The 57671-nt window shown below is 59.3% G+C and carries 51 protein-coding genes (2 of these 51 only partly in view); 32 read left to right on the forward strand and 19 right to left on the reverse strand.

The annotated features are described in order from the left end of the window. Window positions 1–124 carry the beginning of an NUDIX hydrolase gene (locus JFT81_RS08900; protein ID WP_201227123.1) on the reverse strand. Its footprint begins 323 nt before the window's first position, so the window shows 124 of its 447 coding nt (coding positions 1–124); the start codon lies at window positions 122–124; the stop codon falls past the left edge of the window. Between the two features lie 518 nt (window positions 125–642). Between JFT81_RS08900 and JFT81_RS08905 the strand changes: the two genes are divergently transcribed. Next, window positions 643–1071: a nuclear transport factor 2 family protein gene (locus JFT81_RS08905; protein ID WP_201226997.1), complete on the forward strand. Its 429-nt coding sequence runs from the start codon at window positions 643–645 to the stop codon at window positions 1069–1071. A gap of 163 nt (window positions 1072–1234) precedes the next feature. Here the strand turns inward: JFT81_RS08905 and mqo are convergent, their stop codons facing one another. Beyond that, complete coding sequence (gene mqo / locus JFT81_RS08910; RefSeq protein WP_201226998.1) at window positions 1235–2881, reverse strand: malate dehydrogenase (quinone); 1647 nt, start codon at window positions 2879–2881, stop codon at window positions 1235–1237. Between the two features lie 537 nt (window positions 2882–3418). On the opposite strand from mqo, the gene JFT81_RS08915 reads away from it, so the two are divergent. The 3 genes from JFT81_RS08915 (at window position 3419) to JFT81_RS08925 (ending at window position 5446) form a co-directional block, all read left to right on the forward strand. Continuing rightward, window positions 3419–3850 carry a nuclear transport factor 2 family protein gene (locus JFT81_RS08915; RefSeq protein WP_201226999.1) on the forward strand — a complete coding sequence of 144 codons (432 nt, stop codon included), beginning with the start codon at window positions 3419–3421 and terminating at the stop codon, window positions 3848–3850. A gap of 799 nt (window positions 3851–4649) precedes the next feature. Continuing rightward, entirely contained in the window at window positions 4650–4964 is a 315-nt protein-coding gene (locus JFT81_RS08920; protein WP_201202544.1) for a DUF2388 domain-containing protein, read from the forward strand. A gap of 80 nt (window positions 4965–5044) precedes the next feature. Then, complete coding sequence (locus JFT81_RS08925; RefSeq protein WP_201202542.1) at window positions 5045–5446, forward strand: hypothetical protein; 402 nt, start codon at window positions 5045–5047, stop codon at window positions 5444–5446. On the opposite strand, the gene ligD is transcribed toward JFT81_RS08925, so the two are convergent. From ligD to JFT81_RS08945, 4 genes are all read right to left on the reverse strand, one after another. Further along, window positions 5447–8050: a DNA ligase D gene (gene ligD, locus JFT81_RS08930; protein WP_201227000.1), complete on the reverse strand. Its 2604-nt coding sequence runs from the start codon at window positions 8048–8050 to the stop codon at window positions 5447–5449. Between the two features lie 18 nt (window positions 8051–8068). After that, entirely contained in the window at window positions 8069–9022 is a 954-nt protein-coding gene (locus JFT81_RS08935; RefSeq protein WP_201202540.1) for a class I SAM-dependent methyltransferase, read from the reverse strand. 9 nt (window positions 9023–9031) lie between these two features. Then, the gene (locus tag JFT81_RS08940) at window positions 9032–10408 is read right to left on the reverse strand and encodes an iron-containing redox enzyme family protein (RefSeq protein ID WP_201227001.1); all 1377 of its coding nucleotides are present in this window, start codon (window positions 10406–10408) and stop codon (window positions 9032–9034) included. Between the two features lie 161 nt (window positions 10409–10569). Beyond that, complete coding sequence (locus JFT81_RS08945; RefSeq protein ID WP_201227002.1) at window positions 10570–11337, reverse strand: tellurite resistance TerB family protein; 768 nt, start codon at window positions 11335–11337, stop codon at window positions 10570–10572. A gap of 258 nt (window positions 11338–11595) precedes the next feature. On the opposite strand from JFT81_RS08945, the gene pcsA reads away from it, so the two are divergent. Beyond that, complete coding sequence (pcsA, locus tag JFT81_RS08950) at window positions 11596–12318, forward strand: phosphatidylcholine synthase (RefSeq protein WP_201227124.1); 723 nt, start codon at window positions 11596–11598, stop codon at window positions 12316–12318. A gap of 127 nt (window positions 12319–12445) precedes the next feature. On the opposite strand, the gene JFT81_RS08955 is transcribed toward pcsA, so the two are convergent. Next, window positions 12446–13258 (reverse strand): class I SAM-dependent methyltransferase, encoded by an 813-nt coding sequence (locus tag JFT81_RS08955; RefSeq protein ID WP_201227003.1) that lies wholly within the window; start codon window positions 13256–13258, stop codon window positions 12446–12448. Between the two features lie 226 nt (window positions 13259–13484). On the opposite strand from JFT81_RS08955, the gene JFT81_RS08960 reads away from it, so the two are divergent. The 3 genes from JFT81_RS08960 (at window position 13485) to JFT81_RS08970 (ending at window position 16325) form a co-directional block, all read left to right on the forward strand. Next, the gene (locus tag JFT81_RS08960; RefSeq protein ID WP_201227004.1) at window positions 13485–13946 is read left to right on the forward strand and encodes a GNAT family N-acetyltransferase; all 462 of its coding nucleotides are present in this window, start codon (window positions 13485–13487) and stop codon (window positions 13944–13946) included. Window positions 13947–14246: 300 nt separating this feature from the next. Further along, window positions 14247–15293: a class I SAM-dependent methyltransferase gene (locus tag JFT81_RS08965; protein ID WP_201227005.1), complete on the forward strand. Its 1047-nt coding sequence runs from the start codon at window positions 14247–14249 to the stop codon at window positions 15291–15293. 189 nt (window positions 15294–15482) lie between these two features. Next, window positions 15483–16325 carry an NAD-dependent protein deacetylase gene (locus JFT81_RS08970; protein ID WP_201227006.1) on the forward strand — a complete coding sequence of 281 codons (843 nt, stop codon included), beginning with the start codon at window positions 15483–15485 and terminating at the stop codon, window positions 16323–16325. A gap of 50 nt (window positions 16326–16375) precedes the next feature. Here JFT81_RS08970 and JFT81_RS08975 read toward each other — a convergent pair whose 3' ends face one another. Next, a complete protein-coding gene (locus tag JFT81_RS08975; RefSeq protein ID WP_201227007.1) occupies window positions 16376–17251 on the reverse strand; it encodes a LysR family transcriptional regulator in 876 nt (291 codons plus the stop codon). A 245-nt stretch (window positions 17252–17496) separates the two neighbouring features. On the opposite strand from JFT81_RS08975, the gene JFT81_RS08980 reads away from it, so the two are divergent. The 3 genes from JFT81_RS08980 to JFT81_RS08990 are packed head-to-tail and all read left to right on the forward strand — an operon-like array spanning window position 17497 to window position 20078. Next, window positions 17497–18195, forward strand: a complete 699-nt coding sequence (locus tag JFT81_RS08980) for a CoA transferase subunit A (protein WP_103306907.1) — start codon at window positions 17497–17499, stop codon at window positions 18193–18195. Window positions 18196–18219: 24 nt separating this feature from the next. Further along, window positions 18220–18885: a CoA transferase subunit B gene (locus tag JFT81_RS08985; RefSeq protein ID WP_201227008.1), complete on the forward strand. Its 666-nt coding sequence runs from the start codon at window positions 18220–18222 to the stop codon at window positions 18883–18885. A gap of 11 nt (window positions 18886–18896) precedes the next feature. After that, complete coding sequence (locus tag JFT81_RS08990) at window positions 18897–20078, forward strand: acetyl-CoA C-acetyltransferase (protein WP_201227009.1); 1182 nt, start codon at window positions 18897–18899, stop codon at window positions 20076–20078. A 192-nt stretch (window positions 20079–20270) separates the two neighbouring features. Here the strand turns inward: JFT81_RS08990 and JFT81_RS08995 are convergent, their stop codons facing one another. After that, the gene (locus tag JFT81_RS08995; RefSeq protein ID WP_201227010.1) at window positions 20271–21590 is read right to left on the reverse strand and encodes an Nramp family divalent metal transporter; all 1320 of its coding nucleotides are present in this window, start codon (window positions 21588–21590) and stop codon (window positions 20271–20273) included. Between the two features lie 81 nt (window positions 21591–21671). After that, window positions 21672–22208 carry a chalcone isomerase family protein gene (locus JFT81_RS09000; protein WP_201227011.1) on the reverse strand — a complete coding sequence of 179 codons (537 nt, stop codon included), beginning with the start codon at window positions 22206–22208 and terminating at the stop codon, window positions 21672–21674. A 147-nt stretch (window positions 22209–22355) separates the two neighbouring features. On the opposite strand from JFT81_RS09000, the gene JFT81_RS09005 reads away from it, so the two are divergent. Both JFT81_RS09005 and JFT81_RS09010 read left to right on the forward strand, forming a co-directional pair. After that, window positions 22356–23138 carry a hypothetical protein gene (locus tag JFT81_RS09005; RefSeq protein WP_201227012.1) on the forward strand — a complete coding sequence of 261 codons (783 nt, stop codon included), beginning with the start codon at window positions 22356–22358 and terminating at the stop codon, window positions 23136–23138. 449 nt (window positions 23139–23587) lie between these two features. Continuing rightward, the gene (locus tag JFT81_RS09010; protein ID WP_201227013.1) at window positions 23588–24151 is read left to right on the forward strand and encodes a hypothetical protein; all 564 of its coding nucleotides are present in this window, start codon (window positions 23588–23590) and stop codon (window positions 24149–24151) included. Here JFT81_RS09010 and JFT81_RS09015 read toward each other — a convergent pair. The 4 genes from JFT81_RS09015 to JFT81_RS09030 form a co-directional block, all read right to left on the reverse strand. Continuing rightward, the gene (locus JFT81_RS09015) at window positions 24141–24857 is read right to left on the reverse strand and encodes a prolyl oligopeptidase family serine peptidase (RefSeq protein WP_201227014.1); all 717 of its coding nucleotides are present in this window, start codon (window positions 24855–24857) and stop codon (window positions 24141–24143) included. The genes JFT81_RS09010 and JFT81_RS09015 overlap by 11 nt on opposite strands. A gap of 168 nt (window positions 24858–25025) precedes the next feature. Further along, complete coding sequence (locus tag JFT81_RS09020) at window positions 25026–26138, reverse strand: succinylglutamate desuccinylase/aspartoacylase family protein (RefSeq protein WP_201227015.1); 1113 nt, start codon at window positions 26136–26138, stop codon at window positions 25026–25028. A gap of 199 nt (window positions 26139–26337) precedes the next feature. Continuing rightward, window positions 26338–27117, reverse strand: coding sequence for an ABC transporter substrate-binding protein (locus JFT81_RS09025; protein ID WP_201227016.1), 780 nt, complete (start codon window positions 27115–27117; stop codon window positions 26338–26340). A gap of 324 nt (window positions 27118–27441) precedes the next feature. Then, window positions 27442–27870, reverse strand: a complete 429-nt coding sequence (locus JFT81_RS09030; RefSeq protein WP_201227017.1) for a rhodanese-like domain-containing protein — start codon at window positions 27868–27870, stop codon at window positions 27442–27444. Window positions 27871–27970: 100 nt separating this feature from the next. Here JFT81_RS09030 and ftrA point away from each other — a divergent pair, with 100 nt between their 5' ends. Beyond that, window positions 27971–28945, forward strand: a complete 975-nt coding sequence (ftrA, locus tag JFT81_RS09035) for a transcriptional regulator FtrA (protein WP_201227018.1) — start codon at window positions 27971–27973, stop codon at window positions 28943–28945. Window positions 28946–28969: 24 nt separating this feature from the next. On the opposite strand, the gene cobF is transcribed toward ftrA, so the two are convergent. Beyond that, window positions 28970–29725 carry a precorrin-6A synthase (deacetylating) gene (gene cobF, locus JFT81_RS09040; protein ID WP_201227019.1) on the reverse strand — a complete coding sequence of 252 codons (756 nt, stop codon included), beginning with the start codon at window positions 29723–29725 and terminating at the stop codon, window positions 28970–28972. Continuing rightward, complete coding sequence (locus tag JFT81_RS09045) at window positions 29725–30294, reverse strand: phosphoglycerate mutase family protein (protein ID WP_201227020.1); 570 nt, start codon at window positions 30292–30294, stop codon at window positions 29725–29727. Before JFT81_RS09045 ends, cobF begins: the two co-directional genes overlap by 1 nt. Window positions 30295–30627: 333 nt before the next feature. Here JFT81_RS09045 and JFT81_RS09050 point away from each other — a divergent pair, with 333 nt between their 5' ends. The 8 genes from JFT81_RS09050 (at window position 30628) to JFT81_RS09085 (ending at window position 39127) form a co-directional block, all read left to right on the forward strand. Continuing rightward, a complete protein-coding gene (locus JFT81_RS09050) occupies window positions 30628–31482 on the forward strand; it encodes a MurR/RpiR family transcriptional regulator (RefSeq protein ID WP_201227021.1) in 855 nt (284 codons plus the stop codon). 2 nt (window positions 31483–31484) lie between these two features. Beyond that, window positions 31485–32129, forward strand: a complete 645-nt coding sequence (locus JFT81_RS09055; RefSeq protein ID WP_201227022.1) for an isochorismatase family cysteine hydrolase — start codon at window positions 31485–31487, stop codon at window positions 32127–32129. Beyond that, window positions 32126–33457, forward strand: a complete 1332-nt coding sequence (locus JFT81_RS09060; protein WP_201227023.1) for a glutamine synthetase — start codon at window positions 32126–32128, stop codon at window positions 33455–33457. The genes JFT81_RS09055 and JFT81_RS09060 overlap by 4 nt, the downstream gene beginning before the upstream one ends. Beyond that, window positions 33441–34193, forward strand: a complete 753-nt coding sequence (locus tag JFT81_RS09065; protein WP_201227024.1) for an N-formylglutamate amidohydrolase — start codon at window positions 33441–33443, stop codon at window positions 34191–34193. The genes JFT81_RS09060 and JFT81_RS09065 overlap by 17 nt, the downstream gene beginning before the upstream one ends. A gap of 104 nt (window positions 34194–34297) precedes the next feature. Further along, window positions 34298–35647 (forward strand): APC family permease, encoded by a 1350-nt coding sequence (locus JFT81_RS09070; RefSeq protein WP_201227025.1) that lies wholly within the window; start codon window positions 34298–34300, stop codon window positions 35645–35647. 118 nt (window positions 35648–35765) lie between these two features. Beyond that, complete coding sequence (locus JFT81_RS09075) at window positions 35766–36782, forward strand: arginine N-succinyltransferase (protein ID WP_201227026.1); 1017 nt, start codon at window positions 35766–35768, stop codon at window positions 36780–36782. 61 nt (window positions 36783–36843) lie between these two features. Next, window positions 36844–37878, forward strand: coding sequence for an arginine N-succinyltransferase (gene astA, locus JFT81_RS09080; RefSeq protein WP_201227027.1), 1035 nt, complete (start codon window positions 36844–36846; stop codon window positions 37876–37878). Between the two features lie 379 nt (window positions 37879–38257). After that, a complete protein-coding gene (locus tag JFT81_RS09085; RefSeq protein WP_007919546.1) occupies window positions 38258–39127 on the forward strand; it encodes an oxaloacetate decarboxylase in 870 nt (289 codons plus the stop codon). Between the two features lie 55 nt (window positions 39128–39182). Here the strand turns inward: JFT81_RS09085 and JFT81_RS09090 are convergent, their stop codons facing one another. After that, window positions 39183–40421 (reverse strand): M20/M25/M40 family metallo-hydrolase, encoded by a 1239-nt coding sequence (locus tag JFT81_RS09090; protein ID WP_201227028.1) that lies wholly within the window; start codon window positions 40419–40421, stop codon window positions 39183–39185. 115 nt (window positions 40422–40536) lie between these two features. Further along, the gene (locus JFT81_RS09095) at window positions 40537–41610 is read right to left on the reverse strand and encodes a diguanylate cyclase (protein WP_201227029.1); all 1074 of its coding nucleotides are present in this window, start codon (window positions 41608–41610) and stop codon (window positions 40537–40539) included. A 273-nt stretch (window positions 41611–41883) separates the two neighbouring features. On the opposite strand from JFT81_RS09095, the gene JFT81_RS09100 reads away from it, so the two are divergent. From JFT81_RS09100 to JFT81_RS09125, 6 genes are all read left to right on the forward strand, one after another. Then, window positions 41884–43338: an NAD(P)/FAD-dependent oxidoreductase gene (locus JFT81_RS09100; protein WP_201227030.1), complete on the forward strand. Its 1455-nt coding sequence runs from the start codon at window positions 41884–41886 to the stop codon at window positions 43336–43338. Between the two features lie 21 nt (window positions 43339–43359). Continuing rightward, a complete protein-coding gene (locus JFT81_RS09105) occupies window positions 43360–44286 on the forward strand; it encodes an alpha/beta fold hydrolase (protein WP_201227031.1) in 927 nt (308 codons plus the stop codon). 127 nt (window positions 44287–44413) lie between these two features. After that, window positions 44414–45913, forward strand: coding sequence for a glycolate oxidase subunit GlcD (glcD, locus tag JFT81_RS09110; RefSeq protein WP_201227032.1), 1500 nt, complete (start codon window positions 44414–44416; stop codon window positions 45911–45913). Beyond that, window positions 45913–46962 carry a glycolate oxidase subunit GlcE gene (gene glcE / locus JFT81_RS09115; RefSeq protein WP_201227033.1) on the forward strand — a complete coding sequence of 350 codons (1050 nt, stop codon included), beginning with the start codon at window positions 45913–45915 and terminating at the stop codon, window positions 46960–46962. The genes glcD and glcE overlap by 1 nt, the downstream gene beginning before the upstream one ends. Before the next feature lie 2 nt (window positions 46963–46964). Beyond that, on the forward strand, window positions 46965–48185 hold the full coding sequence (gene glcF, locus JFT81_RS09120; RefSeq protein ID WP_201227034.1) for a glycolate oxidase subunit GlcF: 1221 nt from the start codon (window positions 46965–46967) through the stop codon (window positions 48183–48185). A gap of 88 nt (window positions 48186–48273) precedes the next feature. Beyond that, on the forward strand, window positions 48274–49668 hold the full coding sequence (locus JFT81_RS09125) for a VOC family protein (protein WP_201227035.1): 1395 nt from the start codon (window positions 48274–48276) through the stop codon (window positions 49666–49668). Between the two features lie 54 nt (window positions 49669–49722). Here the strand turns inward: JFT81_RS09125 and JFT81_RS09130 are convergent, their stop codons facing one another. Then, a complete protein-coding gene (locus JFT81_RS09130) occupies window positions 49723–50400 on the reverse strand; it encodes a type 1 glutamine amidotransferase domain-containing protein (RefSeq protein WP_201227036.1) in 678 nt (225 codons plus the stop codon). A 406-nt stretch (window positions 50401–50806) separates the two neighbouring features. On the opposite strand from JFT81_RS09130, the gene JFT81_RS09135 reads away from it, so the two are divergent. The 4 genes from JFT81_RS09135 to JFT81_RS09150 form a co-directional block, all read left to right on the forward strand. Continuing rightward, the gene (locus tag JFT81_RS09135) at window positions 50807–51322 is read left to right on the forward strand and encodes an Hcp family type VI secretion system effector (protein ID WP_201227037.1); all 516 of its coding nucleotides are present in this window, start codon (window positions 50807–50809) and stop codon (window positions 51320–51322) included. A 132-nt stretch (window positions 51323–51454) separates the two neighbouring features. After that, the gene (gene tssI / locus JFT81_RS09140; protein WP_201227038.1) at window positions 51455–53506 is read left to right on the forward strand and encodes a type VI secretion system tip protein TssI/VgrG; all 2052 of its coding nucleotides are present in this window, start codon (window positions 51455–51457) and stop codon (window positions 53504–53506) included. Next, window positions 53503–54381, forward strand: a complete 879-nt coding sequence (locus JFT81_RS09145) for a DUF4123 domain-containing protein (protein ID WP_201227039.1) — start codon at window positions 53503–53505, stop codon at window positions 54379–54381. The genes tssI and JFT81_RS09145 overlap by 4 nt, the downstream gene beginning before the upstream one ends. Further along, window positions 54381–57671, forward strand: partial view of a T6SS effector BTH_I2691 family protein gene (locus JFT81_RS09150; RefSeq protein ID WP_201227040.1) — the 5' portion only. 189 nt of this gene lie beyond the right edge of the window; 3291 of the gene's 3480 nt are visible here — the first part of the coding sequence; it begins with the start codon at window positions 54381–54383; its stop codon lies off the right edge, out of view. The genes JFT81_RS09145 and JFT81_RS09150 overlap by 1 nt, the downstream gene beginning before the upstream one ends.

Below are 57671 nucleotides of genomic sequence, written 5' to 3' on the forward strand. Positions count from 1 at the left end.
TGCCACCGCCAACAGGACGGTAGATGGTCTGCTGTGTGACGGGGTCGTGAAACTGATTGACGAGGATCCGGCCTTTGTTATGAAAGACACAGAGTGCGAGCGCACGGATACGCCGTTCGGCCATGAGAGTGAAGTCCATTTGCAGTTTTTTGGCGCGGAATTAAAACATGATTAATGCGCAAAACCTGTGGACTTCACACGTTCGGACGTCGTTGAGAGGTCAAATCGGAGAAATGGTCGCCAGCAAGCCGATCAGAATGGTCAATGTCAGAAATCCGCCGAGAAAAAAAGCCATCTTGTTCATGTTGCTCTCTCCAATGCTGAGCTTGCGGTGCACCGGACGCTTCGGGATGAAGAACTGTCGCGAGTGACCAGACTACGCAGCTATTCTGAGCCTGTGACTGAGCCGGTTACAGAGTCAGATTGAAACGAAAAAAGCGTATCAGATGAAATCTGATCCTGTCGCGGCTGCGATTTTTTGATCTTTTCTTCGAGATTGAAAGGCAAAGGATCGCAGCCTGCGGCAGCTCCAGGATGTGCATGGGGCGATATTCAGGGGACTGCTGCAAGGTTGCCCTGCTCGCGTGTTGATCTACAGTCATCGCCATCGTCTGAACAACAACAAAAATAACCGGAGTGCCCATGACTGAGTTGAAGCTGCAAGCCAACGTCGCCGATTCCCTGAACCGCTGGCACGAGATGATCCGCACCGGCAACTTGAGCGCCCTGCCCGAGTTACTTGATGCAAAAGCCGTATTTCGCTCACCGATGGCGCACACGCCTTACCCCGGCGCGCCGGTGGTGTCGATGATCCTCAATACGGTGTTCGGCGTGTTTGAGGATTTCCATTACCACCGTGAACTGGCGACAGCGGATGGCTTGAATGTGATTCTGGAATTCAGCGCCAAGGTGGGGGCGAAGGAGCTCAAAGGCATCGACATGATCCGCTTTGATGAGCGCGGCAAGATTGTCGAGTTTGAAGTGATGGTGCGACCGCTGAGTGGATTGCAGGCGCTTGGCGAAGAAATGGGCCGGCGACTCGGCGCCTATCTGGCCTCCGCCAAACCCTGACCACCAAAAATGTAGGAGCTGCCGAAGGCTGCGATCTTTTGATTCTGTTTATTAAAATCACAGTCACAAGATCGCAGCCTTCGGCAGCTCCTACAGGGGGATAGTGCATAAAAAACCCACTGACCGTCGCCGGTTCAGTGGGTTTTGTGTGTCAGGGTTCTAGTTACAGAGCCATGTCACGTGCAGCGTTTTCCTTCGGGGCTTCTGCTTTTTCAGCAGCAGGTGCAGCCGGAGCAGCTACCTGACCGATCACTGGAGGCGTCGGCAGTTCGAGGATTTTAGCCGTGTAGGCCCACTCTGCAGCCACTTTGGCGGGATCGCTGTTCAGCTGGGTGCCGTAGCTTGGAACGATCTGGTGCAGCTTGGTTTGCCATTCTGGCGATGCCACTTTGTCTTTGAAGACTTTCTGCAGCACGCTCAGCATGATCGGAGCAGCGGTCGACGCGCCTGGCGATGCGCCCAGCAGGCCGGCGATGGAGCCGTCCTGTGCAGCAACGATTTCGGTGCCCAGTTTCAGCACGCCGCCCGCAGCTTCATCACGCTTGATGATTTGCACGCGTTGGCCGGCTTGCCACAGACGCCAGTCTTCGGCTTTGGCGTGCGGGAAATATTCCTTCAGCGCGTTCATGCGGTCTTCATCCGACAGCATCAGTTGGCCAGCAAGGTACTCGACCAGCGGGTATTCCTTGATGCCGACCTTGGTCATAGGCCAGATGTTGTGGGTGGTGGTGCTGGTCAGCAGGTCCAGGTACGAGCCTTCCTTCAGGAACTTGGTGCTGAAGGTCGCGAATGGGCCAAACAGAATGACGCGCTTGCCGTCCAGAACACGGGTGTCCAGGTGCGGAACCGACATCGGCGGTGCGCCAACCGAAGCTTTACCGTAAGCCTTGGCCAGGTGTTGTTCAGCGATGGCCGGGTTATCGGTCACCAGGAACGAGCCGCCTACCGGGAAGCCAGCGTATTCCTTGGCTTCTGGAATGCCCGACTTCTGCAGCAGGTGCAGAGCGCCGCCGCCAGCGCCGATGAACACGAACTTGGCGTCGGTTTCGGTTTTGGTGCCGTCTTTCAGGTTTTTGTAGCTGACGCGCCAAGTGCCATCGGCGTTCTTGGTGATGTCTTCAACTTCGCTCGACAGTTTCAGGTCGAAGTTAGGCTTGGTTTGCAGATGGGCAGCGAACTGGCGGGTGATTTCGCCGAAGTTCATGTCGGTACCCAGCGGGCTCCAGGTGGCCGCGATTTTCTGGTTCGGGTCGCGCCCTTCCATCATCAGCGGAACCCACTTCTTGATCACAGCAGGGTCTTCGGAGTACTGCATGCCGGCGAACAGCGGGCTCGCTTGCAGGGCCTCGTAGCGCTTTTTCAGGAACTTGATGTTGTCATCGCCCCACACGAAGCTCATGTGCGGAGTGGTGTTGATGAACGAGCGAGGGTTCTTCAGAACGCCTTGCTGAACCTGCCAGGCCCAGAACTGACGGGAGACCTGGAACGCTTCGTTGATCTCGACGGCTTTCGGGATCGTGACGTTGCCTTTGTCGTCTTCCGGGGTGTAGTTCAGCTCAGCAAGCGCCGAGTGACCGGTACCGGCGTTGTTCCAGCCGTTGGAGCTTTCCAGGGCGACGCCATCAAGGCGCTCGACCATTTCCATCGACCAGCTTGGCTCCAGCTCATTGATCCACACACCCAGGGTGGTGCTCATGATGCCGCCGCCGATCAGCAGTACATCGACTTTCTTTGCTTCGTCAGCATTGGCGGATGTCATCCCCATCGCCAAAGCCAGACCCAGCAAGGCTGTGTTCACTTTCTTAAACATCTGTTGCACCTATGATAAAACGCCTTCCGCCCGCCGCTGTTATCTGTATGCGATCCGCTTTGATGACGCTCAGGCTAGCGTCGCAGATTCCGGCACACTTCAATTTTGACGGGTGGGCACACAAGGCCGACAGGTTGCATCGACCTCAGTTAATGTCCCTTCTGAACTGACTTCTTATCATTATTGGCTTCAGCTACTTGAGCGACAGGGATTCCGTCGGCCCGCCCGAAGGCAAGCAAACTGAATAAGGTCAAACCAAGTTGGCGCGAAGAATATCACGTCAGGGCAAACCCGCGCGTCTGTTCCCGACTTGAGAGTCTTTTTCCGCTCAGGGACTTATCGGCCGATGCCCGCCGAACATGACTCTCGGCAATGGCGTTGAATGAAGCCTTTCGACTGCCCCTGCAGTTGCGCGGGAGAACCAGACGCGGAGCCCTGCCGTATCGGCCAACAATCTGCTACGTTGTACGATGACTGATGAATTAACATTTTGAATTGATCAGTCATCAACTCTCATAACAACAAGGACACAACAACATGACTTATTCCCGTCTTTTGATCGGTTTGCTCTTTAGCTTCAGCGGATATGCCATGGCCGCCCCTGCCCCGGCGGAGCAAGACGTTGCCAAAGCGGTCGATCACCTGACCCAGGCAATGTTGCACAAGGACATTGCTGAACTGGATGCACTCACCGCGCCCAACCTGACGTATGGCCATTCCAGCGGCAAAATCCAGGACAAGAAAGAATTCATCGCCGACATTGAAACCGGCAGGAGCGCCTTCAAGACCCTTGAGATGCAAAAGCAGACCATCACCCTGTCCGGCGACACGGCACTGGTGCGTCACCACTTTTCAGCGCAGGCATTGAAGGGAACTGAAGTCATACCGACCGAGATCGAGAACTTTCAGATCTGGCAGAAGCAGGATGGCAAGTGGTTGCTGGTGGGGCGACAGGCGTTCAAATTCTGATTGAGGTGAACCCGGTCTGAATGGATATTGGCCGACCCGGCCTCTTCGCGAGCAAGCTCAGCTCCTACAAAGTTGTGGGATGTTCAGAGCATTGTGTTACCCGAGCCACTGTAGGAGCATAGCTTGCTCGCGAAGACGGCGGCACAGGCAGCATCTGAATCGTCTGAACCGACGCTTTCGCGAGCAAGCTCAGCACCTACAAAGTTGCGCGATGTTCAGAGCATCGCGTTACCCCGAGCCACTGTAGGAGCAAAGCTTGCTCGCGAAGACGGCGGCACAGGCAGCATCTGCATCGTCTGAACCGACGCTTTCGCTAGCAAGCTCAGCTCCTACAAAGTTGCGGGATGTTCAGAGCATCGCGTTACCCCGAGCCACTGTAGGAGCAAAGCTTGCTCGCGAAGACGGCGGCACAGGCAGCATCTGCATCGTCTGAACCGACGCTTTCGCTAGCAAGCTCAGCTCCTACAAAGTTGCGGGATGTTCAGAGCATCGCGGTTACCCCTAGCCACTGTAGGAGCAAAGCTTGCTCGCGAAGACGTCGGCACAGGCAGCATCTGCATCGTCTGAACCGACGCTTTCGCGAGCAAGCTCAGCTTCTACAAAGTTGCGGGATGTTCAGAGCATCGCGTTACCCCGAGCCACTGTAGGAGCAAAGCTTGCTCGCGAAGACGGCTTCAAAAACCAATCCAATCCCCCCGCCGTACTCAGTTCTCAACCGCACGGAACTCCCGCTCACCGCGCCCCTCTCACATTATGCAGTCCTTCCTTTTTTGCTTCGCGCTTGTGGAGGAACACCGTCATGCGCAAGTTAGTGCTCATTTCTTCTTTACTCTTATGCCTGCCGGTCGGCTCGGCGCTGGCCCGCGTCGATGCGGGTGATGTCGCCACCTCGGCGGGTGTCTCCGCGTCGCTGTACTCGACCTTCAAGGATCACAAAATGGTGATTCCGGCTCGTGACGACTTGTCTGCATTTGTCGCCAGTGGCGGGGCCATTCGTGGGGTTTATCTTGAGTCGGTGCTGCAACAGGTTCGTCAGGAAAATCCTGGATTGAACGCCAGCGATGAAGACCTCGCGAACGCGATTCTGGTGCATTACGAAGGCCTGAATCAGTAGCCGCCACGGATGCAGCGGCCGATGGACGGCCGCTGATGGCGCATAGGCAAAACCGTCCGCCGCCCTCTATGATGGAGGCCATGACGACGATTGCGCGCTTGCGCTCACCCTGCCCGCCCGGCGCCTGCGATTGCGGGCGCGATCCGTTGCTGGAAAATCCCGGCGCGGATGTGCGCATCCTGCGTCTAACCCGCGAGGAGGAAAAAGTCCTTCTCGCGCGCCTGGAAAAAATCAAAGACCTCGACGATCTCAGGCATCTGCAAAAACGTATGTTCGAGCAGTTGGGGATTCGTGTAGAGGTCTCGCCGGGCTTTCATGAAGTACGTACGATGCTCGGGATCGAAATCGAAATCGCCGAGCTTCCAGGGCTGTGCCGCAAGACGCGCAAATCGATTCCGACCGCGATTCGCCGAGGACTGAACAACAGCCCGGAAATCGCTTTCGAACTGCTTAACGCCCACGACTTGCTGCGCGACGCCTGATCACTTTTTCATGCCGACCCGCTTGCGCATCTCTGCGGTGATGCTCTGGCGGGTTTTCTTCATATCAGCCCACGGCTCGTCGCCAACCTCGGCCAATCGTTCGTGGACGTTGTGCACGTTCCACTGATTGCCGCCCTTGATATCGGCAACTTCCTCGCGAAACAGCGGCACGGAAACCGGCAAACCTTCGCGTGTGCGCGCTGAATAGGCACAAATGGTGGTGGCACCCAGACCGTTGCGCAGGTAATCGATGAAGATCCGCCCGACGCGGTTTTTCGGCCCGGACACTGCAGAAAAACGATCCGGCAACAGCTTGGCCATATGGCTGACGATCGCGTGGCTGAAGTCTTTGACCTCATCCCAGCCAAGTTTGCGGGTCAACGGCACCACCAGGTGAATGCCCTTGCCGCCGCTGGTTTTCAGAAACGCCTTGAGCCCTAGCTCATCGAGCACGGTCAATGTCAGCGCGGTGGCCTCGACCATGCTTTTCCACGGCAGCGCCGGGTCTGGGTCGAGGTCGAGGACGAAGCGGTCGGGTTTGTCGAGATCCGTGGTGGTGGCGTTCCACGTGTGCAGTTCGACCGTGCTCATCTGCACCGCGCCGATCAACGCTTCGGCGTTGTTGATGAGCATGACCGGTTGACCGGTGAGGTCCTTATCCAGCGTGGTGATGCCGGGGATTGCCAGACGCTCAGCGTTCTTCTGGAAGAACAACTCACCGGCAATGCCATCCGGCGCGCGCACCAGCGCAACAGGACGATCTTTGAGCTGCGGCATTATCCATTCGGCGACGCTGGCGTAATACTCAGCCAGTTGCATTTTGGTAGTACCGCTGACGGCGTCGATCACCCGATCCGGGTGAGTGATGCGGACCTTGCCGCTGGCGAGACCCAGTTGTGACGGCGCGGTTTCAGCCGTACTCGCCGAGGCTTTCTTCGCCAGTGTCTTCGCTGGCTTCTTTGCCGCTGTTTTGGTTTCGGGAGTCTTCACAGGCTTTGCTCGCTCCTCGGTGATGTCCTTGGCCGGTTTATCGTCGCGCAATCCATGGAATACGGCATGACGCACTGACCCGTCCTTGGTCATTTCGGCAAAGGCGACTTCTGCCAGCAGTTTCGGCTTGAGCCAGTGCACGCCTTTGGCCTCAAATCCTGAGGGCGGATTGACGACCGCCGCTTTCTTCGTCTGCAACGGTTTCAATTGCGCGAGGATGCTTTTCAATGTCGTTTCGTTGAACCCGGTGCCGACCTTGCCGGCGTAGCGCAACTCGCCACTGTCACGGTCATGCAGGCCCAACAGCAAGGCGCCGAAGGCACTGCGCGAGCCTTTTGGGTCGGTGTAGCCGACGACCACGAATTCCTGCCGGTGTTTGCACTTGAGCTTGATCCAGTCGCCGCTGCGCCGGGACACATAAGGTGAGCCGAGGCGTTTGCCGATCAGGCCTTCCATTTGCATCTGGCAAGCGCTGTTGAGCAGTGCATCAGGGGTTTCGTCGAAGGCTTCGGAGAACCGCAACAACGGGTTCTTTTGCGTCCCCAGAACCGTCGACAGCGCTGCGCGCCGCTCCTCGACCGGCACTTCGCGCAGGTCGACGCCGTTGAGATACGGCAAATCAAACAGGTAATAGAGGATATTGCCGCTGCGTCCGGCTTCGAAAGCGTTTTGCAGCGCCTGAAAGTCCGGCACGCCATGCTCGTTGGCGACCACCATTTCACCGTCCAGCCAGGCTGATTCGAGGCCCAATGCGGCCAGTGCTTCGGCCTGTTGCGGCAGTTTGTGCGTCCAGTCATGGCCGTTGCGGGTGAACAGTTGCACCTGCTCATGATCGATGCGCGCCATGATCCGGTAGCCGTCAAACTTGATTTCGTAACTCCATTGCCCTTCGGGCGCACTGTCGACCAACGTCGCCAGTTCTGGCTTGAGCTGCGTCGGCAGCTTGGCCTTGTGCGCGCCGGTGAGTTTGCCGGCCGCTTGCTTGCGCGGTTTGGTTGCGGTTTTTTTGGCCGGCTTGCTTTGCTCAGCGGCCAGTTTCGGCGTGCCGACAATCGTGCGTTCGCTCAACACACTGTCGGGTTCGGCCACCAGCACGTCATAGTCATCCTGCGGCCGCGCCGCGTTGTCCTGATGTTTGATCAGAAACCAGTTTTCCTTCTTTCCTGGCATGTGCGTGCGCACCAGATTCCAGATTCCGCCGAGTTTTTCGCCTTGCAGTTCGAATTTGAGCTTGCCCTTGGCGTAGGCCTTTTGCGGATCTTCGAGCGGAATCCACACGCCGCGATCCCAGACAATCACATCGCCGGCACCGTAATGCCCCTCGGGAATACTGCCCTCGAACGTCGCGTAATCCAGCGGATGGTCTTCGACATGCACAGCCAGACGTTTGACCTTGGGGTCGAGCGACGGCCCTTTCGGCACCGCCCAGCTCTTCAGTGCGCCATCGAGTTCCAGGCGAAAGTCGTAATGCAGGTGCGAAGCGTCGTGCTTCTGGATGCAGAACTGCAGAGCATGATCAGGCGCCTTTTTACTGCCGGCACGCTTGACCGCCGCCGGTTCAGATGTCGCCGAAAAGTCGCGCATGCTGTTGTAGTCGTCGAGGTTCCTGGTCATGGGCACACCTGCCTTTTTTCAGCCTATTCGCGTCACGGTCAGCGCCACCACGGCGATCCGGTCGACGCGTTGATAACCGGGGTTGAGCAGTTCTTCGCCGAAAACATCGGGGTCAAGTTCGCGATAAGTCCAGCCGAAGCGCTGTTGATCGAGTCGCGGCAAAACCGTATCGAGAAACGGATCACGGCCATCGACCATGGCCACGCCGGTGTAAAGCAACAGTGAGCCACCGGGCGCCAGCCGATTGAGTGCCTGTTCGACGATACGCAGCGACAGCCCCGCTCCCAGCGTGCCGCCGCCATGTCGATAAGCGCGCGCCGCCGGATCCGCCATATAAGGCGGGTTGGCGACGATCAGATCGAACTCGCCGTCAACGCCCTGAAGCACATCACTGTGCCGCGTTTCGACGTTGGCGACCTCCGCCAGCGCCGCATTGATCGCGGTCAGACGCAGCGCGGCAGGATTGATGTCCAGCGCCAACACTTGGGCTTCGCGGCGAGCGCGGCCGATGACAATCGCGCCGACGCCAGCACCGCAGCCGATATCGACTGCGCGCTTGATCGGCGCGAAATTCTGCTGCAAATGCGCGTGAATCAGTTGCGCGAAACGGTAGGTGTCCGGGCCGAAAAACACCGCATCGGCAGCGTCGGTGGGGAACGCTGAATGCACGAACAGCAAATCGTCGAGGCTCGACCAACGCACGCGACTTTTAAAACGACCGTCGTACGCATCAATGATCTGCGCCTCCTGCAATTGCCGTTGCTCATCGGCAGACAACAACCCCGGCTCGAACGCACGCGACCAACCGAACACGTCACGCAGGCTGTCGACGGCCTGCCCTTCGTCACGCTGGTTGACCCGTTGATGCGTCAGCGGCGTTGGCGTGATGAAACGATACCCGTCAGCCTGCAAGCGCCGCCCGAGTTGCAGCAGCGCAAGGTCATTGGTGGACAGCTGTTCTTCCTGATTCATTGAGATTCCTTAACCCAGGCTGGATTTCAATTCGATGAAACGGCGGGTGGCGAGCAGCCCGGCCGGATGTGCATGCCGCGCCGGTGCCAGCCAAGGCATGAGAATGGCCATTTGCGCGTGTCCGTCCTGCCCTTGCAGCGCGGTGTTGAGTTGCTGAACGTCGGGATCCTGTTCCGGCACCTCGATAGGCGGCTTGCCCTGCGCACGACGACGGCTGACGCCGGGTTTGCTGGCGGGCGTCCAGTCACCGGCAATCCAGTCGTGCACCAGTTGTTTTTCGTAGGCGCCAAACACACCGAACATCGCTGCACCGTCGCCGTCGATCAATTGCCAGAAGCGACTGGCTTGCGGGTCTTCGTGGCGTTTGATCCAGCCCTTGTCTTGCAACGCCTGGAGAAAACCGGGCAAATGCTGCGGCTCGGCCAACCATTGATTGACGGTACGCCCGTCGAACCGGCAGTAGTCGGAATGCATGTGCTGAGCGAATGGGCACTTGCGCTCAAGCATCGCCAGCAACTCGCGCTCAAGATCGAAGCCCTCGATGATCGCGCGGCTACCCTGTCCCAGGTCATTGAGGCGATAACCCAGCGATACCCGACGCAAAAATTCAGCGCGATCAGCTTCCAGCGGCAACAGATCGAGCGCTGCCTGCACGGCTTTCTGCGCATGACCGGTGCTGGCGTTGTCGATGGTCACGTGCAGCGTGAAGTAGTACGGATCGATACCCAGTTCACTGAGCTCGTAACTGCTGATCAGCAGGTGCAGCGGCAGTTGCTCGTAACCGAGGTTGTAGCCGATCACCTCCGGCAAAAATTCTGCCCCACAGACACCGAGCGCCAGTTGCAGCGTGCCCTGTAGATAACGCTCATCGGGGATGACGCTGCTGTGCTCAAGGTCGTGCTCGGCGAGCAACTTGCGATAGATCAACACATGGTTCTGCGCTGGATTGCCTTCGCCCAACTCTTCCAGATAGGTACACAGCAAACCGCTGAAACGCGGATCACGCCATTGCGGCAACAATCCGAAGAGCCAGGCGCCGTCTACCAGTTTGGTCGGTGCGACTGCTTGCAGGAAATACAGCGCGTGCGCCTTGTTTGTGAAAAATTGTCGTGGCCCACCGGCCTTGCGTTGCTGCAAATAGTCGGCGTATTGCCGGGCCACCTCGGCGCAGTGATCAGCCATCCAGGCATGCCAGGTCGAGGGGTCTGCGGGCAGTTGCTCCGTTAACTGCGCGGCGTGTTGCAGTTGTTCTTGCAGAAAACTCTGCGCCAGCGCGTAAGCATTCTCCTCGAGCAAAAAGGTTTGATGAAGGCCGCGCAGGTTTCCTTCAGGCATCACCGGCTGCGGATGTGCGGGGGAAGATTGCAGGGTTGTCAGGACAGTCATGGCAATGGTCTCGGTCGATTGGCAGGACGCTGATTCACACGCCTCTACAGCAGCAGAGGGGCTGCGCCTGCGAAAAATTCAATCGACGTGAAAATTGCCCGGACAAACGGCGGATAAAGCCCCGTAGGAGCTGCCGCAGGCTGCGATCTTTTGACGTTGCCTCAGGCCTGACCTTTGGCCTGCTGCTCCAGGTGCACCTGCAAATCGGGATCGATCTGCAACGCCGCCGCCAATTCATCCAGATAATTGCGCTCGGCGTCCTGCTGATCGTCTACCAGCATGACGCTGGCCAGATACATTTCGGCGGCCACCGCCGGATCTCCGTGGGCCGACTGCGCGACTTCAGCGGCATTCAGCGGCTTGGCGACTTCGGCATCGAACCATTGCTGAAGCTGGGGATCGTCGGTGTGCTTGGCGATCTCCGAACTGATCATCTGTTGCTCCGAGTCATCGATGCGACCGTCAGCCTTGGCCGCCGCTATCAATGCGCGCAATACCGCGTGGCTGTGCTCCTCCACGTCCGGACCTGCGAGCAGATTGGCGGTTTGCGGGATCTGTTGCGGTGCCGCACTGGCCTGACTGCGTTGCCAGGCTTGATAAGCCTGATACGCCATCATCCCCAGCGACGCCAGCGCCGCATAGTTGGTGCCACCGGATCGGCTTTGCGTGCTGCCGCCGCCAAGCGCGCCACCCAAAGCACCGCCGAGGCCACCCGCGCTGCCACCGCCCAGCAAACCACCGAGCAAACCGCCCAATCCGCCCAGGCCACCGCCCGAAGTTGCACCACCACTGGCCTGACTGCCGCCACCGAGCAAACCGCCCAGCAAGCCACCGAGCCCACCCTGGCCTGCCCCGGCCGAAGCGCCACTTTGTTGTCCCGCCGAGGCCTGGCCTCGCAGCAGTTGTTCGAGCAAATCGCTGGTGTTCATGACGTCATCCTCAAGCATAGGCAGTGACTGCGTCTGGCAACGATAGACCCCAACAGCCATTGCGCCAGCACCGTTTGGCCGACACTCGAGACCAAGGCGAGTCGGGCCGGGATTTTTTTCGCCGGGCAGCTAAGATTCATGGTGGGTGAACCTTATCCCGGCCAGACCGGTCGATAGCTGCAACCCCGACCCGGTTTGCCGGCGCCCTTACCCATAAGGACGATAACCGGCATGCATCACTTTCTGGAGAACGCCCCTGTGATATCGACCGTACACATCGCCAGGCTCAAAGCATGGGGCGCCCATGGTTTTACCGCGACCGGCGTGGTCACCGCTTTCCTTGCCACCCTCGCCCTGCTGGAAAACCAGCCGACCCATTGCCTGATGTGGCTGGGTGTGGCCCTGATCGTTGACGGCCTCGACGGCGCACTGGCGCGCAAGGTCAATGTGCAATCGGTGCTGCCGAGTTTCGACGGCTCGATCCTCGATCTGGTGATCGATTACCTGACATACGTGTTCATTCCGGCCCTGTTCATCTATCGCTACATTCCGTTGCCCGACTACACGCTGTTGCTGACCGTGTCGCTGATTCTGGTGTCGTCGCTGTTCTGCTTCTGCAACGTCAACATGAAGAGCAAGGACAACTACTTTGTCGGTTTCCCTGCCGCGTGGAACGTGGTCGCGCTGTGCCTGTACATCATCGGGCCGGGGCCGTGGATCACCTTTCTGACCGTGATTGGCCTGGCGCTACTGACCGTGACGCGAATGAAATTTCTGCATCCGTTCCGCGTACGCCGCTTTATGCCGATCAACATTGCCGTGACGGCAGTCTGGCTGCTGTGCAGTTTGTCGCTGGTGCTCAATCATCCGGTGATCAACCCGTTGGTGATGGGGTTGTGGCTGCTGATGTCGGCGTACTTCCTCGGCATCTGCATCTGGCGCACGGCGCTGGAGTGGTTTGATAAATCACCATCGAAATAACCCTTTCTCTGTAGGAGTGAGCCTGCTCGCGAAAGCGTAAGACCAGTCGACAACGATGCTGAATGTAAAACCGCTTTCGCGAGCAGGCTCACTCCTACAGGGGATCTCTACTGATTCTAGATTCAGATCAGCGCTTGGTAATCACCACCTCCAGATACTCGCTCGGCACCACCAGCGAGCCCTCGCCCGCACGATTCATCTTGTTCAACAGTTCCGCCAGATCACTTTCCAACGCTAGCCCACTTTCCGGCGGGAGTGCCGCGAACGCCTTGTGCACCGGCCCATACCAATGCCGAAAAATGTCGATGAAGTGTGCCGCCGAGCGGTAACGAAAGTTGAAGGTGCGGCGGGTGACTTGCAGCAGAAAATCGCGCTCGTCGAAATGGGTGTGCAACCAGGCTTCCATGCCCCAGTTCGAGGGTGGCTGGGCACTGGCGGGAGGCGGCAGATGTCGGCCGAGGACCTTGAACATCTGGCCGACAAAGCCTTCCGGCGTCCAGTTGGCCAGACCAATGCGTCCACCACGCCGACAGACCCGCGCCAGTTCGGCAGCCGCCTGCGCCTGATCCGGCGCAAACATCACACCGAAAGTCGAAAGCACCGCGTCAAAACTATCGTCTTCGAACGGCAGCGCTTCGGCATCGGCGACCTGGAATGTGACATCCAGATGCTCCGCCCGAGCCCGATCCTGCCCGCGCTCCAACAGCGCCGCAACGTAGTCGGTGGACATCACCAGACAACCACGTCGCGCGGCCGCCAATGTCGCATTGCCGTTGCCGGCGGCGACATCCAGCACTTGTTCATCGCAGCGCAAGTCGCAGGCTTCGGCGAGGTTTTCACCGACAATTTGCAATGTGGTGCCAATCACCGCGTAATCGCCGCTGGCCCAGGCGACTTTCTGGCGTTCTTTCAGGGCCGTCAGATCAATCGGGGTACTCATGGCTTCGAGCTCCGCTTCATATCGGTAACAGGTCGACAGCGCCCTGCTCGCCCACTATCGCGCCGAGCCTGACCTGCGTCTTTGCCAATCGTCCGCCAAGCCCGCAAAACCGCGTGTTGGCCGATGAGTGGCAGGAATTTGTAAAGCCGCCGCAACACCCTCGGGATTGCCAGTCGCCCGGGAATGATTTTTCATGTCGGCAACGCCATCCGAACGGACTCTCCCAATGACTTTGCACCTCGACTGGCTCGCGCAGCACATGCAGCACAGCGACACTTACGCCGAATGGATTCATCGGCAGTTTCACTACGAATACGCGCACCAGCCACTGACCGAGTGGCAAGCGGAATTCGCCCAAGGCCAAAGCAACGGCAATTGGTCGTGCCTGATCGCTCTGAACGATGGGCATCTGCTTGGCGGTGCCGCGCTAGCCCGCGACGATCTGGCGCATCGACCCGATCTCGGCCCTTGGCTGGCCTGTGTATTTGTCAGCCCCGAGGCTCGCGGCCAGGGTCTGGCGGAGCGCTTGATCGACGGGGTTTGCCAGCAAGCGAAAAGCCATGGTCTGGCGCACCTGTATCTGCACACGCAGAACAAACAGGACTACTACGCCAAACGCGGCTGGAGGGTCGTGGAGCGGTTTCACGCCTGGGACAACGAACACACGCTGATGGTGCGTGACTTGTGAGCCTTGATTGCAAAGCACTGCTTAGCGTGCAAAGGCATAAGAAACCGTCTATTCATACCTGTCATATCTGACAGTATCGAGCGCCCTCGTTGCTTCGTAGACTGATGGCCCTGCACCCTGAACGGGAGATCAACGCTTCGGGCAACTAAACTGATTGATTAGCCTGATACAAAAGGGCAAAACCGAACGATGGAAAGCAGGACGCAGTCATCGCTCAAACCCGCGTCGATCGCACCCCAGAGGTGCAATGCCTGGGATCAGCAAGACCTCTGGATCGTGATCCAGTACAGGAGCAGCATCATGGACGAACTCAGACTCGATCAATTCATGGGCAAACTCGTCAACGACATGGGTGGCGCAGCGATGCTCGCCAACGTCATCGTCGGCGAAGAACTCGGGCTGTACCGGGCGATGGCCGACAGCCAACTGATCAGCCCCGAAAGCCTCGCCGAAAAAACCACCTGCAACCCGCGACTGGTACGTGAATGGCTCAGCGCTCATGCGGCGTCCGGCTACATGGAACATTCAGAGGGCCAGTTCCGTCTGCCGGAAGAACAGGCTTTAGCATTGGCCATCGAGGACTCACCGGTTTACGTCGCGGGCGGCCTCGGGGTGGTGGCGTCGTTTTTCCACGACAAGGACAAACTGGTCAAAGCCATGCGCGGCAATGGCGCCCTGCCCTGGGGCGATCATCATCCATGCATGTTCAGCGGTACCGAACGGTTCTTCCGCCCCGGCTACAAGGGCCATTTGATTGCCGAATGGCTGCCGGCGCTCGAAGGTGTGACGGCCAAACTTGAATCCGGGGCAAAAGTGGCAGACATCGGCTGCGGACACGGTGCGTCGACGGTGATCATGGCTCAGGCTTTTCCCAACTCGCGGTTTGTCGGATTCGATTACCACGCACCGTCGATCACCATCGCCACACAGCGTGCTGAAGAAGGAAAAGTCAGCAACCGCGTGCGGTTCTTCCAGGGCACGGCGAAAAGCTATCCCGGCGATGATTATGACCTGATCTGCTATTTCGACTGTCTGCACGATATGGGCGATCCGGTCGGTGCGGCCCGCCATGCGTTCGAGTCGCTGAAGGATGACGGGACGGTGTTGCTGGTCGAGCCGTTTGCCAATGATTCACTCGACGACAACATCACACCGGTCGGACGGTTGTTTTACGCGGCCTCGACGTTCATTTGCTCGCCGAATTCGCTGCTCCAGGAAGTCGGCCTTGGACTGGGTGCTCAGGCGGGCGAGGCGCGGCTGCGCAAGGTTTTCACTGATGCAGGTTTTAGCCAGTTTCGTCGGGCGACGCAAACTCCATTCAACCTCATTCTGGAGGCACGCAAGTAACCACTGATGTGTGAAAGCCATTGGGTGAAAAAGTTTTTGTGGCGAGGGAGCTTGCTCCCGCTGGGGCGCGAAGCGGCCCTTCTTGATAATCAAGCATGGGACTGCTGCGCAGTCCAGCGGGAGCAAGCTCCCTCGCCACAGAGGTAGTGCTAATCTGCGAAGCATCCATGTCCTCTTCGGAGCACTGCCATGCTCGACAGCGCGATCCACGACCACCTCGACATGCTGTTGCAAGCGATGGCCAATGACGATTTTCTGGTGCTGACCGGCGCCGGCATCAGCACGCCTTCTGGCATTCCTGATTACCGCGACAGCGAAGGAGTGCGCCGTGGCCGTCAGCCGATGATGTATCAGGAATTCCTCGCCGCTCCCGAATCACGCCGCCGTTATTGGGCGCGGGCGATGCTCGGTTGGCCGCGAGTGCGCCAGGCGCAGCCGAATGCGGCGCATGAGGCATTGGCGAGTCTGCAGAGTCACGGGCGGATCAGCGGGCTGATCACGCAGAACGTCGACACCCTGCACGATCAGGCCGGTAGCCAGGATGTGATCGAACTGCATGGCAGCCTGCATCGAGTGTTGTGCCTGGATTGCGGTCAGCGCAGCGAGCGGAATGCGATTCAGCAGTTGATGGAGTCGCAAAATCCGTATCTGGCCGGGGTCGATGCGGTGCAGGCGCCGGATGGCGACACGCTGCTTGATCCGGCATTCGAAGCTCGGTTTCAAACGCCGCGCTGCCCGCATTGCGATGGCGAGCGGATGAAACCGGACGTGGTATTTTTCGGTGAAAACGTGGCTCAGCCCACAGCGGCGCGGGCGATGGCGGCGGCCGAGAATGCCGGAGGGTTGCTGGTGATCGGGTCTTCGTTGATGGCCTACTCGGCGTTTCGCTTGTGCCGGGTGATTGCGGATAGAGGCAAACCGTTGATGGCGATCAACCTGGGCAAGACCCGGGCAGATGATTTGCTGGATCTGAAAATCGAAGCCTCCTGCGAACACTTGTTGCCCCTACTGACCCAACACCTGCCCCCCTGACCACACAAATCCATGTAGGAACTGCCGCAGGCTCCTACAGGGATCAGTATTCAGTGTTCGGCCTTGAGGATGTCGAACAACGCCTGCGCCGCCGCCGACAGTTCATTGCCCGGCTCGGTCAACACGCCGATTGCCCGCTCCACCGAATCATTCAGCGTCAGGCAGCGCGCGCCCAACTCCTGCATCTGTTCGGCGCACAGTGCCGGCACCGCGCTCACCCCCAGTCCACTGGCAACCATCCGCCCGACCGTTGCCAATTGATGACTTTCAAATTCCACCGGCAACTTCATGCCCCGCGCGTGCAAATGCTCTTCAAGCATCACCCGTACAGTCGAGGGCCGCTGCAACGTGATAAACGGCTCCTGCAACAGTGTCTGCCAGTCGATCTCGGTGCGTGCGGCCAGCGGCGAATCCTGCGGCACCACCGCGACGAAGCGATCCATATAAAGCGCTGTAAACGTCATCGAAGTGTTCTGCATTGGCTCAAACGCTACGCCCAGTTCCACCTGGCGGTCGCGAACCATCTCTAGCACTTGCTCGTTGATCACGTCGTTGACCGTGACGCTGACGTTCGGATAGCGCGCCCGGAAGGTCTTGAGGATCGGCGGCAACAGGTTGCCGGCAAACGACGGCATCGCCGCCAGCGTCACCCGCCCGCGTTGCAGGCTGAAGCGCTGACGCATTTCATCTTCGGCGTTGTCCCAGTCGGCGATCAGACGCCGGGCCAGCGGCAACAGCGATTCACCTTCCGGGGTCAGCGCGACATTGCGCGTGTTGCGGCTGAACAGGCGCCCGCCCAAGCCCTCCTCCAAAGCCTTGATGGTCAGACTGAGCGCCGATTGCGACAGGTGCAGGCGCTCGCCGGCCACGGCGAAGCTGAGGCTTTGGGCGACGGCGAGAAAGGCACGGATTTGTTTGATGGTCATGGGCGTCAGGCGACCTTAATGTAGGAGCTGCCGCAGGCTGCGAGCTTTTGACTTTTATCTTAAAAAAACAACATCAAAAGATCGCAGCCTGCGGCAGCTCCTACAGGGGCTAGGTGAATGGGAGAGATATTGTTGAGATTTATCTATCAATCAACCTTAAAAATCAACTTAACAAATATATCGTCCAGCGCGACACTCCAGTCATTCGGCTAGCCAGCCGCCCGCAAATAATAAAAGAGGTGCATATGGCAGGTTTCGACAAGCGCGTGAGTTCCTACGAGGAAGCCCTCGCCGGGCTTGAGGACGGCATGACCGTCATCGCCGGTGGCTTCGGTCTGTGCGGCATTCCGGAAAACCTGATCGCCGAAATCAAGCGCAAGGGCACCCGCGACCTCACCGTGGTTTCCAACAACTGCGGCGTTGACGGTTTTGGCCTCGGTGTACTGCTCACCGACCGCCAGATCAGCAAAGTGATTGCCTCCTACGTCGGCGAAAACAAGCTGTTCGAAGAGCAACTGCTCAAAGGCGAAATCGAAGTCATCCTGACCCCGCAAGGTACTCTCGCCGAAAAAATGCGCGCAGGCGGCGCCGGCATTCCGGCCTTTTTCACCGCTACTGGCGTCGGTACACCTGTCGCCGAAGGCAAGGAAGTGCGTGAGTTCAAGGGTCGCAAGTACCTGATGGAAGAATCCATCACCGGCGACTTCGCCATCGTCAAAGGCTGGAAAGCCGACCATTTCGGTAACGTCATCTACCGCCACACCGCGCAGAACTTCAACCCGCTGGCCGCCACCGCGGGCAAGATCACTGTGGTTGAAGTCGAAGAAATCGTCGAACCCGGCGAACTGGACCCATCGCAGATCCACACCCCGGGCATCTACGTCGATCGGGTCATTTGCGGCACGTTCGAAAAACGCATCGAACAGCGCACCATCCGCAAATAATTCAGGCTGACGGAGAATAACAACATGGCACTTACCCGCGAACAAATGGCTCAGCGCGTCGCCCGCGAAATGCAGGACGGCTTCTACGTGAACCTCGGTATCGGCATTCCGACCCTGGTCGCCAACTACATTCCTGAAGGCATGGAAGTCATGCTGCAATCGGAAAACGGCCTGCTCGGCATGGGGCCCTTTCCGACTGAAGAAACCATCGATGCCGACATGATCAACGCCGGCAAACAGACCGTGACCGCACGCGTCGGCGCATCGATTTTCAACTCCGCCGAATCCTTCGCGATGATCCGCGGAGGCCATGTCGACCTGACTGTGCTGGGCGCGTTCGAAGTCGACGTCGAAGGCAACATCGCCTCGTGGATGATTCCCGGCAAACTGGTCAAGGGCATGGGCGGTGCGATGGACCTGGTGGCTGGCGCCGATAACATCATCGTCATCATGACCCACGCGTCCAAGGACGGTGAGTCGAAGCTGTTATCCAAATGCAGCCTGCCGTTGACTGGCGCCGGCTGCATCAAGCGTGTGCTGACCGACCTTGCCTACCTGGAAATCGAAAATGGCGCTTTTGTCCTCAAGGAACGCGCACCTGGCGTCAGCGTCGAGGAAATCGTCGCAAAAACCGCTGGTAAAATGATCGTCCCGGATCACGTACCGGAAATGCAGTTCGCTGCCCAGTGAGGAATTCGAAAATGCAAGACGTCGTAATTGTTGCCGCCACGCGTACCGCGATCGGCAGTTTCCAGGGGGCGCTGGCCAGCGTTTCCGCCGTGGATCTGGGCGCAGCGGTCATTCGCCAGTTGCTTGAGCAGACGGGTCTGGACGGTGCCCAGGTCGATGAAGTGATCATGGGCCAGGTGCTGACCGCCGGTGCCGGCCAGAACCCGGCGCGTCAGGCTGCGATCAAGGCTGGCCTGCCTCACGCCGTGCCAGCCATGACCCTGAACAAGGTGTGTGGCTCGGGCCTCAAAGCCTTGCACCTCGGCGCGCAAGCGATCCGTTGCGGCGACGCTGATGTGATCATCGCCGGCGGTCAGGAAAACATGAGCCTGTCCAACTATGTCATGCCGGGCGCACGTACCGGTCTGCGCATGGGCCATGCACAAATCGTCGACACCATGATCAGCGATGGTCTGTGGGATGCGTTCAACGATTACCACATGGGTATCACCGCCGAGAATCTGGTCGAGAAATACGACATCAGCCGTGAGCAGCAAGATGCCTTCGCTGCCGCGTCGCAGCAGAAAGCCGCCGCCGCCATCGAGGCCGGGCGTTTTGTCGATGAAATCACCCCGATCCTGATCCCGCAGCGCAAAGGCGATCCGGTTGCGTTCAAGGTCGACGAACAGCCGCGTGGTGCCACCACCGCCGAATCCCTGGCGAAACTGCGTCCGGCATTCAAGAAGGACGGCAGCGTCACCGCTGGCAACGCTTCGTCGCTGAACGACGGTGCCGCCGCCGTGATTCTGATGAGTGCCGAAAAAGCCAAAGCGCTTGGTCTGCCAGAGCTGGCAAAAATCGCCGCTTATGCCAATGCTGGCGTCGACCCGGCGATCATGGGCATCGGTCCGGTATCGGCGACCCGCCGCTGCCTGCACAAGGCCGGCTGGGAAATCGACCAACTCGACCTGATCGAGGCCAACGAAGCCTTCGCGGCACAATCGCTGGCAGTGGCCAAGGATCTGCAATGGGATCTGAGCAAGGTCAACGTCAACGGCGGCGCCATTGCGCTGGGCCATCCGATCGGTGCGTCGGGTTGCCGCGTGCTGGTGACGCTGCTGCATGAAATGATCAAGCGAGATGCGAAGAAGGGTCTGGCGACCCTGTGCATCGGTGGCGGCCAGGGTGTAGCGCTGGCGCTGGAGCGCGCGTAAGCAAAAAGAGCAATACAGGCGGCGGGCGGATCCACGACATCCGCTCGCTGTCTGGTTTCATCGCTTTTGTGGCGAGGGGATTTATCCCCGATGGGTTGCGCAGCAGCCCAGAAATGTCGACTCGACACAGATTTTTGCCAGCGCTTCGCACTGGAACGGGGATAAATCCCCTCGCCACGGGAGCTTTGAAAATCACCCAGCCAATTGCAGGATCAACCAGGCATTCGCCCCGCTGATCACCACAAACAACCCCCACGCCAACACCCGCGTCGGCAGCCGATTCACAAACGGCCCCATCAGCTGTTTGTCATTGGTCATGCGAATCAGCGGATACAGCGCAAACGGCAGTTGCAGACTCAGCACCACCTGACTCAACACCAGCAACTTGCCCACCGCGTTGTCACCCATCAGCCACACGCCGATAAACGCCGGAATCAGCGCCAGCCCACGGGTAATCAAGCGCCGTTGCCAGCACGGTATCCGCAGGTTCAGATAGCCCTCCATGATCACCTGACCGGCGATAGTGCCGGTGAAAGTCGAGCTCTGTCCCGAGGCCAGCAACGCCACCCCGAACAGCACACTTGCCAGCGCGCCGCCGACCAGCGGGTCGAGCAAGTGATAAGCGTCCTGAATGTCCACCACATCAGTGTGCCCCGACTGATGGAACGCGGCGGCCGCGAGAATCAGAATCGCCGCATTGACCAGCAACGCCAGCGCCAATGATCCGATGGTGTCGATGCGCGCCAGCTTCACTGCGTCCTGTTTGCTCGCCAGATCCTTGCCGATCATCCGCGTCTGCACGATTGAAGTGTGCAGGTAAAGGTTATGCGGCATCACCGTCGCACCGAGGATGCCAATGGCCAGGTATAACGGCGCGGCATCGCTGATCGCCGACAACGAGGGTTTGAAACCTTGGAAAACATCAGGCCAGTACGGTTTGATCAGTACCAGTTCAACGAAGAAACACACGCCGATGGTCGCGACGAGCACCAACATGATCGCTTCCAGTCGACGGAAACCGCGATTCTGCAAGGCCAGCACCAACAGTGTGTCGAACGCCGTCAGGGCAATGCCGAAGGTCAGCGAACAACCGAGCAACAGGTGGAACGCCAACGCGCAGCCGAGCACTTCGGCGAGGTCGGTGGCGATGATCGAGATCTCCGCCAGCACCCATTGCAGCCGCGCGGTCGGCGTGCTGTAGCGCTCGCGGGAGAGTTGCGCCAGATCGCGCCCGGTGGCGATGCCCAAACGCGAGCACAGGCACTGCACAACCATGCCCGCCAGACTCGCCAGCAACACCACGAACAACAAGCTGTAACCAAACCGCGAACCGGCCTCGATCGCCGTCGCCCAGTTGCCAGGATCCATGTAGCCGATCGACACCAGCAAACCGGGACCGGCGAAACGCAGCACACGTTTGAAGAAAGAGGCGTTGGGATCGACCGCGACACTGCCGGCCACTTCCGGCGGACAAAACGGCGCGGTGGCGATTTTGGGCACACTGAATTTCACGAACACATCCAGAAACAAGTCGGAAAAACGCAGCTTAGACGTTTAAGCCATAACCTTGAAGATCAAACGAACTTTTGATTTCTATCGACTCACACCCAACAATTGCTCGCGCAGTTCGGGACTGCGCGTGCGCGGATCCAGCCAGATATCGAAAAACGCCCGAGCAAACTGCGGATCATCAATTTCATGCTGCAACTGCTGCCCGACAAAAAACCGCGCGCCCTGCCCCGGCAGATACACTCCGGTGATCCGAGTGCCGGCCTGCACATCGACGAACGATTGCTGCATCTGGTTCTGCCAACCAGCCAGTTGCGCCGGGCTGACTTTAGTCCCGGCCAGACGTTTGATTTCATCGACGCTGGCCTTGACCAGATCATCGCGGGAGATCGTGCGGCGGTAGATCAACTCCAGCGCAAAGGGCTGGCCGTCCGCCAGTGGCCGCGCGGCACTCCATAAACGCGCGTTGTACACATCAAAACCCCAAACGCTGAAATCGCCCGTGCCAATAATTTGCGCACCGGGCACCGCGTCCTGCCAATTGGCCCAGGTCGGCGTCAACAACAAGGCCCACAAGCCGATGCCACAACATCCACGCAACACTTTGGGAGTTCTGTTCATCGCCGCGTCAACTCCGAGCAAGTCTGGATAATCAGAGCATAGCGCGGATCGCAGCGACTAATTTGTATACAAAAATTGCACACACATGCAGCAATCGCTTATCGGCGGTGCTAACGTGAGCGCCTCTCACCCGACGGAGACACCTGCGTGCTGATCCTCAAACTGCTGCTGATTCCCGGTTTTCTGCTGCTGATTTCCCTCGCGGGCAAACGCTGGGGGCCGAGCGTGGCCGGTTGGTTGTCGGGGTTGCCGGTGGTGGTCGGGCCGATCCTGTTTTTCCTCGCCATCGAACAAGGGCCGCTGTTTGCCGCGCAATCGGCGGTGGCTGCGTTGTCGGCGATGTTCGCGATGATTGCGTTCTGTATCACCTACGCGCAGGTCGCGCAGCGCGCCAACTGGCCGTGGGCGCTGGCGATCTCACTGGCGGTGTGGGCTGCGCTTGCGTCGGTGTTGTCGGTGATTGCGCCGTCGCTGCCGTTCTCTGTGGTCGCGGCGGCGATTGCTTTGCTCGCCTCGCCGTACTTGTTTCCCGACGTGCAACCGGTGCTGAACAGCACGGCGCCGAAGTCGGACAAACTGATCTGGCGGATGATCGCCGGCGCGGCGCTGACGCTGGTGGTGACGATGCTCGCCAGCACTGTCGGTGAACGCTGGAGCGGACTGCTCGCGGTGTTCCCGGTACTCGGCAGTGTCATGGCGGTGTTTTCCCAGCAGACGCGCGGGCCTGAATTTACCGCCGTACTGTTACGCGCGACGGCGACGGGCATGTATTCGTTTTCGGCGTTCTGCCTGGTGTCGGCGCTGACATTGCCGAGCATGGGTTTGGGTGGGTTTGCGGTGGGTGTCGCGGTTTCAGTGGCGATGCTAGGAGTCACCCGTAAGCTGTTGGCCAAGCCTCCTCCCTCTAAAACGCCCCAACCTCAACGTTGAAACTGTCCCCTGTGGTGAGGGGATTTATCCTCTGTGGCGAGGGGATTTATCCCCGTTGGCGTGCGCAGCGCGCCCATCTTTTTTACGACTGCTGCGCAGCCGAACGGGGATAAATCCCCTCACCACAAGGTGCACAACCGACCTCAGAAGGTGGTCACCCGTAAGCTGCTGGCCAAGCCTCCCCCCTCCAAAACACCCCAACCTCAACGTTGAAACTGTCCCCCGTGGCGAGGGGATTTATCCTCTGTGGCGAGGGGATTTATCCCCGTTGGCGTGCGCAGCGCGCCCATCTTTTTTACGACTGCTGCGCAGCCGAACGGGGATAAATCCCCTCACCACAAGATTAATGACCGACCCCAGAAGGTGGGTTCAGACGAGCCGGGCTGGAGTGGCAACGCGCCGCATGGGATGATCGGCCGCCTAAACGCGTCCATTCCTCGGAGATTCGAATGTCATTGTTGAGCAAGAAAGCCGTCGTCCTGCTGCTGGCGGCCATCGCCGGTCTCGGCGCCATCAACGCTCAGGCGGCCAAGGCCAAGGAAAAAGCCACGACCGAGAAAGTCTCGATGCTCGAAGGCAAATTTACCTTCGTCCTGCCCAAGGGTTTTGTCGCCGACCCGCTGCCGGCCGGCCCGACTGGCGCCAAGGGCACGATGTACACCAATCAGACCACTAAAACCGTGGTCATCGCCGCCGAGAACCTGATTCCTGAAGGCAACAACGTCAAGGACAACGACAGTGCGTTCCTCGACGGCACCGTGTCCGACTTCATCGACGCCCAGCGCAAAGCCCTGCCGGACTTCAACAAGCTCACCGAGAAAAGCCTGACCCAGAAAAGCACCGGTCTCGGCCTGCGCCAGGTCGATAGCACGGCCACCCAGGGCGGTGGTCAGACCCTCAACACCACGTTGATGGCCGGTTCCGGCACGCACATGGCGCTGGTTCAGGTGATTTCCCGGGTCAGCGACAAGGCCGGCCACGAGGCGCTGGTGAAAACCATCCTCAAGGATTGAGCTGCTGCAACCAGCCATTCAAATCGCGCAGTTCGGCCGCACTGATGCTGTGGCCGACGCGGGGATAAGCGTGGAATTGCGGCTTGTAATCGAGCTTTTGCAGTAACGCATTGGCCTCGGTGCCGTCGTGATACGGCACACGATCATCGGCCGTACCGTGGCCGATGAAGATGCTCAGTGGCAGCGGTTGCTGCTCCGCCTTCAACTCGGTTTTGAGCACCGGCAGCAAACGTCCGCTCAACGCCGCAATACCACCTACCGCTGCGGGCGGTCGCAGCCCCACTTCGTACGTCATCATCGCGCCTTGGCTGAAACCGATCAGGTACACCTTGTCCGGGCTGGCGTGATATTTCTTCGCCGCTTGCGCGACAAAGTCACGCAGCTTCTGGCCGCTGACCTTCAGATCATCGGTCTCACCGTTGTAGGCACCTTCGCCTTTCTTGCGGAACCATTGGTAGCGCCCTTCGCCCAACGATAACGGGGCCTGCACCGACAGGTAGTTGTACTGCGCCGGCAGCTGGAATTTCATGCCAATCAGATCGGCTTCGTTGCTGCCGTAGCCGTGCAGGAAAATCACCAACGGCCGCGGATTCGCGTCCGCGTGAACCTGCTCGATGTACTTCAGCGGCAGATCGCTTTGCAGCGAAGTTTGAGCCTGCACGGCGGTGGATGCCAGCAAGGTCAACAGAGCAAACGCCTTGAACATAAGCCTTCCTTAACAGAGTGTCGGGTTCGGGGGTGAGCCTAGCATTCTCAGGCAAGGATCCAAATGTGGCGGTGTTGCTGATGGCCTCTTCGCGAGCAAGCTCTGCTCCTGCAAGTTCGGTGTAGCTCTTGCAGGCGTAGAGCTTGCTCGCGATGAGGCCGAAGACTGTCAGTCGTTAGTCAGTTTCCCGGTGCGAAACGGGACCCGCCCCGCCACTTTTGCCTGCCAGATCCCCGGCTCGGTGTAGCGTCCGCGATCGATCGCAAACAGCACACCGCTGGTGCCAGCGCGCACGGTGCTGACGCGATCCTGCAGCGGGTCGACCACCTCGAACAGCGCATCGCCCTTCTCCACCCACTCACCGGCATTGCGCAGGAAGCTCACCACGCCGTGGTGCGGAGCAAACAGGTATTCGGTGCCTTCGAACGGCATGCCTTCACAGCACTCGCCTGGCGCGGCCGGCCATTCGCCGCTGATGAAACCCTGCTCGGCGAGAAAGCCCAGAATGGCTTCGCAATTGGCCTGTGCCTGATCGACGCGCGTGTCGCCCATGCTGCCCAGTTCCAGCGTGGTCGCCAGGTTGGCCGGCGGAATCGCCGCCGACGGGAAGGCCTGCGCCAGGCGCAGCCACGGTGTCGAACAGGATTCATCGAACGAGCTGCCACCGGAGTCTTCGCAGAGCAACGCGACGCCCGCTTGCAAACGTGCCGCCAGCGATTGCCATTGCGGCCAGTGTTGCGGCAGCGCATACAAGTGAATCGCGGCGTCAAAATCGCAGTGCAGATCGAGCGTGATGTCGGCGTCGCAGGCATGACGCAGCAGCAGACGATGCAGCGCCTCCAGTTGCGAGGCCGGGGCTGGCAAGTCTTCGAAAACCTGGAGCATCGTTTGGCGGATCAGCGCGACGTTGGCTTCGGCATCCGCGCCCAGGCGCTCACCCACCGACGCCGCCACCGGGGCGCTCAGTTCGACGAAAGCGCGATTGAAATTCTTGCCGCTGCCCAGCTCGAAGCGCCCCATGTGCGCGCCCTGCAGATGCTGATCGAGACCGATCGGGTTGGCCACCGGCACCAGCTCGATCACGCCATGCAAACGCCCCTGCTGCTCAAGTTCGTTCAGGCGCTGCTTGAGTTCCCACGCGGTGCGCATGCCCGGCAATTCATCGGCGTGCAGGCTGGCCTGGATGTAAACCTTGCGCGGCCCTGCGCCATAACGGAACACGCTCAGCGAGCGCTCACTGCCGAGATGACTCCATGGCAGGACATGATCAATGCGTTGCATGGGAAAACTCCTCAATAGCTGGATCACACAGATCCCCTGTAGGAGTGAGCCTGCTCGCGATAGCGGTTTTACATTCAGTACCGATGGCATCTGACACTCCGCTATCGCGAGCAGGCTCACTCCTACAAGGATCTCGTCACAATTAAAACGCAAAAAAAGTGGCCACCGCGTCAACGGGGCCACTTTTTTTTACGGCGTATTAATGGCCGTACACGTCAAAGTCGAAGTACTTGTCCTGCACTTGCTTGTACTTGCCGTTGGCGCGGATTTCGGTGATGGCTTTGTTGAATTGCTCGGCCAGCGCGGTATCGCCCTTGCGCACAGCAATGCCGGCGCCACCGCCGAAGTACTTGGCGTCTTCGTAGGTCGGGCCAACGAATTCGAAGCCTTTACCAGCGTCGGTTTTCAGGAAACCGTCGCTGAGGTTGACCGAGTCGGCCAGCATCGCGTCGATGCGCCCGGAGACCATGTCGAGGTTGGCTTCCTGCTGCGAGCCGTAACGCACCAGTTCGATCCCGGCCGGCACCAGCACTTCGGTCGCGTAGCGGTCATGGGTACTGGCGCGCAACACGCCGACTTTCTTGCCCTTGAGCTCGGTCAGCGGGTCTTTGACACCGGAACCGGCCTTCATCACGAAACGCGCGGGGGTGTGGTAGTACTTGATGGTGAAATCGACGTTCTTCTTGCGGTCGTCGGTGATGGTCATCGACGACAGGATCGCGTCGATCTTCTTCACTTTCAGCGCCGGGATCAGGCCATCGAATTCCTGCTCGACCCAGGTACATTTGACTTTCATCTGCTCACACAGCGCATCGCCGATATCCACATCGAAACCGGCGAGTTTGCCGTCAGGGGTTTTCATCGAGAATGGCGGGTAACCGGCTTCGATACCGATGCGAATCGGCTTGGCGTCTTCGGCCACAGCGGTCAGGGACAACATCGACAGTGCCAGGGCACCAAACATCACTAGCTTCTTCATTTATTACTCCTGTGTGCGGAGGCTTTTATTGGCAGCTTTCGATTCAGCGTTCGGTCATGGCCATTTAGCGGCAAATACCGAAGTGGCCGGCAGTCTATGGCGGCGCGCACAGGGTAAATTGTGTTGATGCGACAAATACTTACAGAAAATCGGCGAGCCGATTGACCGAGGTCAAAGGCTGCGCCGTCGTGGTGCAAAGGCTGTAGGACAAGCCCTCAAACAGCACAGAAATCCCCTGTAGGACGCTGCCGAAGGCTGCGATCTTTTGATCCTGATTCTAAAAAAATCAAAAGATCGCATCCTTCGGCAGCTCCTACACAGGCATTAGCATTCGCAGGCAATGGGGGTTTTGGCCGCTGTCGCCACGCTCAGTTGAAAGCCTTCATCCAGCCAACCGGTCACGCCGCCGATCATCTCTTTGACCGGGTAACCCTGCGCCGCCAATTTCACCGCAGCCTTGTTCGCGCCGTTGCAGTGCGGCCCGGCGCAATAGACCACGAACAGCGTGGTTTTCGGGTAGCTGGTCAGTTGCTCTGCCGTCAGAGACCGCGTCGGGATATTAATCGCGCCCGGCACGTGGCCGCGTTCGAAAGCCAGCGGCCCGCGCACGTCGACCAGGACAAAATCGACCTCACCGGCTTCTTGGCTACTGAAGACGTCGGAACAATCGGTTTCGAAGGTCAGACGATTGCTGAAATGCATCAAGGCGATGGCCGAAGGCGCGGCAGGAATTTCGCGAACCAGGCTGGTCATGGGTGTTGCTCCTACGTCGGTTGGGTATGAACAGACTTTATCCAGCCACGGTGAATCGCTACAGTGGCGCACAAGACACTCACCGGGAATTTTCCGCCAAATGCCGACATCACCAGGTCTGGTCGCGATTCTGGTCTACGACGGCCTCTGCACATTCGAGTTCGGCATTGCCGTGGAGATCTTCGGCCTGGCGCGGCCCGAATTCGATTTCCCGTGGTACGAGCACGCCATTGCCGCAGTCGACCCAGGCCCGATGCGCGCCTTGGGCGGGATTCAGGTGTTGGCCGATGGCGGGCTGGACCTGTTGGCCGAGGCCCGCACCATCATCATTCCCGGCTGGCGCGATCGAAATGCTGCAGTACCTGCTGCACTGATCGAAGCGCTACGGCAGGCCCACGCCCGAGGCGCGCGGCTGTTGTCGATCTGCTCCGGAGTCTTTGTGCTGGCCGCCAGTGGTTTGCTCGACGGGCATCGCGCCACGACGCACTGGCGATACACCACAGAACTGGCGCAGCGTTTTCCGGCCATCGAAGTCGACCCCGATGTGCTTTACGTCGACGCGGGTCAGTTGATTACCTCAGCGGGCAGCGCCGCCGGGATTGATGCGTGCCTGCATCTGGTGGCGCGAGACTTCGGTACGCAAGTGGCCAACGCCGTGGCACGGCGTCTGGTGATGTCGCCACAACGCACCGGTGGTCAGGCGCAGTTCATTCCGACGCCGGTCAGCCCGACACCGCGCAACGATCTGTCACGGGTCATGCAATGGGCCCGCGAGCGCCTGCATGAACCATTGGAAGTGCGTGATCTGGCCAGTGAAGCGGCGATGAGCGAGCGCACCTTTTTGCGGCGCTTTACCGAGGCCAATGGCCAATCACCCAAGACGTGGCTGCAACATGAGCGACTGGCACGGGCGCGGGAGTTGCTGGAGAGCACGGCGCACACGACCGAGCAGATAGCTCAACGCTGTGGGTACCGCTCGGTGGAGAGCTTTCGGGTAGCGTTTCGCACAGTGGTCGGGGTGCCGCCGTCGGTTTATCGCGAGCGGTTTGGGCGTGAGGTCAGTGCCGGGTCCTGAGGTTTCTCAAAGGCCAGCGAAAATCTAGGGTTTGCGCAGCAGATAGGTATCCATGATCCAGCCATGTTCAGCCCGCGCGGCCTTGCGTACCCGCTCGATCTCATCCGCGACATCCTTGAGCTTGCCGCTGAGCAAAATCTCATCCGGCGTACCCAGATAGGCGCCCCAGAAAATCTCGGTGTCCTGATCGGCCACCGAATGGTAGGAATCTTCAGCATCGAGCATGACCACCAGACTGTCCGCGTCACTCACCTGACCCGCCGCCAAGCGCCGGCCGGTGGTGATTTCAACGGAGCGGCCAATCGTGTTCAACGGCACTTTGTGCTGCGCCGCCAACGCCTGAACGCTGGTGATGCCAGGGATCACTTCAAACTCGAAGTCACACCGGCCTGAAGCCAGAATCGCCTGCAGAATACGAATCGTGCTGTCGTACAACGCCGGGTCACCCCAGACCAGGAAACCACCGCACTGGCCGTCAGACAATTCGTCGTTGATCAGCCGTTCGAAGGTGTGTTGCTTGGCGCGGTTGAGGTCGTCGACGCTGGCCGCGTAGTCAACATCGCCGCGCTCGCGCTCGGGGCTATGGGCTTCGGCGAAACGGTAGCCGGGATCGGTGATATAGCGCTCACAGATCTCGCGGCGCAGATCGATCAGTTGGTTTTTGCTCTGGCCCTTATCCATCAGAAAGAACACATCGACCTGATTCAGCGCCTTCACCGCCTGCATCGTGATGTAGTCCGGATTACCGGCACCGATGCCGATCACCAGCAGCTTTTTCATCAGACAGCCTCCTCAATGTCGATGCCGGGCAAGCGTAGCCGCCAGATACCGTTAAAGCGCAAATCGACCATTGCCAGCGGCTCGACATCTATTGCATTGAATGCAGCGCCCTGCACCACCTGCATCAGCGCCGCACGCACGATGTAAGGATGAGTGATGGCGACAATATGCCCTGGCGTGGCTTTCAACCCATCGAGCCATGCCGCCACTCGCTCGCCCAGTTGCACCACCGACTCGCCGCCGGGCGGTGCGGCGTGGGGATCGGCGAGCCACGCTTGCAATGCTTGCGCGTCGCTATTCTGCAGCTGCTTGAGCGACTGCCCGTGCCAGCGGCCCCAATCACAATCACGCAATGCCGGATCGATCTCGGCATCCGGGCCAAACCACTCAGCGGTCTGCCGTGTGCGTAACTCGGGGCCGCATAGCAGACGGAACGCGCCATCGAAGCGGTCAGCCAGTGAGTCAGACGCCAAACTCTGATTTTCAACAGGTTCGTTCGTAGGAAAACGCGACAATTTCTGTGCGACGGTTCGAGCATGGCAAATCAATGTCAAACGGCTGGTTCGCACAAGCAGTCACTCAATGGAAAGGTCTGAAAAATCCGCAGCACTTGCCGCGTTATTGAACAATTGTCGCGTATCCCGCGGGTTTGCGGGCAATGCATCATTCACGAGGACTCCGCCTGACTTCCGTAAAATCGGCAAAATCTGACATCACTGTGGGCAATGGACTACAAAGCAGAACGACTACCGTGTAGCCCTTGTTACACGGGCATCTTGCTCCATTTTGGGGCCTTGGCAAAAGGACAAAAAATTCACTAGACATGTAGCGCCAGTTACATAAATACTGTTTTAACGGATTATGAAGCGAATTCAACACCCCTCCATCCAGCAGGAGCCCGGATGCCCCCTCTCAGAGACCTGATCACCGATCCCGGCCTGGATCTTACGCCGTCGGAGCGCAAAGTCGTTCGCGCCTTGCTTGATCAGTACCCGCGCAATGGCTTGGGGCCGATGGCACGTCTGGCCGAACATGCCGGTGTCAGTGATCCAACCATCGTGCGGCTGGTGAAAAAACTCGGTTTTGGCGGTTATGCCGAATTCCAGGAAGCGCTGCTCAGCGACATGGACCATCGCCTGCGCTCGCCGCGTACCTTGTTGCAGCCGCGTGCGCATCAAAACAAGGATGACGCCTGGGGCCATTATCTGGGCGAGAGCCATCGCCTGCTGGTCGAAACCCAGTCGCTGACCCAGCCGGAAGACGTGCGGATCCTCACCGACTGGCTACTCGACACACGTCACCAGGTGTACTGCTTCGGCGGACGCTTCAGCAGCCTGATGGCGACTTATCTGCTCAATCATCTGCGCTTGCTGCGCCCCGGTTGCTTTGCCCTGGAAGACAACGCGCTGCTGCCCGACCGGCTGTTCGACCTGCAACGCCAGGACGTGGTGCTGGTGTTCGACTATCGCCGCTACCAGACCCAGGCCCTGCGCGTCGCCAGTGCTGCGAAAAACAATAACGCCCGAGTGGTGCTGTTTACCGACATCTATGCGTCGCCGCTGCGCGAGATGGCTGATCTGATCATCAGCGCCCCGGTGGAATCGGCATCACCGTTCGACACCATGGTGCCGGCGCTGGCTCAGGTCGAGGCATTGATCGCCTGCCTGACCTTGCGCGGCCCCGATCTGGCCGATCGCCTGGAAGGCATCGACGCCCTGCGCAATGACTTCGCCACTCACCTGCTGGAGGATAAATAAGGATGTTCAGCCTTCCCCACCGCTCGCCACGGGATCTGCCGTTTGCCCCCGACCAGACCGCGCTGCTGTTGGTCGACATGCAGCGCGCCTGGCTCGAACCGCAGTTCGACCCACACCTCAATGGCCCGGACGCCGAGTACTTCCTCGGCCGTGCCCGCGCGCAGGTGGTGCCCAACCAGCAACGCCTGCTCAGCGCCTTTCGCCAGGCGCGGCAAAACGTGCTGCACACGATTATTGAAAGCCTGACTGCTGATGGTCGCGATCGCTCGCTCGACCACAAACTGTCAGACATGCACCTGCCCAAGGGCAGCCCGCAGGCACAGATCATCACCGAGCTGGCACCGCTGGAAAACGAAATCGTCCTGCCGAAAACCTCGTCCGGCGTGTTCAACTCCACCGCCATCGACTACGTGCTGCGCAACCTTGAAACCCGTCACCTGATCATCGCCGGCATCGTCACCGACCAGTGCGTAGACATGGCGGTGCGTGACGCTGCCGACCGCGGTTATCTGGTGACCCTGGTCGAAGACGCCTGCGCCACTTACAGCGCCGAACGCCATGACGCCTGCCTGAACGCGATCAAGGGTTATTGCTGGATCACCGACACCGCCACCGTGCTCGGCCGTTTGCAGGAGATGCAGCCATGAGCGCTCGCCTGACGCCGCTGCCGATGACCACCATCGTCACCACCGACTTGATTGGCATCACCCGGGGTCGCTCGTTTCCCACTGATGAGCTGGAGCATTATCAGGCGGCCGGTTGTGGCTGGGTGCCGGCCAACAGTGCGTTGACCCCGCAGGACATCATCGCCTCGAACAATCCGTGGGGCGCTTACGGCGACCTGCGATTGATCCCGGATCTGAGCAGCCGCGTGACCGTGAACAATGGCCCGGATGCCGATGCCCCAGCGCTGGACTTCATCCACGGCGACATCCGCGAAACCGATGGCCGCCCGTGGGGCGCATGCCCGCGTACGCTGCTGCGCGATGAAGTGGAGCGTTATCGTGACGAGTTGGGCTTGCAGGTCAACGCTGCGTTCGAGCATGAGTTCAACCTGCACGCAGGCTTTGCCGAGCACTTGGCGTTTTCCCTCGAAGCCCAGCGTCAAGGCGCCGAGTTCGGTGGCTGGTTGCTCAGCGCGCTGCGCGCCGGCGGCGTCGAGCCGGAAATGTTCCTGCCCGAATACGGCAAGCACCAATACGAAATCACCTGTCGCCCGACGCTGGGTGTGGCTGCGGCAGACCGCGCGGTAAACGTGCGTGAAATCACCCGCGAGATCGCCCGGCAACTGGGTCTGGATCTGAGCTTCGCCCCCAAAACTGCTGAGAATGCGGTGTGCAACGGCGTGCACTTCCACGTCAGCCTGCTTGATCTGAGCGGCCAGCCGATGCTTTACGACGCGGGCACCAGCAACGGCCTGTCGAGCCTTGGTCAGCATTGGGCGGCGGGGATCCTGCACTACTTGCCGGCGCTGTGTGCGTTCACCGCGCCGACGCCGGTTTCCTACCAACGCTTGCAGCCGCATCACTGGAGCGCGTCCTACGCTTGCCTCGGCCAACAGAACCGGGAAGCGGCGCTGCGCATTTGCCCGACCGTGACGCTGGGCGGAAAATCCGTGGCCCAGCAGTTCAACCTGGAGTTCCGCGCCATGGACGCCACCGCCTCACCGCACCTGGCGATGGCGGCCCTGTTGATCGCCGGACGACTGGGCATTGAACAGCGTCTGGCGCTGAACGCCATCACCGATGACGTTCCAGATTCACTCAACGACGAGCAGCGCAAGGCCCGGGGCATTGTTGCCCTGCCCGCCTCGCTGGCTCAGGCACTGGACTGCCTGCGCGACAGTGCAGCCTTCAATGATTGGCTGCCCAAGCCGTTGCTCGACACCTACCACGCCCTGAAAACCGAGGAACTGGCGCTGACGGAACAGCTCTCGCCCGCTGACTTGTGTGAGCACTATGCACGCCTGTACTGAATCCGCCGAACTGGGGTTGTACACCCGACCGGCCTACAACCTGAGCCGCGAGGACTCGACGCACCCGTTGATTCTGGTGTGCGAACACGCCAGCCGCTACATCCCCGACGCCCTGAACAATCTGGGCCTGGACGACGTTGCGGCCCGTGAACACATCGCCTGGGACATTGGCGCGCTGCAACTGGCCGAGCAGTTGGCGCAGACACTGGGGGCGACGTTGTTGAGCGCCAATTATTCACGGCTGCTGATCGATCTGAATCGCCCGCGGCATGCACCCGACAGCATCCCGGCACAAAGCGAGATTTATCAGGTCCCGGGCAATCGCGACCTCGACGAAGCCACACGCGAGTACCGCCGTCAGACCCTGTTCAAGCCGTTTCACGCACGCTTGCAGACGTTGATCGACGAGCGCCTCGCCAACGGTCAAGCGGTGCGCGTGGTGGGGATTCACAGTTTCACCCCGGTGTATTACGGCCAGCCGCGTCCACTGGAAATCGGCGTGTTGTTTGGTCAGGCCACAAGGTACGCGCAAGGCGTGCTCGATGGCCTTGGCGAGCATCCGCTGAAAGTCGCCGGCAACCAGCCGTACAAGATCGATCCGCTGGGCGACATGACTGTGCCGGTGCACGGCGATGCCCGTGGCCTCGACTCGCTGCTGATCGAGGTGCGCAACGACTTGCTGCGCAGCCCCGAAGCCGTGTCGCGCTGGGCCGCATACCTCGCGCCCCTGCTGTAACGAAAGACTGCTGTAACGGATGTTTCGAACACTGCTGACGCTGTAAACGATGGACCGATATAACAACTAAAAACGATCGACTGGCTGACAAGGAGTTGCGCTTCATGGAAATTGAAGAATTCGGCTACAAGCAAGAGTTGAAACGTAGCCTGACCCTCACTGACCTGGTGGTGTACGGGATGATCTTCATGATCCCCATCGCCCCGTTCGGCGTGTATGGCTATGTCAATGCCGAGGCACCGGGGATGGTGCCGCTGGCCTACATCATCGGCATGGTGGCGATGCTGTTCACGGCGTTGAGCTACGGCAGCATGGCCAAGGCGTTCCCGATTGCCGGCTCGGTGTATTCCTACGCGCAACGCGGTTTGAATCAACACGTCGGCTTTATCGCCGGCTGGCTGATGCTGCTCGATTACCTGCTGATTCCACCGCTGCTTTATGTCTATGCAGCCATGGCGCTCAACCATTTGTATCCGGACATTCCGAAAGTCGGCTTCATTCTGGCGTTTCTGGTCAGCGCCACCTTCGTCAATCTGCGCGGCATCACCTTCACCGCGCGGATGAACATCATTTTCCTGCTGGCGCAACTGATCGTGCTGGGCATTTTCCTGTTCTACGCCTGGACTGCCCTGCACAACGGTGGCGGTAACGGCGAACTGACTCTGGCGCCGCTGTATCACGCGGAAACCTTCAACTTCGCCCTGTTGATGCAAGCCGTATCGATTGCGGTGCTGTCGTTCCTCGGCTTCGATGCGATTTCGACGCTCGCCGAAGAAATCAAAGGTGATCCGGGCAAAAGCGTCGGCAAGGCCGCGCTGATTACCCTGCTGGTGATGGGCGTGATTTTCGTTGCACAAACCTGGATTGCCACTGATCTGGCAGCGGGCATGGGCTTCAAATCCGCCGACACCGCCTTCTATGAAATCGCTGAAATCGCAGCAGGCAGCTGGCTGGCGACGCTGACCGGTGTAGCGACCGCGCTGGCCTGGGGCGTTGCCGTGGCGATCACTTCGCAAGCGGCGGTATCGCGGCTGCTGTTCGGCATGGCTCGCGATGGCAAACTGCCGAAAGTGCTGGCCAAGGTGCATCCGAAACACAACACGCCATACCTGAGTATTTATCTGGTGGCCGTGCTGTCGCTGGTGATCTGCTACCTGTTCATCAACTCGGTCGATACCCTGACCTCGCTGGTCAACTTCGGCGCACTCAGCGGTTTCATGCTGCTGCACCTGACCGTGATCAACTACTACTGGCGTCGGCAAAAGTCCGGTCAGGTTGTGCGCCACCTGATCTGTCCGGTGATCGGCTTCATCATCGTCGCGGCCATCATGTACAACATGGGCGTCGATGCGCAGAAACTCGGGCTGATCTGGATCGCCCTGGGCCTGGTGTACCTGTTCTTCCTCAACAAGCTCGGCGCCAGTACTGCGCTGCCTGACCCGAGCAATGGCTGACATAAAAAAGGGCGGCGTCTGACAACAAATCAGGCGACCGCTGATTTAACGCGTGGAAACCGACAGTGATAGTCAGGTTCGGCGAATTCGTCGGACCTTTTGATACAGGAGTACATCCATGCTGGTCTTACGCCCAGTCGAGCTAACCGACCTGCCTCAGTTACAACAATTGGCCCGCGACAGCCTGGTGGGCGTGACTTCCCTGCCGGATGACAGCGAACGCCTGCGCGAGAAAATCGCCGCATCCTGCGCCTCGTTCGACAGCGACGCAGCCGCGCAAGGCGCGGAGAATTACTTCTTCGTGCTCGAAGACCTCGACAGTCAGCGTTTGCTGGGGTGCTCTGAAATTGTCGCCACCGCCGGCTTCAACGAACCGTTCTATAGCCTGCGCAACCGCCACTTCACCAGTGCCTCGCGAGAGCTGAACATCGAACACGGGGTACCGGCGCTGTCGTTGTGCCACGACCTCAACGATCACACGCTGCTTCGCGGCTTCCATATCGACGCAGCGTTGGTTCGCACGCCTTTTTCCGAATTGCTGTCACGCGCGCGCCTGCTGTTTATCGCCGCCCATGCGCAGCGTTTCGCTGAAGCGGTGATTACCGAAATCGTCGGCTACAGCGACGAGAACGGCCATTCGCCCTTCTGGGATGCGCTGGGTAAACATTTCTTCGACCTGCCCTACGTCGAAGCCGAAAGGCTGTGCGGGTTACAGAGCCGCAGCTTCCTCGCCGAACTGATGCCGCAATACCCGATTTACGTGCCGATGCTGCCGCAAGCAGCGCAAGACTGTATCGGGCGCATTCACCCGGACGGTCAGGAAGCGTTCGACATTCTTGAGCGCGAAGGTTTTGAAACCAACAGCTACATCGATCTGTTCGATGCTGGCCCGACGCTTTATGCGCGCACCGCGAACATTCGTTCCATCGCCCGCAGCCAGACCGCCCAGGTGCAGCAACAACCGCGAATGGACGCCCGCGGCCGTTATCTGCTGAGCAACGATGCGTTACATGGCTACCGGGCCATCGTCGCCGAACTGGACGTCCAGCCCGATCAACCGCTGTCTCTCACCCCGGCGATGTGTGCGGCGCTGAACGTGACCGACGGCAGTCCGATCCGCTTGATTGCCCTGTGAACCGCGCCCGGTTCCGCAGCCAACGACAGTGCCCGAACAGGCGCGCAGAAGGAGTTACAGCATGATTGTCCGCCCGGTCAAAGTCAGCGACCTGCCAGCCTTGATGAGCCTGGTGCAACAGGCCGGCCCGGGGTTCACTACCCTGCCCGCCAACGAAGATCGACTGGCCCACCGGGTACGCTGGGCGCAACGCGCATTTGCCGAACAAGTGGAGCGCGCCGATGCGGATTACCTGTTCGTGCTCGAAGACGACGATCTGCGCGTGGTCGGCGTCAGCGCGCTGTCCGGAGCCATCGGCATGCGCGAACCCTGGTACAACTACCGGGTTGGCCTGACGGTGAGTTCGGCCCCGGATCTGGGAATACAACGACAGATCCCGACGCTGTTTCTCAACAACGAACTGACTGGCCAATCAGAACTGTGCTCGCTGTTTCTCGGCCACGAACACCGCCACGGCAGTAACGGTCGCTTATTGTCATTGGGGCGTTTGCTGTTCGTCGCCGAGTTCCCGCATCTGTTTGGTGAAAAGATGATCGCCGAGCTGCGCGGCAGTGCTGACGAGCTGGGTTGTTCGCCATTCTGGGACAGTCTGGGCCGGCACTTCTTTCAGATGGATTTCAGCCACGCCGACCACTTGTCGGGCTTGGGCAACAAGTCGTTCATCGCCGAACTGATGCCGCGCCAGCCGCTGTACACCTGCCTGCTCACCGAACAAGCACAGGCGGCTATTGGCCAGGCACATCCCCACACTGAACCTGCATTGAAAATCCTCCAGGCCGAGGGTTTCACCCACAAAGGCTATATCGACATTTTCGATGGTGGCCCGGTGATCGAAGCGCCAGTGCGCAGTATTCGCACGGTGCGCGACAGCCTTGAGCTGACCTTGAGCCTCGGCATGCCGGATGAACAGGCACCCCTCTGGCTGATTCACAACCGTCGCCTGGAGAACTGCCGTATCACCGTCGCCCGCGCCCGCCGAGTCGGCAGCAGCCTGGTGATCGACCGGCTCACAGCCAAACGCTTGCAATTGCAGCCGGGCAATTCGGTGCGCGCGGTGATGCTGCCCAATCAACAACAGCAGGCCGTCGCTGCCTGATTGTCAAAGACACCGCAATCCCTGTGGCGAGGGGATTTATCCCCCGATGGGCTGCGCAGCGGCCCCAAAACCAGTCACTTCATTTCGTCAGACATACCGTACTGACCGGCACTGCGACTGCTACGCAGCCGAACGGGGATAAATCCCCTCACCACAGTAATCTTCTGCGCCCGGACAAATCCGCTTCAGCAGACCTGATCCTCCCATCACAGCGAAATTCCCTCTGCACAGGTGATACCTTTCAGCAAACGGCTACGCGCCAGCCTTACCCGTGCAAATTCGTCATGATCATTGACCCATTCACGTGATAGCCTTTTAAAACTTCGGCGTTGACACATTTGCTCAAGCCGTTCCATTCCTTGGTATTGGTGGAACTCGTATGACCAGGCTTTCTCATCAAGATTTGCGCCGTAACTTCCGTCAGCTGCTGGCCTCCGACACCTGCTACCACACAGCATCCGTGTTCGACCCGATGTCCGCCCGGATTGCCGCTGACCTGGGTTTTGAAGTGGGGATTCTCGGTGGTTCCGTGGCCTCGTTGCAGGTGCTCGGTGCACCGGACTTTGCCCTGATCACCCTCAGCGAGTTCGCCGAACAAGCCACCCGTATCGGTCGCGTCGCCCAATTGCCGGTGATCGCCGACGCCGACCACGGCTACGGCAATGCCCTTAACGTGATGCGCACCATCGTCGAACTGGAACGCGCCGGCGTCGCCGCGCTGACCATCGAAGACACCCTGCTCCCCGCGCAATTCGGTCGTAAATCCACCGACCTGATCACGGTTGCCGAAGGCGTCGGCAAGATCCGCGCAGCACTGGAAGCCCGCGTCGATACGGAAATGGCGATCATCGCCCGTACCAACGCCGGCATCCTGCCCAACCAGGAAATCATCAGCCGCACCCGGCAGTACCAGGCGGCGGGCGCCGACGGGATCTGCATGGTCGGGATTCAGGACTTTGATCAGCTCGAGCAAATTGCAGAGCACCTGACCGTGCCACTGATGCTGGTGACCTATGGCAACCCGGCACTGCGTGATGACAAGCGCCTGGCAGAACTGGGTGTGCGCGTGACCATCGACGGCCATGGCGCGTACTTCGCGGCGATCAAAGCGACATACGACAGCCTGCGCGAGCAGCGGCAGATCTTCACCCAGGCATCCGACCTGAGCGCGACCGAACTGACACACACCTATACCCAGCCTGAGGAATACATCCTTTGGGCGAAGGAATACATGAGCGTCAAGGAATGATGGATTGACCGGGCGACGGATCGTTCCCACGCTCTAGGTGGGAACGATCACTCTCTCAGCGTGGCTTGGCCAACTCCATGATCATCCGCGACAACAGATAAATCCGCGGCGTCACGCTTGCCACTTCGGCGTACTCCTCAGGCGTGTGAATATTGCCGCCGACAATCCCGAACCCGTCCAGCGTCGGCGTGCCTACGCCAGCAGACAAACTGGCATCTGCCGCGCCACCACTGCCCTCCTCGGTCAGTTTGCGGCCAATCTCTCCATAGATACCCTGCGCCATGGCCATCAAACGATCCGACTCAGCCGTCTGCGGCATCGGCGGCAAACCGCGTTGCAAGGTGGTGGTGACGACCGTGTCGGGTATCAATTTGTCCTGCGACACCCGCGCCAGATCCTTCTCGATCCGGTCAAACTCTTCCGGCACCGCCGCACGCACGTCAGCCTTGGCTGTGGCCTGATCGGGAATCACGTTGGTGCGGTCGCCGGCCTTGAGCACGGTGAAGTTGATGGTGGTTTTCTTCGCTTCATCACCGAGTTTGCCCAGTTGTAGAATTTGATGCGCCGCCTCCATCGCCGCGTTACGCCCCAGTTCCGGCGCAACCCCGGCATGAGCAGCCTTGCCCTTGACTTCGACCAGCGCCGTCGCGCTGCCCTTGCGCCACACCACCAAACCGTCAGCCGGACGGCCCGGTTCCAGATTGAGCGTCACATCGTGGAGTTTGGCGGTTTTCTTGATCAGGTCGGTGGCGACGTCGGAGCCGGTTTCTTCGCTGGCATCCAGTAGAAAAGTGATTTGCGCGTAGTCCTTGAAGTCGAGATTCTTCAGGACTTTCAGCGCATAAATTCCGGTGACGATGCCGCCCTTGTCGTCCATCACCCCTGGCCCGTATGCCCGACCATCCTTGATGTGGAACGGTCGCTCGGCGGCAGAACCTTCCTTGAACACTGTGTCCATGTGCGCCATCAGCAGGATTTTCGCCTTGCCGGTGCCTTTGAACGTGGCCAGCACATGGTTGGATTTTTCCGGGGTGTTGGGCACCAGTTCGATGGTCGCGCCAAGCTTCTTCAATTCATCAATGGCGATGTCGCTGACTTGTTTGAGGCCCGGTTCATAACCAGAACCGGAGTCAATGTTGACCAAGCGCTCCAGCAACTTCAGGGCCTCTTGCTGATATTGCTCGGCATCAGCCAATACTTGTTTGTGCGGTTCAGCGAAGGCGTTGCAAGCAGCCATGGCGAGGGACAGGCCAAGGCTGGCGGCCAACAGGGAGCGGGGAAAGGCAAACGTCATGAATCGATCCTTGTTTCGCGTCGGGGGGATTTCACCGTACCCGACATCGGCGCGACGCTCTACTCCCAATACGACATCATCCTGACCCACAACGAACACCCGTAGGCGCTGCCGTTCAGACTGAGTCGCGCAGTGGCTGCCGGGGCTTGTTGTCGCAATTGCAGATCACCCGGTTACGCCCGCTCGCCTTGGCCTCGTACAACGCCTGATCGGCATCGTTGAGCCAGCGCGTCGCATCGGCATGCGCCGGGTCATAGGCCGCCAGGCCAATGCTCAAACTGACCTTCAACGCCGGGTTCTGCTCGTAACCCAACGTCGCGAAGCGTTCACGCAAGCCCTCCATGGCCTGGGCGGCGTTGAACAGCGGCAAGTCAGGGAGAATCACGCAGAACTCATCGCCGCCGTAACGCCCGGCAATGTCGGTGGCACGCAAATTCTGCTTGAGCATCTTGCTCAGTTGCCGCAGCACAATGTCACCGGCGACATGGCCGTAGGTGTCGTTGATCGCCTTGAAATGGTCGATGTCGATCAAAGCAATTGCCGCGCCCTGCTTCTGCCGCTTGCACAGTTGAAAGGCGATCTCCAGTTGATCCTTCCACGCGCCGTGATTGAGCAGTCCGGTCAGGCTGTCGGTGCGGCTCAGGGCCAACAGTTCACGTTTGTGCCGGCCGAGGGTGTGGGCCTGACGAAAGCAGATCCAGCCCAACGCCAACGGATACAGCATCAACAACGGCAGGCAGGCATACAGTTGCATGGGCGAGGTTTGCGGGATGAACGCAGGAGCAAACACCACCAGACCGACGCCGACACCGAGAATCTGCGCCGCCGCCCCGGCCAGCAGAAAACGCAAGCCGCCGATGGCGACGTTGTTCATCGCCATCATCGAAACGGTCGTGGCACTGGGCAGCGGATTGAAATGCATCGCGGCGACCCAGAAGCCACCGAGGAAAGCGTCGATCAATAAATTACGGTGTTCGGCATGATACGGGGTGGGCGAACGGCGCGCCCATTGAAACGCCAGATGTGGCCAGAGCAGCCCGTTGAACAGCATCAGCGCCCAGACCCACAGCGGCGGATCGAGCGGGTACATCGCCACGCTGACGCACACAAGCCCGAGCACCAGCCCGAGGGTTCGCGATGTGTAAAGCCTCCTGGCCAATGAAAGTCCCTTTCCTCCCGTGTTTCCCATAAGGGCCTCGAGCACTTGACGGAACCTGCACACCGTAGGACGGATGTGGTGGGAGTCTATCAGGGCAACGTTAAATAGCCATCACCGGCCAGCGGGCTCAAACCTTAACGACCACCAACCACTCATGTAGGAGCCTCGTTGCACTCGTCAGCTCCTACAACAGGTCCAACAGCAGCCCATGGACGGTGGAATGCACTGTGTCCTCCCACAGTGCAAATTTTTGGCTATACATGAAAGGAGGAAAATGGAAAAACAACTATAAGAAGGAGGCCCATGCAGACTTACCAAGTGTTGATCATCGGCAGCGGTTTTGGCGGCCAATGCGCGGCGGTCAACCTGCTCAAGGCCGGGATCGACGATTTTCGCCTGCTGGAGCGAAGGGACTTCTTCGGCGGCACCTGGTGCCAGAACACCTATCCCGGCGCAGCGGTAGACGTGCCATCGCCGCTGTATTCGCTGTCGTTCGCGCCGTATCGCTGGTCGCAGATGTTCGCCGGGCAGGCCGAACTGCAGCGCTACACCGAACATGTCATCGACCAGTTCGGCCTGCGCGAGCGGGTGGAACTGCAAGCCGATGTCGAACGCGTCGAATGGGAGGATGCTGAACAGCGCTGGGCCGTACACACCGCCAGCAAGGGCATCTTTTATGCGCAGTTCCTGATCAATGCCAGCGGGCCTTTGAGCCAACCGGTGATCCCACACTTCGCGGGGCAGGAGCGCTTTCAGGGCAAGACGTTTCATACAAACAACTGGGATCACAGCTACGACTACCGCGGTAAACGCGTGGCCATCGTCGGCAGCGGCGCCAGCGCGGCCCAAGTGATTCCGGCGATTGCGCCGCAGGTTGAACAGTTGCATGTGTTCCAGCGCACCCCGCATTGGGTGTTGCCCCGCGCTGATCGGGTTTTCGGGCCGTTTCAGCGTTGGCTGCTGGGTTTGAAACCGGCCTACAAACTGCTGCGCTGGCTGATCTACTGGCAATTCGAAACGCGAGTGATCGCCTTCAAATATTCGAAACCGGCGATTCATCTGGTGCAAAAACAGGCGCTGCGCTTTCTCAAACGCCAGGTGCCGGATCCTGTGCTGCAAGAAAAACTCATCCCTGACTTCACCATCGGCTGCAAACGGGTGCTGGTCTCCAGCACTTATTACCCGGCGCTGACCCGCGCCAACGTCACGCTGCACACTCGCGAACAAGGCATAGCCTCAATCGATGAAAGCGGGATCAATACGCAGGACGGCCAGCACATCGATGTCGATCTGATCGTCTGGTCGACGGGTTACGACGCCACCGACGGTGTTATTTCCTACCCGGTCAGCGGAAAAAACGCCGTACAACTTAGAGATGTCTGGGCCGAATACCCTCGCGCCTACCTGGGCACCAGCCTGCCGGACTTCCCCAACCTGTTTATCGTCACCGGGCCCAACACTGGAATTGGCCACACCTCGGCGCTGTTCATCATCGAATCGCAGATGAACTACATCATTGACTGCATTCGTACGCTCAACAGCAAAGGTCTGCGCAGCATCGAAGTGCGCCGCGAAGCGGAACGTACCTACACTGAAATGATCCACCAAGAGATGGAACGCACGGTGTGGAAGTCCGGCGGCTGCAACAGTTGGTATCAAAGCAAGAGCGGTCATGTGATCGCGATGTTTCCCGGCTTCAGTTTCAGCTACTACCGGTTGACCCGGACGCTGAAACCGGCCGACCACATTCTGTCCTGAACACGTAAAAGGAAGACGTCGATGCTTTTGCTGTTTGTCGCCCTTGCGGTTTTCGTAGCCTGGAGCTGGTTGAGTTATCCGGCGGTCGGCCATTGGCTGTATGACCTGAACATGGCCATCGAGGCCAAGCTGTACAAATTGCACAAGATCGACGTGCCGATCGCCGAGATGAGCGTCTCGACCTGGCAAGGTGGGCCGTATGAAGCGTCCAGCGCGATTTTGATGTTGCACGGCTACAGCGCCGACAAGAACCTGTGGCTGCGCTGCGCCCGACATTTTGTCCGTCAATACCGGGTGATCATTCCGGACCTCGCCGGCCACGGTGAAACCGGCTTCAAGGCCGGTGGCGGCTACGACATTGCGGTGCAGGCCAAGCGCATGATCCAGTTACTCGACGTCTGCGGCGTGGAGAAAGTGCATGTGATCGGCAACTCCATGGGCGGTTACATCGCCGCGTGGCTGGCGGCGACGTACCCGGATCGCATCGCTTCGGTGGCGCTGATTGATCCGGCCGGCGTCACCGCTCCGGAGGTCAGCGACATGGAGCACCATCTGTCCCGTGGGCATAACCCGTTCCTGATCAATTCCCGCGAGGAGTTTCGCCAGTTTTACGCGATGACCATGGAGTCGCCGCCGTGGGTGCCGAGCCTGGTGCTGGACGCCATCGCCCAGCGCTACGAACAGCGGCGCGATGAGCTGGAAGAGATTTTCCGCGACTTCCGCGCCAGCCCGCCGATGGAGCCGAAACTGGCCGAAATCAAATGCCCGGCGCTGTTGCTATGGGGTCGCAAGGATCGCTTGATCGACGTCAGCAGCGTGCCGATCTGGAGCAAAGGCATCGCCAATTTGCAGGTGGATGTGTGGGATCACGTCGGGCACATGCCGATGGTCGAGCAGCCGGCGAACACGGCGCGCTTGTACCGACAGTTTCTAGGAAACCAACGCTGAACTCCCACATCCCCTGTAGGAGCTGCCGAAGGCTGCGATCTTTTGATCCTTAAAAACACAATCAAAAGATCGCAGCCTTCGGCAGCTATTACAGGGGGCAGAGTTCGGGGAAAGGATTGAGGTTGAGATGAACATTCTTTATGACGAGCGCCTCGATGGCCCGCTGCCGGAGGTGAACAAGGCGCAACTTCTCAAAACCCTGCAGCAGGCCATTCCCGATCTCGACGTCCTCTGGCGCGAGGAAGAACTCAAACCCTACGAATGTGACGGCCTTTCCGCCTACCGCACCACGCCAATGCTGGTCGTCCTGCCCCGACGTCTGGAGCAAGTACAAACCCTGCTCAAGCTCTGTCATCAAAACAACGTCCCGGTGGTGGCCCGGGGCGCCGGCACCGGATTGTCCGGCGGCGCCTTGCCGCTGGAAAAAGGCCTGCTGCTGGTGATGGCGCGCTTCAACAACATCCTCCATATCGACCCCGCCGCGCGCACCGCACGCGTTCAACCCGGCGTGCGCAATCTGGCGATTTCCCAGGCTGCTGCGCCCTTCGGGCTGTATTACGCGCCTGATCCGTCGTCGCAGATCGCCTGCTCGATCGGTGGCAACGTAGCGGAAAATGCCGGCGGCGTGCACTGCCTCAAATACGGTCTGACCGTGCACAACCTGCTGAAAATCGAAGTACTGACCATCGAAGGCGAACGCCTGACCCTGGGCTCCGACGCCCTCGACTCGGCGGGGTTCGACTTGCTTGCGCTGTTCACGGGCTCCGAAGGCTTGCTGGGTATCATCACCGAAGTCACGGTCAAACTGCTGCCAAAACCACAGGTCGCCAAAGTGCTGCTGGCCAGTTTCGACTCCGTGGAAAAGGCCGGGCGTGCCGTCGCCGAGATCATCGCGGCGGGGATCATTCCGGGCGGACTGGAGATGATGGACAACCTGGCGATCCGCGCCGCCGAAGACTTCATCCACGCCGGTTACCCGGTCGACGCCGAGGCCATTCTGTTGTGCGAACTTGATGGCGTCGAAGCCGACGTTCATGACGATTGCCAGCGGGTTCGTGAGGTCATGAACCTGGCCGGCGCCACCGAGGTGCGTCAGGCCCGTGACGAGGCCGAGCGCGTGCGGTTTTGGGCCGGACGCAAAAATGCCTTCCCGGCCATCGGGCGGTTGTCGCCCGACTACTACTGCATGGACGGCACCATCCCGCGCCGCGAATTGCCCGGCGTCCTGCAGGGCATCGCTCGCCTGGGCGAAGAATACGGGTTGCGCGTGGCCAATGTGTTCCATGCCGGCGACGGCAACATGCATCCACTGATCCTGTTCGACGCCAACCAACCGGGCGAACTGCATCGCGCCGAAGCGCTGGGCGGCAAGATTCTCGAATTGTGCGTGCAGGTCGGCGGCAGCATCACCGGTGAACATGGCGTGGGCCGGGAGAAAATCAATCAGATGTGCGCGCAGTTCAACAGTGCTGAACTGAGCCTGTTCCATGCGGTGAAAGCCGCCTTCGATCCACAGGGCCTGCTCAATCCCGGCAAGAACATTCCGACCCTGCACCGCTGCGCGGAATTCGGTGCGATGCACATTCACGCCGGGCAACTGCCCTTCCCTGAGCTGGAGCGCTTCTGATGGTCGACTTCGACGCTGCCGGCGCCCTGCTCGATCAGGTCAATGAAGCGCGGGCCAACGCCACGCCGTTGAAGATTCAGGGCGGCAACAGCAAGGCGTTTCTCGGTCGCGAGGTGGCCGGTGAAGTGCTCGACACTCGCGCCCATCGTGGCATCGTTCGCTACGACCCGACCGAACTGGTGGTCAGCGTGCGGGCGGGCACGCCGTTGGCCGAATTGCTCGCGGCGCTGGACGTCGCCGGGCAGATGTTGCCGTGCGAGCCGCCCTCGTTTGCCGATGGCGCCACGGTCGGCGGCATGATCGCCGCGGGGATGTCTGGGCCGCGACGACCATGGTCGGGCTCGGTACGCGATTTCGTCCTTGGCACACGGGTGATCACAGGTCTCGGCCAGCATTTGCGTTTCGGCGGCGAAGTGATGAAAAACGTCGCCGGGTATGACCTGTCGAGGCTGATGGCGGGCAGTTATGGCTGCCTCGGCGTGCTCACAGAAGTCTCCCTGAAAGTTCTGCCCAAACCCCGCCAGTGTCTGAGCATTCGCCTGGAAATCGATTGCGCGCGGGCGCTGACCAAACTTGCCGAGTGGGGCCAGCAACCGTTACCGATCAGCGCGGCGTGTCACGATGGCGGCAGCCTGTATCTGCGACTTGAGGGCGGCGAAGGCTCGGTGACAGCGGCACATCAACGGCTCGGCGGCGAGCCGTTGGACTCGGTTTTCTGGCGTGATCTGAACGAACAGCGATTACCGTTTTTCGACGAGGGCCTGCCACTGTGGCGGCTGTCACTGCCAAACAATCTCGGGCCACTGGAATTGCCCGGCGCACAATTGATCGACTGGGCCGGCGCACAACGCTGGCTGAAGTCCTCCAGCGACGACATTCAAGCCCTCGCGCAGTCATTCGGTGGCCATGCGACTTGCTTCACTCATGGCACCAGTGACACACCGTTCCAGCCGCTGGCACCGACGCTGCTGCGCTATCACCGGCAACTCAAGGCGCAACTCGACCCGCAAGGGCTGTTCAACCCCGGCCGGATGTACGCGGAGCTCTGACCATGCAAACCACCCTCAGTGAGCAATCCCGGCTACTGCCCCGCGCCGCCGAAGCGGAAAAGATCCTGCGCACCTGCGTGCATTGCGGTTTTTGCAACGCGACGTGCCCGACTTATCAATTGCTCGGCGACGAACTCGACGGCCCGCGCGGGCGCATCTACCTGATCAAACAAGTGCTCGAAGGCGCGCCGGCCACTGTGCAAACGCAACTGCATCTGGATCGCTGCCTGTCGTGCCGCAACTGCGAAACCACCTGCCCGTCCGGCGTTGATTACCACAACTTGCTCGACATCGGCCGTGCGGTGGTCGATCAAGCGGTGCCGCGCCCGGCCGCGCAGCGCCTACTGCGTGAAGGCTTGCGCGCATTGGCGCCGAATCCAGGCTTGTTCAAAGGATTGCTGCGCGTCGGTACGACGTTTCGCCCGCTACTGCCGCGTTTGCTTGAAAGCAAACTGCCGCAGCGTATGCCGGTTAACGGCTCTCGTCCCGCCCCTCGGCATGCCCGCCGGGTATTACTGCTTGAAGGTTGCGTGCAACCCGGTTTGTCACCGAACACCAATGACGCAACGGCGCGGGTGCTGGATCGGCTCGGGATCAGCGTCACGCCCGTGGCCGAGGCCGGTTGCTGCGGCGCGCTCGACTATCACCTCGACGCCCAGGCCAAAGGCCTCGACCGCGCTCGGCAGAACATCGACGCGTGGTGGCCGCATCTGCAAAACGGTGCCGAAGCGATTGTGCAGACGGCCAGTGGCTGCGGCGCGTTCATCAAGGATTACGGGCATTTGCTTTCAGGCGATCCGGCTTACGCGATGAAGGCCCGGCGAATCAGCGAAATGACTCTGGATCTGGTGCAGATCCTCGCCCAGGAGCCACTTGAGCAAGTGTGCGCAGCCAGCGAACGACGTATCGCCGTGCATTGCCCGTGTACCTTGCAGCACGCATTGAAACTCGGCGGCGCGGTGGAAGCCGTGCTGAGCCGAATCGGTTTCAACCTCACCGCGGTGCCCGACGGCCATTTGTGCTGCGGCTCGGCGGGCACTTATTCACTGACGCAACCGGTGCTGGCCAGGCAACTGCGCGACAACCGCCTCAACGCGCTGGAAAGCGGCCGCCCGCAACTGATCGTCACTTCCAACATCGGTTGCCAAAGCCATCTGACCAGCGCTGGGCGCACGCCGGTTGTGCACTGGATCGAACTGGTGGATCAGTCGTTGGCAGAATGAAGTCCGTAGGATTCTTCGTTTGCCGACGTCGGCGAAGGCTGCGATCTTTTCCTGCATCCCATACGTGACCGTGGCAGGAATTTTTTTCATGAGCGTGCAGCCTTTCATCAGCCCAGACCTGATCCGCCAACGCTTCTCCAAAGCGATGTCCGACATGTACCGCGAAGAAGTGCCGCTGTACGGCGCGCTGATGGAACTGGTGGAGCAAACCAACCGCGACGTGCTTTCGCGTGAGCCGGACATCGCCCGACAGCTCGACAGCACTGGAGAAATCGAACGGCTGGACATGGAGCGCCACGGTGCGATCCGTGTCGGCACCGCAACCGAACTGGCCACCCTCGCCCGCTTGTTCGCGGTGATGGGCATGCAGCCGGTGGGATATTACGACCTGACGCCGGCAGGCGTGCCGGTGCATTCCACCGCGTTTCGCGCGGTGCATGAGGATGCGCTGCAGGTCAGCCCTTTCCGGGTGTTTACCTCGTTGTTACGCCTGGAACTGATTGAGGATCCCGAGTTACGCGCATTTGCCGGATCCGTGTTGGCCAAACGCTCAATCTTCACCCCGAAGGCGTTGCGCCTGATCGCCCAAGCGGAAACGGCTGGCGGCCTTAACGAAACCGAGGTGCAGGAATTCGTCCTGCAGGCACTCGAGACTTTTCGCTGGCACCACAGCGCCACCGTCACCGCAGCCCAATACCAGACACTGAGCGCCCAACACCGCTTGATCGCCGACGTCGTCGCGTTCAAAGGCCCTCACATCAATCACCTGACGCCGCGCACGCTGGACATCGACATCGTCCAGGAACAGATGCCCGCCCACGGCATCACCCCGAAAGCGGTCATCGAAGGCCCACCGCGCCGGCAGCAGCCGATCCTGCTGCGCCAGACCAGCTTCAAAGCGTTGGACGAACCGATCGCCTTCACCGATCAAGATGAAACCCGTGGCAGCCACAGCGCGCGTTTCGGCGAAATCGAACAACGCGGCGCGGCGCTGACACCCAAGGGCCGTGCGCTGTACGACCTTTTATTGAATGCGGCACGCGATGCGCTGGGAGAATTTCCCAACGAGGCCAACGCCTCACGCTACAACGCGCTGATGAGTCAGCACTTTGGCGAATTTCCTGACAGTCTCGACGGCATGCGTGAACAAGGGCTGGCGTACTTTCGCTATTTCGCCACGGAAAAAGGCTTGGCAGCAGGTAGCCTGGGCGAGGTATCACTAGAGGATTTGTTGCGCGACGGTTACGTGAAAGCTGAACCGCTGGTGTACGAAGATTTCCTGCCGGTCAGCGCGGCGGGGATTTTTCAGTCAAACCTTGGGGATGCTGCGCCGACGCACTATGGCGAACACTCCAACCGCCAGGCGTTCGAACAGGCGCTGGGCCGCGCCACAATTGATGAGCTGGGCCTGTATGCCGAAACGCAGCAACGCTCACTCGAAGAGTGCGCCAAAGTATTGGGCCTTAACGGATCGAACGATTAGCGCGGCCTCTGTGGCGAGGGAGCTTGCTCCCTCGCCACAAGGTCAATGGTTTAATCAGCGCAATCTTGCGAGCAATGCAAATGCCGTCTCTTCCGACGAAGCCGGATTCTGCCCCGTCAGCAACAACCCATCCTCACGGGTATAGCTCGACCAGTCCGCGCCTTTCGAGAAAATCCCGCCCTTGGCCTTAAGCTCATCCTCGACCAGAAACGGCACCACATTCGTCAACTGCACCGCCTCTTCTTCACTGTTGGTAAACCCGGTCACTTGCTTGCCTTTGACCAGCGGCTGACCATCCACACCCTTCGCATGGCGCAGCACACCCGGTGCATGACACACCGCCGCCACCGGTTTGCCGGCCTGGTAAAACGCCTCGATCAGCGCGATCGAATAGCGATCCTCCGCCAAATCCCACAGCGGCCCGTGGCCACCCGGATAGAACACGGCATCGAAATCCGCCGCCTTCACCGTCTCGAGTTTGACAGTGGAAGCCAGCGCCGACTGGGCGGCGGAGTCCTTGCGAAAGCGTTCGGTCGCGGCAGTCTGCGCGTCCGGCTCATCACTTTTCGGATCCAGCGGCGGCTGACCGCCCTTGGGCGAGGCCAGCGTCAGTTGTGCGCCGGCATCCTTGAACACGTAGTACGGGGCGGCGAACTCCTCCAGCCAGAAGCCGGTTTTCTTGCCGGTGTCGCCCAATTGATCATGGGAGGTCAGAACCATCAGAACTTTCATGTCGGTCTCACTCGGTTTGCGGGATTTCAGAGGCTGTTTTACAGGTGTGAGTGATTGACCTTGAGGCACGGCAAATCGTTTCAATGCGCCGAATGATGGCACACAGCCATTGTGCGCAAGAAGTTGCGCACTTATTTTCGATTTTGCCCTACCAATGCCTCTACAGGCCACGTAGGACGTGGCCTGTAGACGAGTGCGCAAGAAGTTGCGCAGTACTGCGCAACTTCTTGCGCACTTTTGCCCTGATTCGCCTGGCAAAAATCCTCAAACCCACAGGCCAGAGCGGTTTAACCACCGGCTGCCGGGCACTTCACAAAAGCTGGCACGCTCCTTGATTACAGTCAGGCACCCACCGGGCGATTTCGCCTCCCGGGCACCTTAAATTTATCCGCAAGGAGAGCACCCCATGGCAACACCAGCGTACATGTCGGTTACCGGCGAAAAACAAGGCCTGATCACTGCAGGCGCCTTCACCGCCGACTCCGTTGGCAACACCTACCAGGAAGGCCACGAAGACCAGGTCATGGTTCAGGCTTTCAGCCATGACGTGATCATCCCGCGTGACCCACAATCCGGTCAGCCAACCGGTCAGCGCGTTCACAAGCCAGTTGTGATCACCAAGGTCTACGACAAGGCTTCGCCTCTGCTGCAAGCTGCTCTGACTTCGGGCGAGCGCATGAGCGAAATCGTTATCCAGTGGTACCGCACTTCGGCTCAAGGCACCCAAGAGCACTACTACACCACCAAACTGGAAGACGCGATCATCGTCGCCATCAACAACAAAATGCACAACTGCCAGGACCCGTCGAACTCGCACTTCACCCACCTGGAAGAAGTGCAGTTCACCTACCGTAAAATCACCTGGACCCACGAAGTATCCGGTACTTCGGGTTCCGATGACTGGCGTGCTCCAGTCGCTTAATCGCGGCTGATCGTTACAAACATCGGCCAGCTCTGCTGGTCGATGTTGTTTACGCCCCTCCAGAATTTAGCGTACGTTGGCCCGCTTTCGCGGCCGTCGACGCGCGCCGCTGTACAGCACGAGGAACAACGGATGTTCGCGCCGGCCAATGAAACCCACTTTGCCCTGACCATCGAAGGTCTCCCCGCCGACTTTCAGGTGTTTACCCTGCAAGGCCGGGAAGCCATCAGCCAGCCCTTCGTTTTCGAGGTGGAACTGGTCAGTGAAAAACCGTCGCTGGACCTCGAAACCCTCCTGCACAAACCGGCCTTCCTGCAACTGTCGCCCGACGGCAGCGGCATCCACGGCCAGATCTACCGCGCCGCGCAGGGCGACTCGGGCAAACGCCTGACGCGTTATTCGCTGACCCTGCGCCCGCAACTGGCGTACCTCGCGCACCGCATCAACCAGCGCATCTTCCAAAACCTCAGCGTGCCGAAAATCATCGGCCAGGTGCTGGAAGAACACGGCATCCAAAGCAATGCCTACGCCTTCCAGACCGGCTCGGTCTACCCCGAGCGCATTTATTGCGTGCAATACGACGAGTCGGACCTGCATTTCATCCAGCGCCTGTGCGAGGAAGAAGGTATCCATTACCACTTCCAGCACAGCGCCACGGCGCACAAACTGATCTTCGGCGATGACCAGACGGTGTTCCCGAAACTCCAACCCGTGGCCTATCAGCAAGACTCCGGCATGGTCGCCAGCGACCCGGTGATCAAGCGCTTCGACCTGCGCCTGGAAACCCGTACCAGCCGCACCACGCGCCGCGATTACGATTTCGAAAAACCGCGAATCACCCTCGAAAGCGACAACCGTGGCGACGCCCTGCCCGACCTCGAGGATTACGACTACCCCGGCCGCTTCGTCGACCGCGCGCGCGGCAAACACCTGGCCAAACGCGCCCTCGAACGCCACCGCAGCGACTTCCAGTTGGCCGAAGGCAAAAGCGATCAACCGTTGCTGGTCAGCGGCCATTTCCTCGCGCTCACCGCGCACCCGAAAGCCAAGTGGAACGACCTCTGGCTGCTCACCGAAGTCCACCACGGAGGCAAACAGCCGCAAGTGCTCGAAGAATCGGTGACCAGCGACACCACCGCACTCAAAGACGATTTCCACCAGGGCTACCGCAACCGCTTCCAGGCCACGCCGTGGGACGTCCCCAACCGCCCGCCCCTGCACCACGCCAAATCGCGCATCCTCGGCAGCCAAAGCGCCGTGGTGACCGGTCCCAAAGGTGAAGAGATCCACTGCGACGAATACGGTCGCGTCAAAGTCCAGTTCCACTGGGACCGCGAAGGCCAGGCCGACGACAAAACCAGCTGCTGGCTACGCGTGTCTTCAGCCTGGGCCGGCGCCCAGTACGGCGGGATCGCCATCCCGCGTATTGGCATGGAAGTGCTGGTCACCTTCCTTGAAGGCGACCCCGACCAGCCACTGATCAGCGGCTGCCTGTACCACAAGGAAAACACCGTCCCCTATGCGCTGCCGGCGAACAAGACGCGCACGACGTTCAAGACCCTGAGCTCGATGGGTGGTGGCGGTTACAACGAACTGCGTATCGAGGACAAGAAAGGTCAGGAGCAGATCTATCTGCATGCCCAGCGCGATTGGGATGAAAACATCGAGCACGACCAGAAGATTCGGGTCGGCAATGAGCGGCACGATACGGTTGAGAAGAACAGCTACACGGAATTCAAGGCCGAAGAACATCACACGGTTTATGAAGACCGTAAAGTTGAGGCGCAGGCCAGTGACCACCTAACGGTTGGGGTGAATCAGCACGTCAAGATTGGTACTGGGCAGTTCATGGATGCGGGGCAGGAAATTCACCTGAGCAGCGGCATGAAAGTGGTGATGGAGGCTGGCGCAGAGCTGACCCTGATCGGCGGTGGCAGCTTCATCAAGATCGACGCCGCTGGCGTTACCATGAGCGGGCCGGTGATCAACATCAACTCGGGCGGTGGCCCGGGCAGTGGCACTGGGGCAGCGCCGTTGTTGCCGGGACCGTTGAAACAGGCGGATGCGGATAAGGCTGGGCAGTTGTTGGTGCCGGCGCAGCGGCAGGCGTTGATGCGTCGCACGCCACGCTGTGAAATTTGCGAAAAAGCTGCCGCGCAAGCAGCGAAGGACGCCGCCAAATGAGTTACCCGTCGAACGCCAACTTTTTGCTGATCGACGGAGTCCTGCGTCCTGATGCGATCCCAAGTCTGTATCAACTTGGCGAACCGTTAGAGATCGAACCGTTGTACTTGGGAACGCGGTGGGCAGAGTTGAAGGATTTGGGGCCGATACTGGTCAAGTCTTTGGGTTCCACTAATCTACTGACGCAGACGTACCAAAATGCTGACCAGCAGATTGACGCCAGTCTGCTCTCCAGCCGAGCGCCCATCAGCATCGTCGCCGATCACTTGAGACGGTTCATCGCTCCCTCCGATGTACTGGGGGGCAATGGCATGCTGCGCTTCGCCGACCCGCTGGTCACTCGGCATTGGCTCGGCAGTTATCAGGGCGAACATCTGGATGCGATACTTGGTCCGATTGAAACGTGGTCGATGCCTGAAGAGCTGCATTCCTGGGAGTCAGCCGCCGCCGCTCAATGGGTAAATTTTCAGCGTAACTCCCCGACACCGCAGTGGAAGGATAACTACGCCCTGTTGGGTCAGGCACAATTGGACGCTCTTGCTCAGGCTGCACGCTGGCAATTTATCGAGCGACTGCACGATAATTTTGAGCAATACCATCCTCGGCCTCTATCAACCCTGGACAAAAGCATTCGTACCGAGTGGTTTTCTCGACGGTTGGACGAAGCGCAAGCCTGGGGGTTGTCGAGCGAACGTAGTCTCGCTATCTGGGTTGAATACAGCCTGCGTTGGGGCGCAGGATTCAGCGAAAGCCCCAAAGGGCCTTATCAGGATTGGTTGGCCCGTACCCCCGAGGCCCCCAGACTCGCACCGGAAATACGTATCCAGCAGATGGATAACGATTGCCTGGACATCGAAATAAACAAGGAAGTGTGATGACTCAGCCCGCGACCGAAGCTCAACTGAAACAGGCCAACCGAAACCAGGCATTTACCAATGCACAAATGGGCTCGGGGCAGTGCTCATTGATGGCCGGTGAAGTCGCCATATTTCCTGTGCGTTATGCGGTGGACGAATCACCGAAAAAAGGCACAAATCAGGGTCCTAACCCTCTTCCCAAGGACTGGACAGGCAAGCCGACTGAACTGAGAACCCGCAGTTACACCCTGCGCCAACTGCGCGACGGCTGGCTATATGTTTGGGACAGCGTCGCCAAGACTTTCCATGAATACGAAGTCAAAGGTCACCAGTTCACGCGCCACAAATGGGCTGATGGTCAACTGAATAAGGATGTGCGCAACAACCCCGGCGAAACGCACCCATACCTGCTCTATCCCCGTCGCAATCAGCTGCGTATCGCTTACTCGCCCGTCCAGTGGACCTGGCGTATGTGCGAACTGATGCGCAGCAGTGCGACTCAGCAGACCCAATGGATGCGTAAGGTCAACCTGGATAGCTTTTGCAGCAGTGGCAAAGCAGGCCATGGCGGCCCGATCACAGAACTGGGTAAAAGTGTCGCGGACATCCTCGCTGCAGGCGAAAGCGCCCCCACTTTCTTAAGCACCCTGCTGCCCACTCAAACGCCTGAGAAAGGTGGCGAATTCAAGCCCGCATTCGAAGAGGCATTGGTACGCGGCAAAGTGCCTGAACAGGACACTGCCCTTTTTATTGCACTGGATGACCCGCTGGGAATAGTTGATGACTTGACCATGAACCTTGCTGGCAGGCTCATGGAACAGGGGCAGTTTGAAAAGCTGAATCAATACAAACTGCAAAGCGCGATAGCTGTGCAAAACCTGTGTGGCTTCGACACCAACGCATTTACGCCCGACTCGATCAAAGATCCGATCAAGCGCCAATACTACGCCGATGATCTTTACAGCCTTCTGGGCACTAATGATGAAATGGAGCGCGGCAAGGACATTGTGACTGGCGATCAAGCCGCGATGGTGGAGATGGGCTCAGCCCCTTCGACGGCAAAGGCCCAAGCCAAATTTAAAGCTAAATGGGGACACCTACCCGATCAGAAAAAATGGCAATCAGCCCTTGAAGAATGGAACGCCAAGCGCTATTGGCGCGAAGACGTGCGCTTTAACGAGGTACAGAAGTACCTGAGCAAAACCACTACCGAAGCACAACGGCTTCAAGAGCATTGCAAACGCAGCGAGCAGGACCTGCTCAAGTGGCTGGACATGCTCAGCCCCAGTGCTGAAGCGGTCTTTCATGACACCGCCGATGAAGCGCAAGCCTGCCTACTTCTCGAAACCGCCCACGCGCTCTACACCGTGCTGGCCAATGGAGAAAAAGGCCAGGAATGGTTGTGCAAACAGGCCAAGGAACCGAGCAAGCTGTTCGGCATGGCATTGTTCAACTTCAACCCGGAACTCGCCACCCTGATCAAGCAGGTGACGCACAACTTCACTACTACCGGTAATCTGGACGAACAAGGCCGCGAAAGTGACGGCAGCGCCGCGACTTTAACGCCGACCTCATCCAGCGACGCCACGAACATCGCCACCCGAGTTGCAGAAATCAAAGCGGTGCTGGACCTCGATGTCGTCAAAAACAGCAAGCTTTACAAAGCAATGAGCAGCGCTGCCAAGCAATCCTTGACTACGTTGATCAAAGTCGCCAACAACCAGGCCAAAGATGCATGGCATGGATTGAGCACCCTGCTGTTACCAGCGATGAAACAAGAAATCGCACTGACACTCGCTGTGCCGCAAGTGCTGATTTCCACTGAAATTTCCAGCGCAACTCAACTCTCCTACAATCCGACCTACCAGCGTGAATATCAAGCCTGGCAGATGAAGCTGACAACCCTGAACAACAAAATTACGGGTGCCAAAGGCGTATTGGGCCGCCCGGGTGCTGCTTACGATCAGCGTTCGGCGCGGATTTCCCTGCAAGTTTTTGAAGAAGAACTGAAAGCCCTCTTCTTGACGCGCCCCAACCAAATCGTAGCGAAAGCATCCGGCAGTACTCGACTGAGCGCAGGTCTACCAAAAATAAATGGTTGGTTGCGCGACTTAGGGCAGTCAGAGGTAGTGGCGCAGCTCAAAATTGCGGGAACACATGAGTATTTGGTGCGTACCAAAAGCTGGATGGGGCAAAACCTGGGCAATGCTTTGCCTGCGTTGCTGGTTGGTTTGAATGTGTGGAACGTTTTCAACACAGCTAAGCAGGCGCAAAACGATGGTCAATTTTCTGCTGATGAAGCGCGCTTAGTGGGGTCAAGCGCAGCCTACGCGGCCAATGCAATTGCTGCCTTATGGGTTGGGCCAGCCTGGAGCCGTGCGGGAGGAATGACGGCTGAACTAGGCCAAAAAACTCGGAGTGTGGCTCAAGCTTCCTATAAAAATTGGCTATCAGCAGCTAAAAAAGCCACGGCTGTCGGAGATAGTGCCAAAGCAGCGATGGCAAGCGAGTTCGCAGCGGCTTCAAAAGGTCTGATATTTCGTACCATGACATGGGCTGTTTTTGGAGTCATTGCGACGGGGCTTGAGGCTTGGCAGATTTCCAAAGACGTCAACGGTGCCACGAGTGGCGAAGAAGAAGCGCTACTGTGGGCGAAGTTTGGTGTGACTTTCGGAATGTCGTTAGTTGCAACGGGCCAATTGGCTGGTATGGCGCTCGGCCCTTTGTTCAGCTTTGCGTGGGTAATGTCCGGTCCTGTAACAATCATTTTGGCAATTCTCGGAATCGCTTATTTGATGATCACAATGGCCGCTAATCGCTACAAGCGCGATGGATTGCGTCTATGGCTATACCGTTGTAATTGGGGTCTCGGCGCGGAACCCGAGTGGTTAGGCGACGAGGGCTATCAAAAACAGACGCAGGCACTACTAGAAACCTTACAGCGCCCCAGCGTTTTGGGTAGAGCGTTGTATTACGGGGGCGGCAGCACACCTCGAAAATGGCTGGGCTTCTGGGTCCAGATTCAATTGCCTTCTACATTACAGAGACAAGAAGTGACCCTGCAACCGGCTATGGTCGAAATCAACTATCTTTCGCCGAACGAACTCCAGTTCACGAAAGAACGCTTTTACGAACAATTTCTCAACGGAAATTGGGTCGACCCAAAACAGCTCGGTAAATTACCCGATGGTCCAATCATCGGATCCAACCCGGCTGACTTCAAATACTCCGACACCGCCCCCCATCGACTGTGGCAAGTGTGGATCAACTCGTCGACAGAAAGCCCCGTTCTTGAGGTAGAGGTCAAA

The sequence above is a fragment of the Pseudomonas sp. TH43 genome (assembly GCF_016650635.1).
In the GTDB taxonomy this organism is placed as follows: Bacteria; Pseudomonadota; Gammaproteobacteria; order Pseudomonadales; family Pseudomonadaceae; genus Aquipseudomonas.

Excerpts from the sequence above, each read along its gene's own strand:
- JFT81_RS08905 (WP_201226997.1), top strand. The coding sequence starts at position 643 with ATGACTGAGTTGAAGCTGCAAGCCAACGTCGCCGATTCCCTGAACCGC.
- mqo (WP_201226998.1), bottom strand. The coding sequence starts at position 2,881 with ATGTTTAAGAAAGTGAACACAGCCTTGCTGGGTCTGGCTTTGGCGATG.
- JFT81_RS08915 (WP_201226999.1), top strand. The coding sequence starts at position 3,419 with ATGACTTATTCCCGTCTTTTGATCGGTTTGCTCTTTAGCTTCAGCGGA.
- JFT81_RS08920 (WP_201202544.1), top strand. The coding sequence starts at position 4,650 with ATGCGCAAGTTAGTGCTCATTTCTTCTTTACTCTTATGCCTGCCGGTC.
- JFT81_RS08925 (WP_201202542.1), top strand. The coding sequence starts at position 5,045 with ATGACGACGATTGCGCGCTTGCGCTCACCCTGCCCGCCCGGCGCCTGC.
- ligD (WP_201227000.1), bottom strand. The coding sequence starts at position 8,050 with ATGACCAGGAACCTCGACGACTACAACAGCATGCGCGACTTTTCGGCG.
- JFT81_RS08935 (WP_201202540.1), bottom strand. The coding sequence starts at position 9,022 with ATGAATCAGGAAGAACAGCTGTCCACCAATGACCTTGCGCTGCTGCAA.
- JFT81_RS08940 (WP_201227001.1), bottom strand. The coding sequence starts at position 10,408 with ATGACTGTCCTGACAACCCTGCAATCTTCCCCCGCACATCCGCAGCCG.
- JFT81_RS08945 (WP_201227002.1), bottom strand. The coding sequence starts at position 11,337 with ATGAACACCAGCGATTTGCTCGAACAACTGCTGCGAGGCCAGGCCTCG.
- JFT81_RS08955 (WP_201227003.1), bottom strand. The coding sequence starts at position 13,258 with ATGAGTACCCCGATTGATCTGACGGCCCTGAAAGAACGCCAGAAAGTC.
- JFT81_RS08960 (WP_201227004.1), top strand. The coding sequence starts at position 13,485 with ATGACTTTGCACCTCGACTGGCTCGCGCAGCACATGCAGCACAGCGAC.
- JFT81_RS08965 (WP_201227005.1), top strand. The coding sequence starts at position 14,247 with ATGGACGAACTCAGACTCGATCAATTCATGGGCAAACTCGTCAACGAC.
- JFT81_RS08970 (WP_201227006.1), top strand. The coding sequence starts at position 15,483 with ATGCTCGACAGCGCGATCCACGACCACCTCGACATGCTGTTGCAAGCG.
- JFT81_RS08975 (WP_201227007.1), bottom strand. The coding sequence starts at position 17,251 with ATGACCATCAAACAAATCCGTGCCTTTCTCGCCGTCGCCCAAAGCCTC.
- JFT81_RS08980 (WP_103306907.1), top strand. The coding sequence starts at position 17,497 with ATGGCAGGTTTCGACAAGCGCGTGAGTTCCTACGAGGAAGCCCTCGCC.
- JFT81_RS08985 (WP_201227008.1), top strand. The coding sequence starts at position 18,220 with ATGGCACTTACCCGCGAACAAATGGCTCAGCGCGTCGCCCGCGAAATG.
- JFT81_RS08990 (WP_201227009.1), top strand. The coding sequence starts at position 18,897 with ATGCAAGACGTCGTAATTGTTGCCGCCACGCGTACCGCGATCGGCAGT.
- JFT81_RS09000 (WP_201227011.1), bottom strand. The coding sequence starts at position 22,208 with ATGAACAGAACTCCCAAAGTGTTGCGTGGATGTTGTGGCATCGGCTTG.
- JFT81_RS09010 (WP_201227013.1), top strand. The coding sequence starts at position 23,588 with ATGTCATTGTTGAGCAAGAAAGCCGTCGTCCTGCTGCTGGCGGCCATC.
- JFT81_RS09015 (WP_201227014.1), bottom strand. The coding sequence starts at position 24,857 with ATGTTCAAGGCGTTTGCTCTGTTGACCTTGCTGGCATCCACCGCCGTG.
- JFT81_RS09020 (WP_201227015.1), bottom strand. The coding sequence starts at position 26,138 with ATGCAACGCATTGATCATGTCCTGCCATGGAGTCATCTCGGCAGTGAG.
- JFT81_RS09025 (WP_201227016.1), bottom strand. The coding sequence starts at position 27,117 with ATGAAGAAGCTAGTGATGTTTGGTGCCCTGGCACTGTCGATGTTGTCC.
- JFT81_RS09030 (WP_201227017.1), bottom strand. The coding sequence starts at position 27,870 with ATGACCAGCCTGGTTCGCGAAATTCCTGCCGCGCCTTCGGCCATCGCC.
- ftrA (WP_201227018.1), top strand. The coding sequence starts at position 27,971 with ATGCCGACATCACCAGGTCTGGTCGCGATTCTGGTCTACGACGGCCTC.
- cobF (WP_201227019.1), bottom strand. The coding sequence starts at position 29,725 with ATGAAAAAGCTGCTGGTGATCGGCATCGGTGCCGGTAATCCGGACTAC.
- JFT81_RS09050 (WP_201227021.1), top strand. The coding sequence starts at position 30,628 with ATGCCCCCTCTCAGAGACCTGATCACCGATCCCGGCCTGGATCTTACG.
- JFT81_RS09055 (WP_201227022.1), top strand. The coding sequence starts at position 31,485 with ATGTTCAGCCTTCCCCACCGCTCGCCACGGGATCTGCCGTTTGCCCCC.
- JFT81_RS09060 (WP_201227023.1), top strand. The coding sequence starts at position 32,126 with ATGAGCGCTCGCCTGACGCCGCTGCCGATGACCACCATCGTCACCACC.
- JFT81_RS09065 (WP_201227024.1), top strand. The coding sequence starts at position 33,441 with ATGCACGCCTGTACTGAATCCGCCGAACTGGGGTTGTACACCCGACCG.
- JFT81_RS09070 (WP_201227025.1), top strand. The coding sequence starts at position 34,298 with ATGGAAATTGAAGAATTCGGCTACAAGCAAGAGTTGAAACGTAGCCTG.
- JFT81_RS09075 (WP_201227026.1), top strand. The coding sequence starts at position 35,766 with ATGCTGGTCTTACGCCCAGTCGAGCTAACCGACCTGCCTCAGTTACAA.
- astA (WP_201227027.1), top strand. The coding sequence starts at position 36,844 with ATGATTGTCCGCCCGGTCAAAGTCAGCGACCTGCCAGCCTTGATGAGC.
- JFT81_RS09085 (WP_007919546.1), top strand. The coding sequence starts at position 38,258 with ATGACCAGGCTTTCTCATCAAGATTTGCGCCGTAACTTCCGTCAGCTG.
- JFT81_RS09090 (WP_201227028.1), bottom strand. The coding sequence starts at position 40,421 with ATGACGTTTGCCTTTCCCCGCTCCCTGTTGGCCGCCAGCCTTGGCCTG.
- JFT81_RS09095 (WP_201227029.1), bottom strand. The coding sequence starts at position 41,610 with ATGGGAAACACGGGAGGAAAGGGACTTTCATTGGCCAGGAGGCTTTAC.
- JFT81_RS09100 (WP_201227030.1), top strand. The coding sequence starts at position 41,884 with ATGCAGACTTACCAAGTGTTGATCATCGGCAGCGGTTTTGGCGGCCAA.
- JFT81_RS09105 (WP_201227031.1), top strand. The coding sequence starts at position 43,360 with ATGCTTTTGCTGTTTGTCGCCCTTGCGGTTTTCGTAGCCTGGAGCTGG.
- glcD (WP_201227032.1), top strand. The coding sequence starts at position 44,414 with ATGAACATTCTTTATGACGAGCGCCTCGATGGCCCGCTGCCGGAGGTG.
- glcE (WP_201227033.1), top strand. The coding sequence starts at position 45,913 with ATGGTCGACTTCGACGCTGCCGGCGCCCTGCTCGATCAGGTCAATGAA.
- glcF (WP_201227034.1), top strand. The coding sequence starts at position 46,965 with ATGCAAACCACCCTCAGTGAGCAATCCCGGCTACTGCCCCGCGCCGCC.
- JFT81_RS09125 (WP_201227035.1), top strand. The coding sequence starts at position 48,274 with ATGAGCGTGCAGCCTTTCATCAGCCCAGACCTGATCCGCCAACGCTTC.
- JFT81_RS09130 (WP_201227036.1), bottom strand. The coding sequence starts at position 50,400 with ATGAAAGTTCTGATGGTTCTGACCTCCCATGATCAATTGGGCGACACC.
- JFT81_RS09135 (WP_201227037.1), top strand. The coding sequence starts at position 50,807 with ATGGCAACACCAGCGTACATGTCGGTTACCGGCGAAAAACAAGGCCTG.
- tssI (WP_201227038.1), top strand. The coding sequence starts at position 51,455 with ATGTTCGCGCCGGCCAATGAAACCCACTTTGCCCTGACCATCGAAGGT.
- JFT81_RS09145 (WP_201227039.1), top strand. The coding sequence starts at position 53,503 with ATGAGTTACCCGTCGAACGCCAACTTTTTGCTGATCGACGGAGTCCTG.